53 protein-coding genes (1 of these 53 only partly in view) are annotated in these 56,756 nt (G+C 55.6%); 28 read left to right on the plus strand and 25 right to left on the minus strand.

The window, feature by feature from the left end:
- The 6 genes from rhaS to rhaM all read left to right on the plus strand — a co-directional run.
- Positions 1-240, plus strand: the 3' portion of a protein-coding gene (gene rhaS / locus IMQ56_RS17990) for a rhamnose ABC transporter substrate-binding protein (protein WP_032649875.1). The gene continues 747 nt to the left of window position 1, outside the view; only the last 240 of its 987 coding nucleotides appear in the window; its start codon lies beyond the left edge, outside the window; the stop codon is at positions 238-240.
- A gap of 99 nt (positions 241-339) precedes the next feature.
- A complete protein-coding gene (locus tag IMQ56_RS17995) occupies positions 340-1,842 on the plus strand; it encodes a sugar ABC transporter ATP-binding protein (protein WP_196064114.1) in 1,503 nt (500 codons plus the stop codon).
- Positions 1,843-2,847, plus strand: coding sequence for an ABC transporter permease (locus IMQ56_RS18000; RefSeq protein WP_032668955.1), 1,005 nt, complete (start codon positions 1,843-1,845; stop codon positions 2,845-2,847).
- The gene (locus IMQ56_RS18005; protein ID WP_015569926.1) at positions 2,844-3,848 is read left to right on the plus strand and encodes an ABC transporter permease; all 1,005 of its coding nucleotides are present in this window, start codon (positions 2,844-2,846) and stop codon (positions 3,846-3,848) included. The genes IMQ56_RS18000 and IMQ56_RS18005 overlap by 4 nt, the downstream gene beginning before the upstream one ends.
- Before the next feature lie 97 nt (positions 3,849-3,945).
- A complete protein-coding gene (fucO, locus tag IMQ56_RS18010; RefSeq protein WP_003861980.1) occupies positions 3,946-5,094 on the plus strand; it encodes a lactaldehyde reductase in 1,149 nt (382 codons plus the stop codon).
- On the plus strand, positions 5,091-5,405 hold the full coding sequence (gene rhaM / locus IMQ56_RS18015) for an L-rhamnose mutarotase (RefSeq protein WP_015569925.1): 315 nt from the start codon (positions 5,091-5,093) through the stop codon (positions 5,403-5,405). The genes fucO and rhaM overlap by 4 nt, the downstream gene beginning before the upstream one ends.
- Here the strand turns inward: rhaM and IMQ56_RS18020 are convergent.
- From IMQ56_RS18020 to IMQ56_RS18035, 4 genes are all read right to left on the minus strand, one after another.
- Positions 5,393-6,670, minus strand: a complete 1,278-nt coding sequence (locus IMQ56_RS18020) for an MFS transporter (RefSeq protein ID WP_015569924.1) — start codon at positions 6,668-6,670, stop codon at positions 5,393-5,395. The genes rhaM and IMQ56_RS18020 overlap by 13 nt on opposite strands.
- Before the next feature lie 44 nt (positions 6,671-6,714).
- The gene (locus IMQ56_RS18025) at positions 6,715-8,838 is read right to left on the minus strand and encodes an alpha-galactosidase (protein WP_196064115.1); all 2,124 of its coding nucleotides are present in this window, start codon (positions 8,836-8,838) and stop codon (positions 6,715-6,717) included.
- 105 nt (positions 8,839-8,943) lie between these two features.
- Positions 8,944-9,939: a LacI family DNA-binding transcriptional regulator gene (locus IMQ56_RS18030; protein WP_003861974.1), complete on the minus strand. Its 996-nt coding sequence runs from the start codon at positions 9,937-9,939 to the stop codon at positions 8,944-8,946.
- Positions 9,940-9,956: 17 nt separating this feature from the next.
- Positions 9,957-10,505, minus strand: coding sequence for an XRE family transcriptional regulator (locus IMQ56_RS18035; RefSeq protein ID WP_003861973.1), 549 nt, complete (start codon positions 10,503-10,505; stop codon positions 9,957-9,959).
- A gap of 103 nt (positions 10,506-10,608) precedes the next feature.
- Between IMQ56_RS18035 and IMQ56_RS18040 the strand changes: the two genes are divergently transcribed.
- Together IMQ56_RS18040 and IMQ56_RS18045 are read left to right on the plus strand one after the other, a co-directional pair.
- Positions 10,609-11,268, plus strand: coding sequence for an AzlC family ABC transporter permease (locus tag IMQ56_RS18040; protein WP_015569922.1), 660 nt, complete (start codon positions 10,609-10,611; stop codon positions 11,266-11,268).
- A complete protein-coding gene (locus tag IMQ56_RS18045) occupies positions 11,268-11,591 on the plus strand; it encodes an AzlD domain-containing protein (RefSeq protein WP_015569921.1) in 324 nt (107 codons plus the stop codon). The genes IMQ56_RS18040 and IMQ56_RS18045 overlap by 1 nt, the downstream gene beginning before the upstream one ends.
- 42 nt (positions 11,592-11,633) lie before the next feature.
- On the opposite strand, the gene IMQ56_RS18050 is transcribed toward IMQ56_RS18045, so the two are convergent.
- The 6 genes from IMQ56_RS18050 to fdhD form a co-directional block, all read right to left on the minus strand.
- On the minus strand, positions 11,634-12,233 hold the full coding sequence (locus IMQ56_RS18050) for a hypothetical protein (protein WP_032649890.1): 600 nt from the start codon (positions 12,231-12,233) through the stop codon (positions 11,634-11,636).
- Positions 12,224-14,647 (minus strand): fimbrial biogenesis usher protein, encoded by a 2,424-nt coding sequence (locus IMQ56_RS18055; protein WP_015569919.1) that lies wholly within the window; start codon positions 14,645-14,647, stop codon positions 12,224-12,226. The genes IMQ56_RS18050 and IMQ56_RS18055 overlap by 10 nt, the downstream gene beginning before the upstream one ends.
- Positions 14,648-14,673: 26 nt before the next feature.
- Entirely contained in the window at positions 14,674-15,360 is a 687-nt protein-coding gene (locus tag IMQ56_RS18060; protein ID WP_045348655.1) for a fimbria/pilus chaperone family protein, read from the minus strand.
- Between the two features lie 77 nt (positions 15,361-15,437).
- The gene (locus tag IMQ56_RS18065) at positions 15,438-16,151 is read right to left on the minus strand and encodes a DUF1120 domain-containing protein (RefSeq protein ID WP_196064116.1); all 714 of its coding nucleotides are present in this window, start codon (positions 16,149-16,151) and stop codon (positions 15,438-15,440) included.
- 486 nt (positions 16,152-16,637) lie between these two features.
- Positions 16,638-16,850, minus strand: a complete 213-nt coding sequence (locus IMQ56_RS18070) for a DUF1471 domain-containing protein (protein ID WP_015569916.1) — start codon at positions 16,848-16,850, stop codon at positions 16,638-16,640.
- A 114-nt stretch (positions 16,851-16,964) separates the two neighbouring features.
- Positions 16,965-17,801: a formate dehydrogenase accessory sulfurtransferase FdhD gene (fdhD, locus tag IMQ56_RS18075; RefSeq protein WP_017382677.1), complete on the minus strand. Its 837-nt coding sequence runs from the start codon at positions 17,799-17,801 to the stop codon at positions 16,965-16,967.
- Positions 17,802-18,172: 371 nt separating this feature from the next.
- On the opposite strand from fdhD, the gene fdnG reads away from it, so the two are divergent.
- From fdnG to fdhE, 4 genes are read left to right on the plus strand one after another with little or no spacing between them, the layout of a single operon-like run.
- Positions 18,173-21,223, plus strand: coding sequence for a formate dehydrogenase-N subunit alpha (gene fdnG, locus IMQ56_RS18080; protein WP_085929672.1), 3,051 nt, complete (start codon positions 18,173-18,175; stop codon positions 21,221-21,223).
- A gap of 12 nt (positions 21,224-21,235) precedes the next feature.
- Positions 21,236-22,138, plus strand: a complete 903-nt coding sequence (gene fdxH, locus IMQ56_RS18085; RefSeq protein WP_014072386.1) for a formate dehydrogenase subunit beta — start codon at positions 21,236-21,238, stop codon at positions 22,136-22,138.
- Positions 22,135-22,770 (plus strand): formate dehydrogenase cytochrome b556 subunit, encoded by a 636-nt coding sequence (gene fdoI, locus IMQ56_RS18090; RefSeq protein ID WP_003861958.1) that lies wholly within the window; start codon positions 22,135-22,137, stop codon positions 22,768-22,770. Before fdxH ends, fdoI begins: the two co-directional genes overlap by 4 nt.
- Entirely contained in the window at positions 22,767-23,696 is a 930-nt protein-coding gene (fdhE, locus tag IMQ56_RS18095) for a formate dehydrogenase accessory protein FdhE (protein WP_003861956.1), read from the plus strand. Before fdoI ends, fdhE begins: the two co-directional genes overlap by 4 nt.
- Before the next feature lie 39 nt (positions 23,697-23,735).
- Here fdhE and IMQ56_RS18100 read toward each other — a convergent pair whose 3' ends face one another.
- Positions 23,736-24,107 (minus strand): type II toxin-antitoxin system VapC family toxin, encoded by a 372-nt coding sequence (locus tag IMQ56_RS18100; protein ID WP_017382676.1) that lies wholly within the window; start codon positions 24,105-24,107, stop codon positions 23,736-23,738.
- A 2-nt stretch (positions 24,108-24,109) separates the two neighbouring features.
- Positions 24,110-24,352, minus strand: coding sequence for a ribbon-helix-helix domain-containing protein (locus tag IMQ56_RS18105; protein WP_015569912.1), 243 nt, complete (start codon positions 24,350-24,352; stop codon positions 24,110-24,112).
- A 198-nt stretch (positions 24,353-24,550) separates the two neighbouring features.
- Here IMQ56_RS18105 and IMQ56_RS18110 point away from each other — a divergent pair, with 198 nt between their 5' ends.
- Positions 24,551-25,471, plus strand: a complete 921-nt coding sequence (locus IMQ56_RS18110) for an alpha/beta hydrolase (protein WP_196064117.1) — start codon at positions 24,551-24,553, stop codon at positions 25,469-25,471.
- Positions 25,472-25,479: 8 nt separating this feature from the next.
- Here the strand turns inward: IMQ56_RS18110 and fabY are convergent, their stop codons facing one another.
- The 6 genes from fabY to IMQ56_RS18140 all read right to left on the minus strand — a co-directional run bounded on the left by fabY (position 25,480) and on the right by IMQ56_RS18140 (position 30,224).
- Positions 25,480-26,421 (minus strand): fatty acid biosynthesis protein FabY, encoded by a 942-nt coding sequence (gene fabY, locus IMQ56_RS18115; RefSeq protein ID WP_015569910.1) that lies wholly within the window; start codon positions 26,419-26,421, stop codon positions 25,480-25,482.
- A gap of 44 nt (positions 26,422-26,465) precedes the next feature.
- Positions 26,466-26,903, minus strand: coding sequence for a D-aminoacyl-tRNA deacylase (gene dtd / locus IMQ56_RS18120; RefSeq protein WP_015569909.1), 438 nt, complete (start codon positions 26,901-26,903; stop codon positions 26,466-26,468).
- Positions 26,900-27,781 carry a virulence factor BrkB family protein gene (locus tag IMQ56_RS18125; protein WP_003861949.1) on the minus strand — a complete coding sequence of 294 codons (882 nt, stop codon included), beginning with the start codon at positions 27,779-27,781 and terminating at the stop codon, positions 26,900-26,902. Before IMQ56_RS18125 ends, dtd begins: the two co-directional genes overlap by 4 nt.
- Entirely contained in the window at positions 27,775-28,374 is a 600-nt protein-coding gene (gene yihX, locus IMQ56_RS18130) for a glucose-1-phosphatase (protein ID WP_165468599.1), read from the minus strand. The genes IMQ56_RS18125 and yihX overlap by 7 nt, the downstream gene beginning before the upstream one ends.
- A 118-nt stretch (positions 28,375-28,492) precedes the next feature.
- Positions 28,493-29,293, minus strand: coding sequence for a DeoR/GlpR family DNA-binding transcription regulator (locus IMQ56_RS18135; RefSeq protein WP_003861944.1), 801 nt, complete (start codon positions 29,291-29,293; stop codon positions 28,493-28,495).
- 34 nt (positions 29,294-29,327) lie between these two features.
- Complete coding sequence (locus IMQ56_RS18140; RefSeq protein WP_196064118.1) at positions 29,328-30,224, minus strand: sugar kinase; 897 nt, start codon at positions 30,222-30,224, stop codon at positions 29,328-29,330.
- Between the two features lie 155 nt (positions 30,225-30,379).
- Here IMQ56_RS18140 and yihU point away from each other — a divergent pair, with 155 nt between their 5' ends.
- The 7 genes from yihU to ompL all read left to right on the plus strand — a co-directional run bounded on the left by yihU (position 30,380) and on the right by ompL (position 39,117).
- Complete coding sequence (gene yihU, locus IMQ56_RS18145) at positions 30,380-31,270, plus strand: sulfolactaldehyde 3-reductase (protein WP_003861941.1); 891 nt, start codon at positions 30,380-30,382, stop codon at positions 31,268-31,270.
- 17 nt (positions 31,271-31,287) lie between these two features.
- Complete coding sequence (yihT, locus tag IMQ56_RS18150) at positions 31,288-32,163, plus strand: sulfofructosephosphate aldolase (RefSeq protein WP_196064119.1); 876 nt, start codon at positions 31,288-31,290, stop codon at positions 32,161-32,163.
- 14 nt (positions 32,164-32,177) lie between these two features.
- The gene (gene yihS, locus IMQ56_RS18155) at positions 32,178-33,419 is read left to right on the plus strand and encodes a sulfoquinovose isomerase (RefSeq protein WP_017382670.1); all 1,242 of its coding nucleotides are present in this window, start codon (positions 32,178-32,180) and stop codon (positions 33,417-33,419) included.
- A gap of 16 nt (positions 33,420-33,435) precedes the next feature.
- On the plus strand, positions 33,436-35,460 hold the full coding sequence (locus IMQ56_RS18160; protein WP_196064120.1) for an alpha-glucosidase: 2,025 nt from the start codon (positions 33,436-33,438) through the stop codon (positions 35,458-35,460).
- A 45-nt stretch (positions 35,461-35,505) separates the two neighbouring features.
- Complete coding sequence (locus tag IMQ56_RS18165; protein ID WP_003861932.1) at positions 35,506-36,888, plus strand: MFS transporter; 1,383 nt, start codon at positions 35,506-35,508, stop codon at positions 36,886-36,888.
- A 43-nt stretch (positions 36,889-36,931) separates the two neighbouring features.
- Positions 36,932-38,356, plus strand: a complete 1,425-nt coding sequence (locus tag IMQ56_RS18170; RefSeq protein WP_017382668.1) for an MFS transporter — start codon at positions 36,932-36,934, stop codon at positions 38,354-38,356.
- A 74-nt stretch (positions 38,357-38,430) separates the two neighbouring features.
- Entirely contained in the window at positions 38,431-39,117 is a 687-nt protein-coding gene (gene ompL / locus IMQ56_RS18175; RefSeq protein ID WP_196064121.1) for a porin OmpL, read from the plus strand.
- An 80-nt stretch (positions 39,118-39,197) separates the two neighbouring features.
- On the opposite strand, the gene typA is transcribed toward ompL, so the two are convergent.
- Positions 39,198-41,021: a ribosome-dependent GTPase TypA gene (gene typA / locus IMQ56_RS18180; protein WP_006808726.1), complete on the minus strand. Its 1,824-nt coding sequence runs from the start codon at positions 41,019-41,021 to the stop codon at positions 39,198-39,200.
- Positions 41,022-41,398: 377 nt separating this feature from the next.
- Here typA and glnA point away from each other — a divergent pair, with 377 nt between their 5' ends.
- The 4 genes from glnA to IMQ56_RS18200 all read left to right on the plus strand — a co-directional run bounded on the left by glnA (position 41,399) and on the right by IMQ56_RS18200 (position 45,670).
- Complete coding sequence (glnA, locus tag IMQ56_RS18185) at positions 41,399-42,808, plus strand: glutamate--ammonia ligase (protein WP_003861925.1); 1,410 nt, start codon at positions 41,399-41,401, stop codon at positions 42,806-42,808.
- Between the two features lie 167 nt (positions 42,809-42,975).
- Positions 42,976-44,025, plus strand: a complete 1,050-nt coding sequence (glnL, locus tag IMQ56_RS18190) for a nitrogen regulation protein NR(II) (protein WP_003861923.1) — start codon at positions 42,976-42,978, stop codon at positions 44,023-44,025.
- 11 nt (positions 44,026-44,036) lie between these two features.
- Complete coding sequence (glnG, locus tag IMQ56_RS18195; RefSeq protein WP_003861919.1) at positions 44,037-45,449, plus strand: nitrogen regulation protein NR(I); 1,413 nt, start codon at positions 44,037-44,039, stop codon at positions 45,447-45,449.
- A 110-nt stretch (positions 45,450-45,559) separates the two neighbouring features.
- Positions 45,560-45,670, plus strand: coding sequence for a YshB family small membrane protein (locus IMQ56_RS18200; protein ID WP_017382667.1), 111 nt, complete (start codon positions 45,560-45,562; stop codon positions 45,668-45,670).
- Between the two features lie 100 nt (positions 45,671-45,770).
- Here IMQ56_RS18200 and hemN read toward each other — a convergent pair whose 3' ends face one another.
- Together hemN and yihI are read right to left on the minus strand one after the other, a co-directional pair.
- Positions 45,771-47,144 (minus strand): oxygen-independent coproporphyrinogen III oxidase, encoded by a 1,374-nt coding sequence (gene hemN, locus IMQ56_RS18205; RefSeq protein ID WP_047726133.1) that lies wholly within the window; start codon positions 47,142-47,144, stop codon positions 45,771-45,773.
- Positions 47,145-47,332: 188 nt separating this feature from the next.
- Positions 47,333-47,848: a Der GTPase-activating protein YihI gene (yihI, locus tag IMQ56_RS18210; RefSeq protein ID WP_015569898.1), complete on the minus strand. Its 516-nt coding sequence runs from the start codon at positions 47,846-47,848 to the stop codon at positions 47,333-47,335.
- A 579-nt stretch (positions 47,849-48,427) separates the two neighbouring features.
- Here yihI and yihA point away from each other — a divergent pair.
- Positions 48,428-49,057, plus strand: coding sequence for a ribosome biogenesis GTP-binding protein YihA/YsxC (gene yihA / locus IMQ56_RS18215; protein WP_003861913.1), 630 nt, complete (start codon positions 48,428-48,430; stop codon positions 49,055-49,057).
- 312 nt (positions 49,058-49,369) lie between these two features.
- Here yihA and polA read toward each other — a convergent pair whose 3' ends face one another.
- Entirely contained in the window at positions 49,370-52,162 is a 2,793-nt protein-coding gene (gene polA / locus IMQ56_RS18220; protein WP_017382666.1) for a DNA polymerase I, read from the minus strand.
- A 439-nt stretch (positions 52,163-52,601) separates the two neighbouring features.
- On the opposite strand from polA, the gene IMQ56_RS18225 reads away from it, so the two are divergent.
- On the plus strand, positions 52,602-53,510 hold the full coding sequence (locus tag IMQ56_RS18225; protein WP_026080562.1) for an acyltransferase: 909 nt from the start codon (positions 52,602-52,604) through the stop codon (positions 53,508-53,510).
- Between the two features lie 22 nt (positions 53,511-53,532).
- Here IMQ56_RS18225 and dsbA read toward each other — a convergent pair whose 3' ends face one another.
- The 3 genes from dsbA to IMQ56_RS18240 all read right to left on the minus strand — a co-directional run bounded on the left by dsbA (position 53,533) and on the right by IMQ56_RS18240 (position 55,515).
- The gene (dsbA, locus tag IMQ56_RS18230) at positions 53,533-54,156 is read right to left on the minus strand and encodes a thiol:disulfide interchange protein DsbA (RefSeq protein WP_003861908.1); all 624 of its coding nucleotides are present in this window, start codon (positions 54,154-54,156) and stop codon (positions 53,533-53,535) included.
- 27 nt (positions 54,157-54,183) lie between these two features.
- Positions 54,184-55,170, minus strand: a complete 987-nt coding sequence (locus IMQ56_RS18235; RefSeq protein WP_023295647.1) for a serine/threonine protein kinase — start codon at positions 55,168-55,170, stop codon at positions 54,184-54,186.
- Between the two features lie 75 nt (positions 55,171-55,245).
- Positions 55,246-55,515 (minus strand): YihD family protein, encoded by a 270-nt coding sequence (locus tag IMQ56_RS18240; RefSeq protein ID WP_003861904.1) that lies wholly within the window; start codon positions 55,513-55,515, stop codon positions 55,246-55,248.
- 68 nt (positions 55,516-55,583) lie between these two features.
- Here IMQ56_RS18240 and mobA point away from each other — a divergent pair, with 68 nt between their 5' ends.
- Together mobA and mobB are read left to right on the plus strand one after the other, a co-directional pair.
- A complete protein-coding gene (gene mobA / locus IMQ56_RS18245; protein ID WP_017694040.1) occupies positions 55,584-56,168 on the plus strand; it encodes a molybdenum cofactor guanylyltransferase MobA in 585 nt (194 codons plus the stop codon).
- Positions 56,165-56,668 (plus strand): molybdopterin-guanine dinucleotide biosynthesis protein MobB, encoded by a 504-nt coding sequence (mobB, locus tag IMQ56_RS18250; protein WP_196064122.1) that lies wholly within the window; start codon positions 56,165-56,167, stop codon positions 56,666-56,668. The genes mobA and mobB overlap by 4 nt, the downstream gene beginning before the upstream one ends.
- The last annotated feature ends 88 nt before the right edge of the window (positions 56,669-56,756 follow it).

Here is a 56,756-nt window from a genome sequence, read left to right on the forward strand (position 1 = left end):
GAGATGGCGGGCGCGGTGAAGTCCGGCGCAAGCAAGAGCTTTGCCATCTGGAACCCGATTGACCTGGGCTATGCCGCAACCTACCTGGCGGATGACCTGGTGAAAGGCACCGCCACGAAAGGTGAGGCCAGCATGGGCAAGCTGGGCAAAGTGAAGCTGGATGCCGACGGCAACGGCGCGATGGCCGAGCCGTTCGTTTACGATGCCAGCAATATTGATAAGTTCTCAAAAATCTTTTGATGCGATTTGTAGGCCGGATAAGCGTAGCGCCATCCGGCAAAAGGCGGGTGGCGCTGCCGCTTACCTGCCCTACAAATTCCCCTGTCCAGGAGAACTATCATGACCCCATTGCTACAGCTTTCTGGCATCACCAAGGTGTTCCCCGGCGTGCGTGCTCTTGAGAACGTGCAGCTTGCGCTGTGGCCCGGCAAAGTGACGGCGCTTATCGGCGAAAACGGCGCGGGCAAGTCGACGCTGGTCAAAGTGATGACCGGCATATACCAGCCCGACGAGGGCGAAATTCTTTACAAGGCGATCCCCGTTCACCTTCAGACGCCGGAGTCGGCGCATAAAATGGGCATCACCGCCATTCACCAGGAAACCGTCCTGTTCGATGAACTCTCGGTCACCGAAAATATCTTTGTCGGTCAGTACCTTCACAAAGGCTTCCTGAAAAAGCTCGACTGGCCGGAAATGCACCGCCGGGCGCAGGCTATTCTCGCCCGCCTTGAGGTGCAAATCGACCCGCGCGCAACGCTGAAAACCCTGAGCATCGCCCAGCGTCACATGGTGGCGATTGCCCGCGCGCTGTCGTTTGAGGCGCAGGTGGTTATTCTTGATGAACCTACAGCGGCGCTGTCACAGCATGAAATCCTCGAGTTTTACCAGATTGTGGAGCGCTTAAAGCAGGAGGGAAAAGCCATCCTGTTTATCTCCCACAAGTTCGACGAGATTTTTGAGCTGGCCGATCACTACACCATTTTGCGCGACGGCGTGTTCGTCGGTGCAGGGGCAATAAATGAGATCACCGAGGAGCGGATGGTGTCGATGATGGTCGGGCGCGCCATTACCCAAACCTTCCCGAAAATAGACTGCGAAAAAGGCGAGACGGTGCTGGAGGTGAAAAACCTCTGCCATCCAACCGAGTTTGCGCATATCTCATTCTCCCTGCGTAAAGGGGAAATCCTCGGCTTTTACGGGCTGGTGGGTGCCGGGCGTACCGAGCTGATGCAGGCGCTTTCCGGCGTCACGCGGCCATCGTCCGGGGAAATTATCCTCAACGGACAGCCCCGGCGCTTCCGCCAGCCTGCGGATGCGATCAAGGCCGGTATCGTCTGCGTGCCGGAAGAGCGGCAGAAGCAGGGTGCGATTATCGAACTGTCCATTGCCCAGAACATCAGCCTGCCTCAGCTCAGCAGGCTCAATCCGAACGGCGTACTGCACGACGACCGCGAATGGAAGCTGGCAGACGAATACGCCAGGCGCCTGCAAGTGAAAGCCTTCAGCTGGAAGCAGGCGGTGGAGACCCTCTCTGGCGGCAACCAGCAAAAGGTGGTGATCGGCAAATGGCTGGCGACGCACCCTGACGTGATCATCCTCGATGAGCCAACAAAAGGCATCGATATCGGCTCAAAGGCAGCCGTGCATCAGTTTATGTCCGAGCTGGTCAGTCAGGGGCTGGCGGTGATTATGGTCTCGTCCGAACTGCCGGTAGTGATGGGCATGGCGGATCGCATTATCGTCATGCACGAGGGGCTGATGGTGGCCGAATACCAGGCGGGAGACGCGACGGCGGAAACCATCGTCAGCGCCGCCAGCGGTGCAAAACAGGAGGCGGCATAAATGCTTAGCTCACTCTTAAAACACCGCGAGGCGCTGCTTGGCGCGGTGATTGTCCTGATGGTCGTCGCCATTGGCAGCCGCGTGCCATCGTTTATCGCACCGGGCAACCTGGTGGAGATGTTTAACGACACCGCCATTCTGATCGTCCTCGCGCTCGGGCAGATGATGGTGCTGCTCACTAAAGGCATCGACCTGTCGATGGCGGCTAATCTGGCCCTGACCGGGATGATTGTCGCCCTGATTAATTTCCATTACCCGGACGTGCCCGTCTGGGCGCTGCTGATCCTCGCCAGCGCGCTTGGGCTGCTGATGGGCGCAATAAACGGCCTGCTGGTGTGGAAACTGGGCATTCCGGCGATTGTGGTGACGCTCGGTACCATGAGCATCTACCGCGGAATGATCTTTTTGCTCTCCGGCGGCGGCTGGGTGAACTCCAACCAGATGGGTGCAAACTTCCTCGGCCTGCCGCGTGCGTCAGTGCTGGGCCTGCCGGTGCTGAGCTGGTGCGCCATCGCCGTACTGCTGCTGGTGGGCTACTTCCTGCGCTACAGTCGCACCGGACGGGCGCTCTACACCGCCGGCGGGAACGCCACGGCAGCGTACTACACCGGGATCAACGCCGGGAAAATGCAGTTCATCAGCTTCTGCCTTTCCGGTCTGCTGGCCGGGTTCTGCGGCTACCTGTGGATATCACGCTTTGCCGTTGCGTATGTTGACGTCGCTAACGGTTTTGAATTGCAGGTGGTGGCAGCCTGTGTGATTGGCGGGATCAGCACCATGGGCGGCACCGGCCGCGTGCTCGGCTGTCTGTTCGGGGCGCTGTTCCTTGGCGTCATCAACAACGCCCTGCCGGTGATCGGCGTCTCCCCGTTCTGGCAGATGGCGATTTCCGGCTCGGTCATTGTCATCGCTGTGCTGCTGAACGAGCGCGGCAACAGGCGCAAAGGCAGGCTGATCCTGCGCGACGCGGCGCTGGCACGTCAGAAACTGGCGGTGAAACCATGAGCAAAATGATGACATCTGAAGAGTTCAAACCCACTTCTGCGCCGGGCATCTTCCAGCGCCTGCTGTGCTGGGAGGGCTTCCTGCTGGCGGTGACGCTGGCGGTGTTTGTGGTGAATGCGCTCGCCTCGCCCTACTTCCTCAATATCTGGAACCTCTCCGACGCGACGTTCAACTTCACGGAAAAAGCGATCATTGTGTTGCCGATGGCGATGCTGATTATCGCCCGGGAAATTGACCTGTCTGTGGCCTCCACCATCGCGCTCAGCTCCACGGTGATGGGCTTTTGCGCGGCAGCGGGCGTCGATACGCCACTGCTGGTGTGCGTGGGATTAGGCGTCGGGCTACTGTGCGGGCTGTTCAACGGCATTCTGGTGACGCGCTTTAACCTGTCGTCCATCGTCATCACCATCGGCACCATGAGCCTGTACCGCGGGATCACCTACATCCTGCTCGGGGACCAGGCGCTGAACAGCTACCCGGAGAGCTTCGCCTGGTTCGGCCAGGGCTACGTCTGGGGTGCGCTGTCGTTTGAGTTCGCGCTGTTTATCGTGCTGGCCGCTCTGTTTGCCTTTGTGCTGCACCGCACCAATTTTGGCCGCCGCACCTACGCCATCGGCAACAACCCGACCGGCGCGTGGTACTCCGGCATCAACGTGAAGCGCCACAACCTGATCCTGTTTGCGCTGGTAGGACTGATGTCCGGCCTGGCGTCGGTGCTACTCACCTCGCGTCTGGGCAGTACCCGCCCGACCATCGCGATGGGCTGGGAGCTGGCGGTGGTGACGATGGCGGTGCTCGGCGGCGTCAATATTCTCGGTGGGTCCGGCAGCATGGTGGGCGTGATTATCGCCGCCTTCCTGATGGGGCTGGTGACCTTCGGCCTGAGCCTGCTCAACGTGCCCGGCATTGTGATGTCGGTGATTATCGGCGCGATGCTGATCGTGGTGATTTCGCTGCCGATTATTACCCGCCGGGTGATGCAGCGAAGACGGATCTCATAGCCGGGTGGCACTGCGTTTACCCGGCCTACTTAACCGTAGGCCCGCGCAAGCGCAGCGCCGCCGGGCATAAAAATCACAGTAATTAAGGAGAATTATCATGAGCTTTATGTTGGCACTCCCCAAAATCAGCCTGCACGGCGCGGGCGCGATCGGCGATATGGTCAATCTGGTGGCAAACAAACAGTGGGGAAAAGCGCTGATTGTCACCGACGGCCAGCTGGTGAAACTTGGCCTGCTCGACAGTTTGTTTTCCGCGCTCGACGCCCATCAGATGTCGTATCACCTGTTCGATGAGGTATTCCCGAATCCGACGGAAGCGCTGGTGCAAAAAGGCTATGCGGCATATCAGGATGCGGAGTGTGATTACCTGATTGCCTTTGGCGGCGGCAGCCCGATTGATACCGCCAAGGCGATCAAAATCCTCACCGCCAATCCCGGTCCGTCAACCGATTACTCCGGCGTCGGCAAAGTAAAAAACGCGGGCGTACCGCTGGTGGCGATCAACACCACCGCAGGCACGGCGGCGGAGATGACCAGCAACGCGGTGATCATTGACGCCGCGCGACAGGTGAAAGAGGTGATTATCGACCCGAACATCATCCCGGATATCGCCGTGGACGATGCCAGCGTGATGCTTGATATTCCGGCCTCCGTGACCGCCGCAACCGGCATGGATGCCTTGACCCATGCGATTGAAGCCTACGTGTCCGTCGGCGCGCACCCGCTTACTGATGCCAACGCGCTGGAAGCGATTCGCCTGATCAACCTGTGGCTGCCGAAAGCGGTCGACGACGGTCACAACCTGGAAGCGCGCGAGCAGATGGCCTTTGGTCAGTATCTGGCGGGCATGGCGTTTAACAGCGCCGGTCTGGGGCTGGTGCACGCCCTGGCGCACCAGCCGGGCGCGACGCACAACCTGCCGCACGGTGTGTGCAACGCCATTCTGCTGCCGATCATCGAAAACTTTAACCGCCCGAACGCGGTCGCACGTTTCGCCCGCGTGGCGCAGGCGATGGGCGTTGACACGCGCGGCATGAGCGACGAAGCCGCCAGCATGTCAGCTATTCAGGCGATTCGCGACCTGAGCGCCCGGGTCGGCATTCCGTCCGGCTTCAGCCAGCTCGGCGTGACCAAAGCGGACATCGAAGGCTGGCTGGATAAAGCCCTCGCCGACCCGTGCGCGCCGTGCAACCCGCGCACCGCCAGCCGCGATGAGGTCCGCGAGCTGTACCTGGAGGCATTATGATCCGCAAAGCGTTTGTGATGCAGGTAAACCCGGACGCGCACGAGGAGTACGCACGTCGCCACAACCCGATCTGGCCCGAGCTGGAAGCGGTGCTGAAAGCCCACGGCGCGCACCACTACGCCATCTATCTCGACAAAGCTCGCAACCTGCTGTTTGCGACGGTGGAGATTGAATCGGAAGAGCGCTGGAACGCGGTGGCAAACACCGATGTCTGCCAGCGCTGGTGGAAATATATGGGTGACGTTATGCCGTCGAACCCGGATAACAGCCCGGTGAGTTCGGCGCTGAAAGAGGTGTTTTACCTGGACTGATGTGTTAACGCTGCTGCCCCCGAGGCGGCAGCAATCTCCCGCCTGCCACTCAGCGTAAACGCCGACACCACCGTGATCGCCAGCACGAAGCAGCCCAGTATCAGATACGTCTCCTGGAAGCCGACCCGGTCATACATATTTCCGGCAAAGGCGGAGAGGAAGATCGCCGCCGACTGTTTGGCAAACTGGAAGCCAATCAGGTAGATGGTGGCCGACAGGCGCGTATCAAACACCCCGGTGATGTACTTGAATGCCCCCACCAGCAGGAACGGGACTTCCAGCGCGTGCAGCATCTTCAGGGCAATCACCTCCACGGCAGTGGTGGCAAACGACGAGCCGATAATGCGCGTCGCCATGATCACCCCGGCAATCAGCAGCGTGTTTTTCGCGCCGATGCGGTTAATGATCCACGGCGAGCAGAACATAATGATCGCGTTACAGATTTCCCCCGCCGTGGTGGCGAAACCAAAGGCACGGGTCCCCTCCTGCGGCGTGGCGAAGAAGGTTTTGAAGAAGGTGGCAAACTGCTGGTCGAAGACGTCATACACGCAGGCCACGCCAATCACGTACAGGATGAACATCCACATTCTGCGCTGGCGGAACAGGGTAAAAACGGTTTTAGCGGTGATCTGCGGCTGATTCGCGCCCAGGGCGTTCATCACCTGCGCCGTCTGGTTAGGCTTCGGTTTCGCGACCACCAGCAGCAGCATCAGCAACAGCGCCGCGGCCGACCCCATCCAGAAGACGTACGACGGATCGATGCCGAACAGGATGCCGCCCGTTGAGGCGCACAGCCCCCAGCCGAGACAGCCGAACATACGCGCCTTGCCGTACTCAAAAAAGCTGTTGCGGCTTACGCGCTCAATATAGGCCTCAATCGCCCCCGACCCCGCTGAGAAGACAAAGCCGATATACAACCCACCGCTCAGCGCCCCCAGCCAGATATTGGTTTTCAGCAGCGGGGCGAAGACGTACAGGAAGAACGGCGCGAACAGGAACAGCAGCACCGAGATGATCCAAAGCAGGTGTTTTTTCAGCCCCAGCTTGTCCGAAATGACCCCCAGCACCGGCTGGAAGGCAATGGCCGACAGCGAGATGCAGGAGAAAACAATCCCGGTATGGGTTTTGTTCAGGCCGATGATGTCCGACAGCCAGATCGGCAGGAACGGAAAGCAGGTGGCCATGATGAAGAAGTAGAGAAAGAAGAACAGCCCGAAGATCCAGAAATTAGGGTTGTCTTTGTGGGTACAGGTTGTTGTGTTCATTATTTTTATCCTCAACGGAGGGCCGGTTGCCCGGCCCGTCACCCTTACACGCGTTCCACACCAATCAGAATGGCGGTTTCCGGATCCAGAATCGGCAGCGCAATACCCGCCTGCATCAGCCACTCACCGCTTACCGTTTGCGGCGCGTTCATCCACGCCGGCAGCTTACGCATGGTGTGCCCGCCCTCGCCCGTAATCTGGATGTTCGGGTGATCGAGCAGCGTGATGCGGTACAGCGCGCTGGCGTCTAACCCCGGCATGCGCAGCGGCATCATCAGGGTGTAATCCGGCATCGCGAGCTGGCTGACCAAAAACAGCCCCTGCGTCTTATCTTCGCTCACTATACCCTGCGCCAGGGTGGTGGCGTCCGGCATATCCACGCGCCACTGGGTGCCGTGATGAATGACCTCTCGCCACCGCTTGTGCAGCGCGGCGTAATGGCGATAGCCTTCACGCTCCTGCGCATCGACGGTGAGCGGATCCAGCTCCAGCCCCATGTGACCAAACAGCGACGTTAGCCCGCGGAACTGAATGCTGTGCTGGCGGAAGGTGGCGTGACATTTATGGTGACCGATATGCGCGCCCATCACCTCCGGCGGGAAGAAGTAGCTCATGCCGCGCTGGATAGTGTTGCGCTCCAGCGCGTCGTTGTTGTCGGACGCCCAGAAGCGGTGGCAGCGGGTCAGCACTTCGTAATCGATTCGCCCGCCGCCGGAGGAGCAGGATTCAAACTCAATGTGCGGGAAGCGCTCGCCCAGCACGTCCAGCAGGCGATAAAACTGGCGGGTCTGCGCGTCGGCGGCGGCTTTACCCTTGTGTCCCGGCTGCACCAGCTCGCGGTTCATATCCCATTTCACGTAGTCGACCGCGTGTTCGCCCAGCAGCCAGCTCATGCGTTCGACCAGATATTCAAAGGCCTGCGGAATATTGAGATTGAGCACCAGCTGATGTCGCCCGGTCGCCTGGGCGTAGCCCGGCAGCGCCAGCACCCAGTCAGGGTGCGCGCGATACAGATCGGAATCGGGGTTAATCATCTCCGGCTCAACCCAGATACCAAACTCCATGCTGAGCTGTTTAACGTGATCGATTACCGGCTTTAGGCCGTTCGGGTATTTTTTCTCGTCCAGATACCAGTCGCCCAGCGCGGCGTGGTCGTCGTTGCGGCCTTTGAACCAGCCGTCGTCAATGATAAAGCGCTCCACGCCCAGCGCTGCGGCCTCGTCGGCCATGCGCATGATGTAGTCCGGATCGTGGTTGAAGTAGATCCCCTCCCAGGTGTTGAGGTGCACCGGGCGCGGTTTATCTTCCGGGAAGCGGATAATGTTATCGCGCAGGTAGCGGTGGAACTGCTGGCTCATGCCATTCAGCCCGTGCGGGGAGTGGCTGGCATACAGGCGCGGCGTCCAGAGCGTTTCCCCCTCTTCAATCGCCATTTCACCCGGCAGGTAGAGCGCTTCGGCCTGCATATAGCGGCGGCCATCGGTTTTCGCCTCTGCGCGCAGGCGGTGGTTACCACTCCAGCCCAGATGTATACCCCAGACGTTGCCGTGCATTTCACTGAATGACGGCGTACCTGAAATCAGCGCCGGGAAATGTTCATGGGAGGTTTTACCCCGACGGTTTTCAATCACAAAGCTGTCATGTTCAAGCATCACGCGGTGCGGCTGAAACTCCCTGATCCAGCGTCCGTGGAAGGCCATCACCTCCTGCGCGCGTTCGGCCACCGGCAGCGTCACGGCAAAGCGATCCACCTGCCACGCCTGCGTTTTCAGGTTGGTTAACCCATGACGCACCACCAGTACGCCGCTGGCATCCAGCGTTATTTCACTGGTCAGACGCAGGCCTGCATGCTCGTCTTCAGCAGTGATTGTCAGGGCGTTTAACGCCTGCTGCACCTGCGTGGTTTTAAATACCGGCGATCCGTCCAGCCCCTGGCGGTGCCCCTCGATGCCCGGCGAGCCAAACAGCCCATGCCCCAGCTCTGCCATCAGCGTGACGGGGGAGTCGACGTCCAGCCTGCCATTAGCAACCGGGCGCGCAATACTCAGCACATCCTGCGGCGAAAAGTGCTGAAGGTGTGGCCCCCAGTAGAGAATTTCGGCGAACGGGTGGGTTTTTACCACCACGTCAACCGTATTGCTTTCAAGTCGAAAAATGGAATCTTGCATCAGACATCTCCTGTCATCGGGATGTCCTGAGTGTTGATCCGAAACGTTTCGGATACAAACCAAAACGTTTCGGATCTGTGATCGGGTTTGGAATTTTTGGTGTAATCAGGCAGTCTGGCCTGGGGAGAATTCTGGCTGCCAGAGCACCTGAAGGGTGTCAATGTCGTCGCCATTAATCAGCTGGCGCACCATATCGGCAATCTGTTTCCCGACACCCTGACGGGTAGACTGGATCACCGCCGCGACGTCGATATCGACAATGCTGTCCTGCGGTAAGCCGTCATAGACCACCAGCGAAACGGCATTTTCACCGGTTAAGCGCCCCATCTGCGCCAGGGCCATCGCTGCGCCGTCGCCGTGGGTGTTGCAGTCGGTAATGATGGCCGTGGGCGGCTGCGGCAGGGAGAGAAGTTCTTGCGTGGTGGCATACCCCACGCGACGCGAAGGGGGCATGGCGCGCAGCCATTCGCTGGAAAGTCCGGCTTCCCGCAGCGCGTCCAGGTAGCCCTGGCGGCGCTGGGTGATGAATGCCTGGTTGTTGCTTTCGCCCAGCAGCGCAATGCGCTGATGGCCTTTCTCGATCAGCCAGCGGGTGGCCTGATATGTGCCGGCATAGTTGTCGAAATCGAACCACGCGTACGGCTGCGGGAGCTGGCTGCGGCCGAGCGCCAGGAACGGGAACCCGGCGGCCTGTAGCTGCTCAAGACGCGGATCGTGATCCAGCGTATGCGCCACAATCAGCGCATCCACGCGTCGGCTCTGCACCATGCGCATATAGCTGTGTTTGTCCGCCAGATCGTCGTCAGCGATGAGCAGCAGGTCAATCTCATGTCGCGCCAGTTCGTGGCTAATTTCGCCGACCATGTCCATAAAAACGCTGTTATTGAGCGGAACAGGATGCACCGGAAACACCAGCCCGACGGCGTCGATTTTGCCCATCTTCAGGCGACGGGCAAAGGTATTTGGTCGGTAGCCACGGCGCTGGGCCTCCGCTTCCACGCGGGCGCGCGTCTCAGCAGAAACGTCGTCATACCCGTTGAGGGCGCGGCTGACGGTGGTAACAGACAGCCCCAGTTCTTTGGCAATGGCTTTAAGCGACATGATTTTCCGTATCTTTGTTAGTTTTGTTCCGCCACCAGCAGCGCGTGCGTATCTGGCTCCAGCGCCTTAAAGATATGCGGCTGGTCAGCGGGGTAGCAAATGTAATCTCCCGGGCCGAGCTCTTCCGCCGCGTCGATCAGTCCGACCATCGCCCGCCCCTGGGTCACGATAATATGCTCAACCGAACCAGGCGGATGGGGCTGGGAAATACGGTCTGCCCCCGGCTGAGTCAGCAGCAGATAGATATCACGACGCGCGCCAGGCGGACACGCCGCGAGCAAAATCGCCTCGTAGTTCGCCTGCCCGGCGACGACTTTTGTGCCCTCGCCGCGGCGGATCACCTGCGTGACGGGTTGCTGCGGCTCCAGTAACCGGGCAAAAGGAATATCCAGCGCCACGCAAAGCGACCACAGCGTTTCCAGGCTAGGATTGCCGTTGCCAGACTCCAGTTGAGAAAGCGTGGATTTGGCGATCCCGGCACGGCGAGCAATTTCCGCCAGTGAGAGCCCGGTTCGCAGGCGCTCTCGCACCAGACTTTTGGCGATCACGCTGATTGGCTGCGTCATAATAACGGCCTCTTTCTCTCTATAACGAACGAATCGTTCGTCTTGTAAAACGTTTCTGATGCGTTCATTATAATGGAAACACGTTCGATATGGCTAAAATGGTATGAAGAATCACCTCTCTTGCCTGAAAGGCGACACGATAAAAGCGATCGTCCTGGTCTGCCTCGCGGTGGGCGTGGTCGGCATGTCTTATGGCTCACTGGCGATGGCCTACGGTTTCCCGCTGTGGGTGCCGTTTGTCCTCTCCCTCACGGTGCTGGCAGGCGCATCCGAGTTTATGTTTATCGGCATCGTGGCGAGCGGCGGCAATCCGCTGGCAGCGGCAGCGGCCGGTTTACTGGTTAACGCGCGCCATGTGCCGTTCGGCGTTACGGTGCGTGAACTGGTGGGCAAGCGCGGCCTGAGCTTTCTGGGCTGTCATATCATGAATGATGAAAGTGTGGTGTTCGGCCTGTCGCAAAAAACCGCCGAGCAGCGTAAAGCGGCCTACTGGCTGTGCGGCCTGGGCGTGGCAATCATCTGGCCGCTGGGGGCGGTGCTGGGCGCGATGGTCGGCAAGCTGCTGCCGGACCCGGAAACCATCGGGCTGGACGCGGTGTTCCCGGCGATCCTGCTGGCGTTAGTGGTGCCGGCATTTAAAAACCGTACCACGCTGATCCGCGCCTGTAGCGGCGCAGTGTTGTCGCTGGCCGCCGTACCGTTTGCGCCGGTTGGCCTGCCGGTGCTGCTCTCTTTGCTCGGCCTTGCCGCGAGGAAAAAATAATGGAAAACATGACGGTCTTTATTCTCGGCATCGCCATTCTTTCTGCCGGAACCTATCTGATGCGTCTCGGCGGGGCGAAACTCGGTAGCCGGCTGGCGCTTTCTGAACGGTCGCAGGCGCTGCTTTCAGACGCGGCAACCGTTTTATTATTCTCCGTCGCGCTGGCAACAACGTTTTATGAAGGGGACCATTTTGCCGGGATGGCGCGCGTACTGGGGGTGGGGTTCGCGGTGTTTCTGGCCTGGCGCAAAATGCCGTTAATTGTGGTGATCGTCGCGGCGGCGGTGGTGACGGCGCTGCTGCGTCTGGCGGGGATCCACTAAGAAAAATGCCCGACAGAACAGCGCTGCCGGGCATCTGAGGGGTTAATGCGCAGGAAGCGTATCGACGTTAAGCGTCAGCGTTTCTTCAAAATCCGTTGTGTTAGTAACGCTAAACGCCTTGTCAGAGAGATAGGTCGTGATCATCATAGTGGCGACAAACTGCTCGCCCGCCACTTCTGTACCGTTTACCGCCGCCAGCGCTTTTTCCGGCTTCAGCGTCACCTGAGAAGCGCCTCCCTGAACGGCTACCGCGCCAATATCGACCGCGGCCAGCTGCACGGGGTTCCCGTCCACCCGCCCATCTTTGAATTCGATTTTCATCGCGCCGCTGTCCGTAAAACGATACGCCAGGTTCTGTCGGGCAATCCCGTCTACGGAGATGCGCATTTTGCGCACATCCGGACACAGCACCGAAACCTGAACTTCACGCATCACAGAAGCATAACCGTTGTACACTTTGCCAATATGTTCAGCGGACGTTTGCCGCATATCCTCTTTACGGTAGCGCCCGTAATCGACTTTCTTCACCGCCGACATCATTTCACAGGCGCCGTCATCGGCCTGCGCCATTCCCGAAAGTCCCGCTGCGCCGCAGAGCAGCATAAGCATCAGCGCGTATTGACGAACGTTATTCAGAGACATTTCCCTGTCACCTCTTCATAGAATTTATTCGGTTCTGCCTCCGGCAGGGTGTACGTCAGCCTGCAACGCCCTTCATCCAGCTTCGCATACAGCTGCTGGCTGGCAGAGATATCGTTCAGGAAGATCACGCCGTCTTCTGGCGCACTCGTCACATACTCCCCTGCCGCGTCCACAATCGAGACACCTTCCGGCAGCGGCGTACCGTCCGCACGGCGTATACTGAGCAGCACGCGGCGCTGGCTTAACGTCGCAAACTCCCACTTCGCCACAGCGCCGTGAGACGCTTTGATCGCTGTTCTGCCATTTCTTACGTCCAGATTGCCTGGCAGGCTTTCCGTGTTGATCTCAATCGTGCTTTCACGGAATGGCGACAGCGCAGGAATAATCGCCTGGCCCCATTTATCGGTCCATACCGCGCCGCGCGGGGTACCTATCTCGATGCCAGCCACCGGTTTATCCAGTCTGGCAATGGCGTACGTATCGGTCACGCGGTAAGGCGAGAAGGTCACCCCGTCGCTGTGGGCGACAATCCCGCCGCTTAATGCTGCTGAGTAGTTGGTATTGCTGTCGTTATCTCCTCCTGCCGCCAGCGCCAGGTTGGTGTAATGCAGATTACTGTTCAGCGAGCTGTCCCAGCTGGTGGTGTTCTCTTCCTGGTCCTGAGTGACCCCCACCGTGTACTGGTTCTCAGCGTTGAGCGAGCCCATCGCCCGCGTGCCGTAAGAACGCTTACCTTCGCTCTCGCGATACCAGGAGCTGGTTGTAACGCCTGAGCGTCCCAGCGGGATCGACACGTTTACGTAAAACTGATCGTTGTCGCTGCTGTCGTGCCGGCTGACATCCGACTCCCAGTTCACGCTCACGTTGAAGTATTTAAAAGTCTGTGACCACGACGAGATAAACCGGCGACTGTCATAGTCGCTGTTCCAGCTCTCGTTGCGATAATAGCTGAGGGAAAAGCGGCCCAGCGTGGTACTCGACCAGTTGATACCGACGCTGGTGTCGTATTTGGTTTGCGACATATCGTCATCGTCGCCGTAAAGTTCCGCCATCTCGCGATAGTCCGGTGTGCCATAGCTACCGCCCAGCGAAAGCCCAATGCCCCACGGCAGGGAGTAACCCAGATCCAGCGTCGTTTTGTTGCCGTCGGTTTGCGTCTGGTTGTCTATTGACGCCAGAAAACCCAACGAGGCATACAGGTTCTGCATGGGTATGGTATCGAGGTTGCCGGAGAAGCCATAATAGTGGTTATCCGCCATCACCATACCGGCCAGGAAATTGACACGCTTATTGACAGACCAGCCGTTGTTGGCGGACACCACCCACGGATTTTCAAAGCGTGAGTCCATGTCTTCAACGCGGCCCATAGCCAGCGTAAAGCCCGGGGCACGGCCTATATGATTGCTGCGGAACGTACTTGCCGAGACAGTGAATCGGTTTTCGCTGCCGTCAGTCTCGGTGACCGTTACGTTCAGGTCGGTGTTGAGGTTCGCCAGCGGCACGTCATCCAGGTTGAACGGACCGGCAGGAACCAGCGTTGAGTAAATAAGCTGTCCGCCCTGGCGGATATCGACGCGCGCCTGCGGATTACGGGCAATACCGCTGACTTCGACGCCCGTCCCCACCTGAGGAGTGAGTGCGGTATCCGGCATCATCTGGACCCCGTAAATTCCCGGAATACTGAAGCGGCTGTTGGCGATGTTAATCTGGCCACCCTGCACCATCACGCCATAATCGGTAAAGGTACGCTGGGCATAGGTGTAGAGGGAGTCGACATCAAAATCCTGATCGCTGCCGTCGCTAATGAACTGCGTGCTGCGCACAATCCAGTCTCCGGCATTAAAGCCCATTTCAAAGGTCGACTGGAAACGGTCAGCGTTCTCATCATCATAGTGATTATGGGTGCCAAACATGGAGTAATTCAGCATGGCTGCACGTCCGCCACGCACCTCGGCGAACTGTCGGTCATAATCAGGGTCGATCGCTTCAGGCGGTACAACAACCGATATTTCATCAATATCCGGCGAAGTCTGAATCGTTGATCCGGACCAGTAGTGATAAATCTTCGGGCAGGTGCCTCTTTTCGTCTGTTTAATCAGGCCCGCGTTTTCCAGAAACGCTTTATCAATACAGGGCGTTCCTTCCTCATCAAATTTCACGGGCATAATATTGCGCTGCTTACCATTAATATTAACCGTCACATTATGGTAGCCAGGGGTAAAACGGGGAGTGAGGGAATAGTAATCCGCAATGGCCGGATCAAGCCCGTTATTTTTTAAAGCATCGCTGTCAAATATGGCTCGCGCCAGTTCCAGAGATTCATTCGCATTAGAGGAAATCTCAGCCCGAATATTAAATGCCAGCACGCTAAGGCAAAACACGAGCATTCCCTTTTTACAGGAACCGTTTAACATAACTACTCCATGTTTGTTAAGTGATTTTATTGCTGAAGGTCGGCGATATAATTCCCTGCCTTATAGCCATAACGCGTTGCCGGATAGATTTCGATTTGTTTTTCGGATGCTGATATTTTGGCTGGGGCGCTGGCCGTCATTTTTTCGCCAGGAAGAATGTAGGTCTTAGCTAATGTCGCGATCGTACTCGAGGCCATTAATTTCACCTTTTGCTCCAGTCGGACGACATAAGGCGTATTATTCTCAACCGTGACATTGCCATTTTTTATCTGCCAGGTGAGTGCCTTCCAGGGTTCAATATTTACCGCCAGGCCAGCCGGGTGAATAATGACGGGAAGGTTCTGGCTAAACACCACTTTAACTTTATTTTTTTCACGCTGAGGGATAGCGGTAAAAATGACACGCTTAAAATGTTCCACCTTCAGCGGCTCATTACTGTTTTTCAGCACAAAACGCACGCGCTGGGTTTTACCCGCATCTACGCGCACAACCGGCTGCGTGGCAAACAGGCCCGGCTTGGGGTCGTCCGGGAGATCAATAATTTTGGTGTACAGCAGCTGTGCTTCAGCATCGGTGTTTTTGACATCCATGCTGGCCCCCTGCTTGTCTTCATTGACAATAAGCAGCGAGGTATCCGGCACCATCCCGGCAGCCATACCGTTGAATGAGGCCAGCAGGCAGGCACAGATCAGCGTTCTCTTTAAAAGCAGCATAATATTAGTCCATTAATATTGGTATAGGACACCCCACCGGGGTGAGGTGTCAGGTATTTCATGATACGTGGGGGTGATTACAGATAAACCAGCTCAACGTTGGTTAAGCCGTCCAGGGTGGCTTCATCCGTGATATTTAAATCGTTGGTTGGGTTAATCATCGCGGCAATGCCCACGTTGAAGTTAATTTTAGTTTGTGCAACAGGTGCCACTGTACCGGTCGCTTGATCTGTGAAGGAATAAATCTCACTCTTATCAGGTTTCACCTGTAAGTAGCGAAACCCGCTTTTAACTCCCCATGATGCGCCGTTATCGCTGGTGAAGATTGGATAAAGGTTTACACCGTCTCCGTTAGTCGTCGCCCCGTCGGTCTTTTGGATACCCATTGAATAAGCGCCAATCTTCTTATCGCCATACATCCCCAGGCCAGCCGTAAAACCCGCACTGGTAATGAAATCCGAATCAATAAAGTTCACCGGCATATTCTCCGTAGGCGCAGAATCCACATGCGAATCGTTAAAGGTCACGCCAACGCGGGTCGCTTCTTCACAGGTAATAGAAATAGGGATAATTTTAACATCCGCCAGAGGGGTTGGGGTGGTGGAATTCAGACTAGCCACCTTCATGGTACCAAAATCAGCAATACCGCCACCGCTAATAAATGCCGGTGTACAGGAAGACGGAACAATTTTCCCCGTAACCTGAATATCAACACTGGAAGCCGCCATTGCTGAAGACGCCGCTACTGCCAGTACAGATGTCAGCACTCCTTTTTTAAACATCGCGTTCATTTAATTTCCTTATATGAGTTAAATACAAAATAAACCAAAAGAGAAATATTTGGTTTTAGGGGTAAAGATTTAACATTGTTTTTGAAACTATCATCATGAATAACCGGGGTCAATGACTCCGAATCTCTTTAGGATTAAAGCCTGAGGATTTCCTTATTATTTGGGATCAATTATTGATTATTTATATAATAAACCCCGAAATACAGTCTGAAAGACATGAAATCATACATTATTGAAATGAATTAAAAGAACTGGTCAGACCTTGTATTTAGATCATGTATGAGATTGCTGATTTTTAAGTAAGGGTAACTCAACCGGACGGCACATTATAGTTATTATTCAACCAATAAGAAATATCCCGGAGGATATGGCTATCTTCTGTCAGGTTGAAAATACAGGCGGTTTGTACAGGAAGGCGGGTTAAAACAGGGGAGCAGAATGAAACCTGTCCCTGCTCCGAAGAGCAAGGGACAGCGGCTATATGACTTATTTGTTCAGTTCAGCGGTCATGTGTACGCGGTTACCGGTGAATGCCTGGGTAATTTTGTAGGATGACGCGCCCGCTTCCTGAGCCTGTGCGGCGATTTTGGCTTCTGCGCCATCGAGGGTAGAGGCGGATGCAGTCACAGTCTGCGCAGCGAAAGAACCGAAAGAAGCAGCCAGAGCGATTACAGCGACAAAAGTTTTGATGCTTTTCATGAGATAAACCTTTTCGTTAAGTTGTTTAGATAAGGCACCGTGCCTTGATGAGATAAATACTAGCCCTCATCATGAACAACTAAAAGCGGAAGGTTTTGCTATACTCATTCAAAATTACTGATTAACAATTAATCGCTGCGGATGGGTGTAAATTGTCGCCCTGCCCGGCTTGCAGAACCCCACCAGCGTCAGGTTGCAGCGCTCTGCCACTTCGACCGCCAGCGTTGTCGCAGCCGACACCGCAAACAGGATCTCCACGCCGCACATGGCCGCTTTCTGCACCATTTCATAGCTGGCGCGGCTGGAAACGAGCGCGGCCCCTTGCTGCCAGACGGCATCTTCACGCGCGCGACGGCCCAGCAGCTTATCCAGCGCCACATGGCGGCCCACATCTTCATGACCTCCGACGATCTCGCCCGACGGGAGCACCCACGCCGCAGCATGTGTACAGCCGCTCAGCTGACCTATGGGCTGGACATCATTGAGGTGCTCCAGGGCTTTGTCGAGGTTACCGAGGTTGAAGGTCTGGGTAAACGGCAGCGGCGCGACGGGCTTACCGATATCGTTAAGCTGTTCAACGCCGCACACGCCGCAGCCGGTACGTCCGGCCAGCGCCCGGCGGCGCTCTTTCAGCCCCATAAAGCGACGACTGGAGAGTTCGATTTGTACTTCAAGACCATTACAGGCCTGAACCACATCCATACCGTAGATCTCCTGCGGATGCGCAATGATGCCTTCCGAGAGGGAAAAACCTATGGCGAACAGTTCCAGATCTTTCGGCGAAGCCATCATCACCACATGCGAAATCCCGTTGTAAACCAGGGCAACGGGGACCTCTTCCGCCAGAAAATCCGGCGTGGCATGTGAAATGTGAGGCGGTCTGTGTACCGACAGTTCCACAATGCCCGCAGGCAGTGGCGACACGTGGGCAGCACGGTTTTGTTTAGACACAACGGTATTCCTGAACAACCACGGAAGTGAGCCTGCTATTGCAACACAAACGGCAGGCCTTACGCATAGTATGGATCAACTTTTCAGCAACCATTCTCCTACTCAATACGGAGGGGTGCAACCGATCAGCTGCTACACCTCTTTAACATGCACAGGATAAAATGTGATTGATATCACATTTTATAATCAATGCCGTGATAATACGTTCACTTTGTTTTAACCCCGTTAGAACAGGCGTACCGACATTGTGGTATTCTGGGCTTATCCCTCGGAGAAATGAGGGATTAATGCAAATTTTTCTCCTTTGCGGTTAATTCTCAACCGCAAAGTAAAACTACATAGCAATGTCGTAATGAACCAAGGAGTGACCCATGCAGGTCAGCAGAAGGCAGTTCTTTAAGATCTGCGCTGGCGGTATGGCAGGCACCACGGCGGCGGCACTGGGCTTTGCGCCCGGTGTAGCGCTGGCGGAAACACGGCAGTATAAACTGCTGCGCACCCGCGAAACCCGTAACACCTGTACGTACTGCTCCGTCGGCTGTGGGCTGTTAATGTATAGCCTCGGCGACGGTGCGAAAAACGCCAAAGCATCCATTTTCCACATCGAAGGCGATCCGGATCACCCGGTCAACCGTGGTGCGCTGTGTCCGAAAGGGGCCGGTCTGGTAGATTTTATCCACTCCGAAAGCCGCCTGAAGTTTCCTGAGTATCGCGCTCCCGGCTCTGACAAATGGCAGCAAATCAGCTGGGAGGAAGCGTTCGATCGCATCGCTAAGCTGATGAAAGAAGACCGCGATGCCAACTTTATCGCGAAGAATGCCGAAGGCACCACCGTTAACCGCTGGCTCTCCACCGGCATGCTGTGTGCTTCAGCGTCGAGTAACGAAACCGGCTATTTAACCCAGAAATTTACGCGCGCACTCGGTATGCTCGCGGTCGACAACCAGGCGCGTGTCTGACACGGACCAACGGTAGCAAGTCTTGCTCCAACATTTGGTCGCGGTGCGATGACCAACCACTGGGTCGACATCAAAAACGCCAACCTCATTGTGGTGATGGGCGGTAACGCCGCTGAAGCGCACCCTGTCGGGTTCCGCTGGGCGATGGAAGCCAAAATCCACAACGGCGCGAAGCTGATTGTGATCGATCCCCGCTTTACGCGTACAGCGTCAGTGGCGGATTTCTACACCCCAATTCGTTCAGGTACTGACATCACTTTCCTGTCAGGCGTATTGCTGTACCTGATGACCAACGAAAAATATAACCGCGAGTACACCGAAGCTTATACCAACGCCAGCCTGATCGTGCGTGAGGATTACCACTTCGAAGATGGCCTGTTCAGCGGTTATGACGCCGAAAAACGCAAATATGACAAAACCAGCTGGAACTATGAGCTGGACGAAAACGGCTTTGCGAAGCGCGACACCACCCTGCAACACCCGCGCTGCGTGTGGAACCTGCTGAAAGAGCACGTTTCCCGCTACACGCCGGAGGTTGTCGAAAACATCTGTGGGACGCCGAAAGCGGATTTCCTGAAGGTGTGCGAGCTGATAGCGGAAACCAGCGCGAAAGATAAAACCGCGTCGTTCCTGTATGCGCTCGGCTGGACGCAGCACTCCATCGGCGCGCAGAACATCCGCACCATGGCGATGGTTCAGCTGCTCCTCGGCAACATGGGGATGGCAGGCGGCGGTGTGAACGCCCTGCGCGGTCACTCCAACATTCAGGGTCTGACCGACCTCGGCCTGCTGTCTCAGAGCCTGACGGGTTACATGAACCTGCCGAGCGAGAAACAGACCGACCTGCAAACCTACCTGACGGCCAGCACGCCAAAACCGCTGCTCGAAGGCCAGGTGAACTACTGGGGCAACTATCCGAAGTTCTTCGTCTCGCTGATGAAAGCCTTCTACGGCGACAAGGCGACGGCGGAAAACAGCTGGGGCTTTGACTGGCTGCCGAAGTGGGACAAAGGTTACGACGTACTTCAGTACTTCGAAATGATGCACCAGGGCCAGGTCAACGGCTATATCTGCCAGGGCTTTAACCCGGTGGCGTCGTTCCCGAACAAGAACAAGGTTGTCGAGTCTCTGTCGAAGCTGAAGTTCCTGGTGACGATTGACCCGCTCAATACCGAAACGTCGACGTTCTGGCAGAACCACGGTGAGTCGAACGATGTCGATCCGTCGAAGATTCAGACCGAAGTGTTCCGTCTGCCGTCTACCTGCTTCGCGGAAGAGAACGGGTCTATCGTCAACTCCGGCCGCTGGTTGCAGTGGCACTGGAAAGGCGCGGATGCCCCGGGCATCGCCTTGAACGACGGCGAGATCCTGGCCGGTATCTTCTTACGTCTGCGTAAAATGTACGCGGCTGAAGGCGGCGCAACGCCTGAGCCGGTGCTGAACATGACCTGGAACTACTCGACGCCAGAGAATCCGTCTCCGGAAGAAGTGGCGATGGAGAGCAACGGTAAGGCGCTGGCGGACGTTATCGACCCGGCGACCGGTGCGGTGCTGGCGAAGAAAGGCGATCAGCTCAGCACCTTTGCGCACCTGCGCGATGACGGTACGACCTCCAGCGGCTGCTGGATCTTTGCCGGTAGCTGGACGCCAAAAGGCAACCAGATGGCCAACCGCGATAACGCCGACCCGTCGGGCCTCGGCAATACGCTGGGCTGGGCATGGGCGTGGCCGCTTAACCGCCGCATCCTCTATAACCGCGCCTCTGCTGACCCGCAAGGCAACCCGTGGGATCCGAAGCGTCAGCTACTGAAGTGGGACGGCGCGAAATGGGGCGGCGTGGATATTCCGGACTACAGCACTGCCGCACCGGGCAGCGATGTCGGGCCGTTTATCATGCAGCCTGAAGGGATGGGGCGCCTGTTTGCTATCGATAAGATGGCGGAAGGTCCGTTCCCGGAACACTACGAGCCGTTTGAGACGCCGCTGGGTACTAACCCGCTGCACCCGAACGTGGTCTCTAACCCGGCAGCCCGCATCTTCAAAGGCGATTTTGAAGCGCTGGGTAAAAAGGACAAGTTCCCGTATGTCGGCACCACTTACCGTCTGACCGAGCACTTCCACTACTGGACCAAGCACGCGCTGCTGAATGCCATCGCGCAGCCGGAGCAGTTTGTGGAGATCGGCGAGAAGCTGGCGAACAAACTCGGCATTGCCCATGGCGATACCGTGAAGGTCTCCTCTAACCGCGGCTACATCAAAGCCAAGGCGGTGGTGACCAAGCGTATTCGCACGCTGAACGTTCACGGTCAGCAGGTGGATACCATCGGCATCCCAATTCACTGGGGTTATGAGGGCGTGGCGAAGAAAGGGTTCATTGCGAACACCCTGACGCCGTTCGTCGGTGATGCGAACACGCAGACGCCGGAGTTTAAGGCCTTCCTCGTGAACGTGGAAAAGGTGTAACGGAGACGACTTATGGCTTATCAATCTCAAGACATTATCCGTCGTTCCGCGACTAACGGTTTCACGCCCGCGCCTCAGGCGCGGGACCACCAGCAGGAAGTGGCGAAGCTTATCGACGTGACCACCTGTATCGGCTGTAAAGCCTGTCAGGTGGCCTGTTCAGAGTGGAACGACATCCGTGACGAAGTGGGTCACAACGTCGGGGTGTACGACAACCCGGCGGACCTGACCGCCAAGTCCTGGACGGTAATGCGTTTCTCGGAAGTGGAGCAGAACGACAAACTGGAATGGCTTATCCGCAAAGATGGCTGTATGCACTGTGCGGATCCGGGCTGCCTGAAGGCGTGTCCGTCAGAAGGGGCTATCATTCAGTATGCCAACGGCATCGTCGACTTCCAGTCCGAGCAGTGTATTGGCTGCGGCTATTGCATCGCGGGTTGTCCGTTTGACGTGCCGCGCCTGAACCCGGAAGACAACCGCGTCTACAAATGTACGCTGTGCGTTGACCGCGTAAATGTCGGCCAGGAGCCAGCGTGCGTGAAGACCTGTCCAACTGGCGCTATCCACTTTGGCTCCAAAGAGGATATGAAAACGCTGGCGGCAGAGCGCGTGGGCGAGCTGAAAACTCGTGGTTACGATAACGCGGGCCTGTACGATCCGGCCGGGGTTGGCGGTACGCACGTGATGTACGTGCTGCACCACGCCGACAAGCCGAACCTGTATCACGGCCTGCCGGAGAACCCGGAAATCAGCGCGACCGTGAAGTTCTGGAAAGGCATCTGGAAACCGCTGGCCGCGGTCGGTTTTGCGGCCACCTTCGCAGCGAGCATCTTCCACTACGTCGGCGTTGGTCCGAACCGTGCGGAAGAGGAAGACGACAACCTGCATGAAGAGAAAGACGAGGTGCGCAAATGAGAAAACGTGACACCATCGTGCGCTACACCGCGCCGGAACGCATCAACCACTGGGTCACCGCCTTCTGCTTCATGCTGGCGGCGATAAGCGGGCTGGGGTTCTTCTTCCCGTCCTTCAACTGGCTGATGCAGATCATGGGGACACCACAGCTGGCGCGTATACTGCACCCGTTTGTGGGCGTCATCATGTTCGCGTCGTTCATCATCATGTTTTTCCGTTACTGGCACCATAACCTAATCAATCGGGATGATATCTTTTGGGCGAAGAATATTCGTAAGATCGTCGTCAACGAGGAAGTGGGTGATACCGGGCGTTATAACTTCGGCCAGAAATGCGTATTCTGGGCGGCGATTATCTTCCTGGTCCTGTTGCTGGTGAGCGGCGTGATCATCTGGCGTCCGTACTTTGCGCCTGCTTTCTCAATCCCGGTGATCCGATTCGCGCTGATGCTGCATTCATTTGCCGCAGTGGCGTTAATTGTGGTTATCATGGTGCATATTTACGCCGCCCTCTGGGTGAAAGGCACCATTACCGCGATGGTGGAAGGCTGGGTCACCAAAACGTGGGCGAAGAAACATCACCCGCGCTGGTACCGAGAAGTCCGCCAGAAACAGGAAAAGTCATCTGAATGAGTATTCGCATAATCCCGCAAGATGAGCTGGGGTCGAGCGAGAAACGTACGGCGGAGTATATTCCGCCGTTGTTATTCCCCAGACTCAAGAACCTCTACAACCGCCGCGCAGAGCGTCTGCGCGAGCTGGCAGAGAACAACCCGCTGGGCGATTTTCTGCGTTTTGCCGCGCTGGTTGCCCATGCGCAGGAAGTGGTGCTGTACGACCATCCGCTGCAAATGGACCTGACCGCACGCATCAAAGAAGCCAACGAGCAGGGCAAACCGCCGCTGGATATTCACGTCCTGCCGCGCGACAAGCACTGGCATAAGCTGCTGCATTCCCTGATCGCCGAGCTGAAGCCCGAGATGAGCGGCACGGCGCTGGCAGTCATTGAGAACCTGGAAAAAGCCTCCGATCAGGAGCTGGAAGAGATGGCGAGCGCGCTGTTTGCTTCCGACTTCTCACTGGTGAGCAGCGATAAAGCGCCGTTCATCTGGGCTGCGCTGTCGCTCTACTGGGCGCAAATGGCGAGCCTGATTCCAGGTAAAGCCCGCGCCGAATACGGCGAAGCGCGCCAGTTCTGCCCGGTGTGTGGTTCAATGCCGGTCTCCAGCATGGTGCAAATCGGCACCACTCAGGGGCTGCGCTACCTGCACTGCAACCTGTGTGAAACCGAGTGGCACGTGGTGCGCATCAAGTGCAGCAACTGCGAACAGACCCGCGATCTGAACTACTGGTCGCTGGAAAATGAAGACGCGGCGGTGAAAGCGGAGAGCTGCGGCGACTGCGGGACCTACCTGAAGATTCTGTATCAGGAAAAAGACCCGAAAGTCGAAGCCGTGGCCGACGATCTCGCCTCGCTGATTCTGGACGCGAAGATGGAGCAGGAGGGCTTTGCCCGCAGCTCGATCAACCCGTTCCTGTTCCCGGGTGAAGGGGAGTAATCTCCTGTGAGAGTGCCGGGCGGCGCGAGCTTGCCCGGCCTACACCTGGTAAGGCGTAAGGACCTCGTCAATACCCGCAAAATCTTTCGTGTTGCGAGAAATCAACGGACATTTTCTGCTCTGCGCTGTGGCCAGAATGATAGCATCAGGCAGTTTCATTCCATGCTTCTCACGTAGTAAAACGCTTCTTTCCGCAATATCCCGAGACACATCAATAATTTCAAAAGCGCCCATAACGGCTGCCGTTTTCGCTTCATGACCATGCCTGCGAGCGCCCACCATTACTTCCATCCAGGTAATTAAGCTGATGGCACGATGCGACGCGGTATGCTCAATCGCATCCGCAGCTTCAATACGGTTGTTGAAGAGATCAATGAGAATATTGGTATCAAACACTGCCATGTGCTCCATGATTACCACTCCTCACGCAGCTTGCGTTCATACTCAAGCCCGTCCTCTTTTCTGTCTCCCCACAGACCAAGCGCATTTCGGATAACAGAAGAACTCTGCTGGTCGAGATACAGTTCTATCGCTTCCCGAAGCAGTTCAGCACGTGGCTGATTTCGCAATTGCTTGAGATTATCCAAACGTTGAATCACGTCATCAGACAAATCAATAAGTATTCTGCCCATATCAAGTTCCGCCAAAACGCTCATATATCACCTTAGTATATCATCTTTGGTTAATTTTCAGGCAAAATACTCTTTATCAATTTAGGGTGAAAGGACGTTTTTTAGGGAATGATCGATTTTGCGAGCCGCTTTCCACAATATGCACCTCTCAACATTTCTCTGTTTTCATCTGCTGTAAACCAGGCTATAAACTGTATAAAAACACAGTAAAAGGACGTAATCATGGCACTGGAAAAGGGTATTGATAAGCTGGTACAGGAGTTTATTGCCGCAGGACGACCTTCCTCGCGAAAGCAGAGTATTGATGACCGGAGAAGCGGATATGTCGCCAGCACAGCGCTAGCCGGGGAAACAGAAACGCGTGTCCAGGTTGAAACGCTTGTTCTTGAGGATATGACCTTTCGGGTATTTTCGCCTTTCAATGCCCCTGAAACGTTATCTTGTGCCCTCTACTATCATGGCGGTTGTTTTGTCAGCGGTGGGTTTGAAACCCATGATAATCAGCTTCGCCAACTGGCGTTTTACGGTAACTGCCGGGTCATTGCGGTTCAGTACAGACTCGCACCCGAGCATACTTTCCCCGCTGCGCATGACGATGCAGAGAGAGCGGCAGATCTTGTCTGGCAAAATGCAGAACAATTAGGTGTGGATAAAAACCGGATTACACTTTGTGGAGACAGTGCGGGAGGTCATCTTGCGCTGGTAACGTCATTGCGGCTTAAGGCCAAAGGTCTCTGGGATCCCGCACAGCTCATTCTTATCTACCCCATGCTCGACGCTACGGCCAGTTTTGAAAGCTATACCCTCAATGGCATGGATTACGTGATTACTTGCGATACCCTTTTGAGCGGCTATGAAATGTATCTGGCTGGAGCCGACCGTCAACATCCTGAAGTCAGCCCACTGTGGCGCAACGACTTTAGCGGTCTGCCGAAGGTCCATATTGTTACCGCGGAGTATGATCCGTTACGCGACGAAGGCGAGGCGCTTTATCAGCGCCTCACGGAGCAAGGCGTGAAGTGTACCGCTCAACGATGGCGGGGTGTAATACACGGCTTCTTCCAGTTGGGTGGAATTAGCCAGTCAGCGCGAGACGTTATGCGAGATATTGCCTGGCGCATTAACCATGCCGGGCGAGAGTGAAAAGGAGACTACTCCTCCTCGTTCCCGCCCTCTTCATACGCGCCATACGGCTTCGCAGGCAGAACGATATAGGTGCCTTCAAACACCGCGCCCGGCGTTTCATCGCCGAACAGCTCAACCTGCATCTGTACGCGTGCTTTACGTCCACGCGCCAGACGGTCGAGATCGCCGCCCAGTGCGCCCAGGTCAGCAACCGCGCTCGGCTTGCCGCTGATCGGGGCGCTGTAGCGGATATGGGCATCGGCCAGAATAATGGTGCCGCCGAGATGACGTTCGCGCAGCATCAGCCAGATCAGTCCCCAGCCGGTGAGCGTGGCGAGTGAAAACAGGCTGCCGGCAAACAGGGTATGGTGCGGGTTCTGGTTGCCGGTTTCCGGCATGGTGGTAATAAATTTTTGCCCGGTGTACTGCTGAATACGCACACCCATTTTTTCACTGAGCGGAATGTGCTGATACCATGCCTGCTGGAGCTGACCGCACCAGTCGGCGCGATGGAGAATATCGTCCAGCGTGGCGATGGGTTTGATCATCAAAAAGTGACGAATCGGCGTAGTTTGCGGGGCGGTGATTTCCCCCTGATTCACGAAACCAAGCTTGGCAAAGAACTCAACGGCATCTTCGCGGGCGCTACAGGTGACGCGCTTGACCCCTTCCTGACGGGCGACGGATTCCAGCGTCATTGCCATCAGCGTTCCGAGGCCTTTGTCCTGCACGGAGGGGTGAACGGCCATAAAGCGGATTGAAGCTTCGTTGTCGGCATTGATATACAGACGTCCCACGGCAACGAGGTTACCCTCTTCATCAACCACCATCTGGTGGTGCGCCATCGCGTCCCAGGCGTCGCGTTCAGACCCTTTCGGTTGATGCAGTGGCTTGCGCAGCATTTCCCAGCGGAAATGGTAATAAGCGTCTAATTCTTCTTCCGTTTGCGGTACTCGAAGGTGATACATAGCTGTACTCTCTCTTGTTACCCGCGGCCATGCCGCCAGTTGGCTCATACCTGGAGCCAGAATGTGACGGGGCCATCGTTCACCAGCGAAACCTGCATATCCGCAGCGAATCGTCCGGTTTGTGTATTCATGTCCTGTTGGCGACAGCGCTCAACAAAGTACTCGTAAAGGGCTTCTGCGCGATCCGGTGCCGCGCCCTTCGAAAAACTCGGCCGCATGCCGCGTTCGGTATCCGCAGCCAGCGTAAACTGGGAAACCACCAGCACGCTGCCGCCCGCCTGCTGAACGTTCAGGTTCATCTTGCCTTCCGCATCGCTGAAAATGCGGTAGCCCAGTACGCGCTCACATAAGCGGTTGGCTTTTTGTTCGTCGTCATCCTTTTCGACACCCAGGAGCACCAAAAGTCCTGGGCCAATTTCACCCGTCACCTCATCCGCCACGGTGACGCTGGCACGGGTTACGCGCTGAATCAATGCAATCATGGTTGGTCTGCTTCTTGTTGTTTTTCAGCTTCTGCTGCTTTTTTGAGTTCGCGGTAGACCCCGAGAGTGACAGTTATTTCGGCGCCAAGCAAGACGATACACCACGTCCAGTAGACCCAGACAAACAAAATGGGGATCACCGCCAGCACGCCGTAAATCAGCTGATAAGAGGGGAACATGGTGATATAAAGCGCGAATCCTTTCTTGCCCAGCTCAAAGAGCAACGCCGCGACCAGCGCACCCACCACGGCATCCCGGTTGGGCACGCGCGTGGTTGGCACCACGCTGTAGAGCAGCCAGAACGAAAGCCACGATAAAATCAGCGGGAAGATACGCAGCACGTTATCGATCACGCTGTTTAAGTCGGTCGCCCAGCGCAGCGAAAGAAGGTAGGAACTGATCGCCAGGCTTGCCCCCGCCAGCAATGGGCCAAGGGTTAAAATCATCCAGTAGACGGCAAAGGAGTAAACCTTCGGGCGGACTTTTTTGCTCCGCCAGATGGTGTTGAGCGCACTGTCGATGGAGTACATCAGCAGCAGCGCGGTAACAATAAGCCCACACGCCCCCACCGCCGTCATCTTGCTGGAGTTTGCGACAAACTGTTCAATGTAGTTCTGGATCACATCGCCGGTGGCAGGAATAAAGTTCGCGAAAACAAAATGGCGAAGCTGCATGCTCACATCGGCAAACATTGGAAACGCCGAAAAAAGCGCAAAAATCACCGCCACCAGCGGCACCAGCGAGAGCAACGACACGTAAGCGAGATTGCCCGCCAGCGTGGTCATGTTGTCCTCGTCAATGCGATGCCAGAGGAGTTTCAGCCACGCCCTCAGCGGGCGCGTGTGGTGATTGGCTTTTTGATGAACGGTTTTTAGCATAACTGCTTCGCAAAGTAGTTCGGTATCGTCTCTTTTCCGGTCACCAGAATGGAGGTGATGCCTAACTGATTAGCCCCTTCTATATTATCGGCGTTGTCGTCAAAAAAGACCGCATCCGCCGCCGTGGATCCTTCTTCCTGCAATACCGCCTGATAGATGCGCGCCTCAGGTTTACGCATCCCCATCTCCTGGGAGAGATACACTTTATCTGCCGCCGCGTGGATTTCCGGGTATTCATCCGGCCAGAAGGTGGTATGCAGGCGGTTGGTATTCGACAGCACGACGACGCGATGCCCTTGCTCGCGCAGCTTGTGCATGATGTCGATCACTTCGGGGCGGATCGCGACAAAAACCGCCTGCCAGCCGTGGGAAAACTGCTCGTAGCTTAACGAGAGACCCATTTCCTGACAGAAACGCTCTGCGAACGCTTCGTCGCTGATCTCACCACGCTCGTGCAGATGGAAAGTCTCACCCATCGCGAAATTCTGCTTTAACGTCGCCAGCGGAACACGGCTAAAATCGCTCCATGCGCCCAGCACCCGGTTAAAATCGATATCGACGATTACATTTCCTAAGTCAAAGATATAAAGCATGTTTATCTCCTTTCGCCGTGGAAAAGTAACTGTAGCGGGAAAGAGAAACTTTAGCTATGCGCCAGATTCAGCTTAGAGAAAGGAAAGGCCCGAATCGCAATATCGGGCCATAGGATTTTCAGCCAGCCTGCTGCTCTTCTCCGGAATTGACTTCGACAACCTCAACCTTGCTGGATTTGAGGTGATTTTGCAGCGCCGGGCCGGGCAGCTCATCGGTGAACAGCGCCGTCGCCTGCGCCACGTTGCCGATTTCAACCGCCGCGGAGGCGTGGTATTTCGTATGATCGGCCGCCAGTAAAATGTGACGGGAGTGAGCGATCATGGTTTTCACCACGCTGGCTTCGTTAACGTCAAATTCCATCATCGCGCCGTCGTGCTCTATCGCCCCGACGCTGGTGACCAGGTAATCTGCGCGAAATCCTGACACGAACGCCGTTGCCGCAGGACCGATAATGCCGCCGTTATGCGGGCGCAGCGTACCGCCGGGCACCATCACCTCAAAGCGCGGATTCTTATAAAGAATGTGCGCCACCCGCAGGCTGTTAGTGATGATGCGCAGATGATTATGGTTAAGCAGTGCCCGGGCAACGTGCTCCACGGTCGTCCCGATGGTGATAAAAATGGTCGAACCGTCGGGAATATAGTCCGCAATCGCTTCGGCAATCGCCCGTTTCTCTTCGGTAAGCGAAACTTCACGCTGTTCGAACGCCGTGTTGACCACGCTGGATGCCCTGCCCGCGCCGCCGTGATGACGGGTGATCAGCCCTTGCTCGCTGAGCTTACGGATATCCCGGCGCACGGTTTGCGTGGAGACATCCAGCAGCTGCGCCAGTTCATCAATGTTCATATAGCCGCGATCGGCAATCAGCGTCAGCAGCTGATCGTGACGCGGGTTGCCGGTCAGTTCGGTAAGGCTCATGGGCTGTCCTCTGAAAACCATCACGCCCCGCATTTTATACAAAAAGTGACAAAAAAGAGCGGGTTTGATCATAGTCGGGTATACCCGCGCGCCCGCCGGGCTTTGTACATTTCAGTGCTGCGACGGCGCTGGCAAAACGCACGGCGTCTGCGGCGGGTAATTTCTGCCCCAGGCTGACCGCCAGCGCACCGTGGAACACGTCGCCCGCCCCGGTGGTATCAATGACGTTCACTTCAAAACCAGGCTGATGACATAGCGTGTCGTTTTCCAGCCAGAAACAGCCGTCTCGCCCCTGTGTGACATACACATGTCCATTTGTGAGCGTTTGTGCTTTCTTCAGCGCGTTTTCGGTTTCATCCAGCTGCGTTAAACGCCGCAGTCCTGGCGCGGAGAAGGCCGCGTGGTCGCTTAAGGCAATCAGATCCGCGATGTCCTGCGGGGTGACATCCGCATCCAGCAGCGTCGGTACGCCCTGCTGGCGGGCCAGGGTAAATGCCTGTTTTGCCCCGTCATGCCAGCGCACGTCGGCTAAGACAATGTCCCACTGAGAGAAGTCGATTTCTTGCAGCCAGTCTACCGACGCAGGGAGATCGGGGCTGGGGTAGTTGGCAATCACTCTTTCCCCACCTGCGTCCACCAGCACCGCCGATTGCGACGATCGGGCACCCTTACACACGCGCGTGTAGCGGGTATTCACCTCCAGGGATTCCAGCTCCGCAAGCAGTCGTCTGCCGGTATCGTCGTCCCCCACCCGGCCAATAAAATCCACTTCCGCGCCCAGTTTTGCGGCTGCCACTGCCGCCGTTGCCGCCGGGCCGCCGCCCACTTCCGTATAGTCTTTTGCGACATATTTCCCACCTTCTTTCGGTAAATCATCGAGATACCAGATGCGATCCAGCACGGTAATGCCGACACAAACGATGCGAGTCATGGTGATTCCTTCTGCGATTTCTGATGCCTTCATTTTAATTTCACCAAATGTTTAAAAAGTGACCCGTGTCAATTTTTTGACTATAAATTACAAATACGATCAAAAACAGACACCACAAACGAGCAAAAATTGACACGATGTGACAGGAGAGAGGCATGTCAGCAATCGCATTTATCGGTTTAGGGCAGATGGGCGCGCCAATGGCGAAGAATCTGTTGAAGCAAGGTCATCAGCTTAACGTCTTTGACGTGAACCCGCAGGCGGTTCAGGCGCTGGTAGAGAGCGGTGCCCGGGCGGCGGCTACGCCCGCACAGGCAGCAACGGATGCCGAATTCGTGATCACTATGCTGCCAAACGGCGACCTGGTGCGCAGCGTGCTGTTCGGCGAGCACGGCGTATGCGAAGGGTTATCCCGCGACGCGCTGGTCATTGATATGTCCACCATTCACCCGCTGCAAACCGACGCACTGATCCGCGACATGGCTGAGCAAGGCTTCAGCCTGATGGACGTGCCCGTCGGACGCACCTCTGATCATGCCATCGCCGGTACGCTGCTCCTGCTGGCGGGCGGTACGGCGCAGCAGGTTGAGCGCGCCACCCCCGTTTTAATGGCGATGGGCAATGAACTGATTAACGCCGGCGGGCCGGGAATGGGCATCCGCGTGAAGCTCATCAATAACTACATGAGCATCGCCCTGAACGCCCTTTCCGCCGAAGCCGCCGTACTGTGCGAAGCGCTTGGCCTCTCCTTTGACGTGGCGCTCAAGGTGATGAGCGGCACGCCGGCGGGTAAAGGCCACTTCACCACGTCATGGCCGAACAAGGTACTGAAAGGGGATCTTTCACCCGCCTTTATGATCGACCTTGCGCATAAGGATCTGGGGATCGCCCTCGACGTGGCCAACCAGCTCCACGTTCCGATGCCGCTGGGCGCGGCTTCCCGCGAAGTTTACAACCAGGCACGCGCCGCCGGGCGCGGGCGCGAAGACTGGACAGCCATTCTTGAACAGGTTCGCGCATCTGCCGGGCTGAAAAAAACACACTGATACGAAAGGACTGAGGAATGACGATGTACACCCTGAAAGATATCACCCGACCTTCCGGCGGTTTTGCGATGCTGGCCGTGGATCAGCGCGAAGCGATGCGCCTGATGTTTGCTGCCGCAGGCGCGCCGGTGCCGGTAACCGACCAGCACCTGACGGATTTCAAGGTCAATGCGGCGAAAATTCTGTCGTCGTACGCCTCTGCGATCCTCGTCGACCAGCAGTTCTGCTACCGCCAGATTGTCGAGCAGCAGGCCGTAGCCAAAAGCTGCGCAATGATTGTCGCCGCCGACGAGTTTATCCCGGGGAACGGCATTCCGGTCGACAGCGTGGTGATCGACAAGAACGTTGACGCGCAGGCGGTCAAACGCGATGGCGGTAAGGCGCTGAAGCTGCTGGTGCTGTGGCGCAGCGATGAAGATCCGCAGCAGCGCCTGGAAATGGTGAAAGCGTTCAATACGCTGTGCCACGACAACGGACTGTTGAGCATTATCGAGCCGGTGGTGCGTCCCCCGCGCCGCGGCGCCGCGTTTGACCGCGAGCAGGCGATTATCGATGCGGCCAAAGAGCTGGGCGACAGCGGCGCCGACCTCTACAAAGTGGAAATGCCGCTGTTTGGTAAGGGCACGCAGCACGAGCTACTGACGGCCTCGCAGAAGCTGAACGAGAACATCGCCATGCCGTGGGTGATCCTCTCCTCCGGCGTGGACGATAAGTTATTCCCGCGCGCCGTGAGCGTGGCGATGCAGGCGGGGGCATCGGGCTTTTTAGCCGGGCGCGCCGTCTGGTCATCGGTGATTGGCCTGCCGGACACCGAACTGATGCTGCGTGATATTTCCGTGCCAAAACTTCAGCGTCTGGGTGAGATCGTCGACGAAATGATGGCTCGCCGTTAAGAAAGGACCCGAACATGAAATGGTTTAACACCCTGAGCCATAACCGCTGGCTCGAACAAGAGACCGACCGCATTCTCGATTTCGGTAAAAACGCCGCCGTACCGACCGGCTTTGGCTGGCTGGGCAATAACGGGCAGGTGCGCAGCGATATGGGCACCCATCTGTGGATCACCGCCCGCATGCTGCACGTTTACGCGGTGGCGGCGAACATGGGGCGCCCCGGCGCGTACGCGCTGGTTGAGCACGGCATTAATGCCCTGAACGGTCCGCTGCGCGATAAACAGCACGGCGGCTGGTACGCCTGCGTAAACGATGAAGGCGTGATTGATGCGTCCAAGCAGGGCTATCAGCATTTCTTCGTCCTGCTGGGCGCGGCGAGCGCCGTCACCACCGGCCACCCGCAGGCACGCAAGCTGCTGGACAATGCCATCGAGGTGATTGAGCGCTACTTCTGGAGCGAACAGGAGCAGATGTGCCTGGAGTCCTGGGACGAAGCCTTCAGCAAAACGGAAGACTATCGCGGCGGTAACGCCAATATGCACGCCGTGGAAGCCTTCCTCATCGTCTATGACGTGACCCACGACCGGAAATGGCTCGACCGCGCCTTGCGTATCGCCTCGGTGATTATTCACGACGTGGCGCGCAAAGGGGAGTACCGCGTTAACGAGCATTTCGACACCAGCTGGAACCCGATCCGCGATTACAACATCGATAACCCTGCCCACCGCTTCCGCGCCTACGGCGGCACGCCGGGGCACTGGATCGAGTGGGGCCGCCTGATGCTGCACCTGCGCGCCGCGCTGGAAGCCCGCTTTGAAACCCCGCCGGAGTGGCTGCTGGAAGATGCGAAAGGCCTGTTTCACGCCACTATTCGCGACGCCTGGGCACCCGACGGGGCGGACGGCTTTGTCTACTCCGTGGGCTGGGACGGCAAGCCTATCGTGCGCGAACGCGTGCGCTGGCCAATCGTCGAGGCGATGGGCACGGCTTACGCGCTCTACACCGTCACTGGCGAGGCGCAGTACGAAGCCTGGTATCAGAAATGGTGGGATTACTGCATCAAGTACCTGATGGATTACGAAAACGGTTCATGGTGGCAGGAGCTGGACACCAATAACGAAGTGACCACCAAAGTCTGGGACGGCAAGCAGGATATTTACCACCTGCTGCACTGCCTGGTGATCCCCCGCCTGCCGCTGGCGCCGGGCTTAGCCCCTGCCGTAGCCGCCGGATTACTGGATAGCCTGGCCAAATAATAAAGACGGAGTTTTTATGCGTACCCTACACAATATTGACCTGAAAAATAACGAAAGTGGTTTCACCCTGCGCTGGCAGGACCGTCTGATTTTATCCCACTCTGCGGATGCCCCCTGCCTGTGGATCGGTGCAGGCGAAGCGGATATCGAGATGTTTCGCGGCAATTTCAGCATCAAAGACAAGCTTAACGAAAAGATTGCCCTGACGAACGCGACCGTCACGCAGCAAAGCGCGGGCTGGGCAATCCGCTTTACCCGCGGCGACGCGGTGAGCGCGACGCTGCTGGTGGGCGTGGATGCGGAGGGCCGTCTGGAGCTGAAGCTGAAAAATGACGCCGCCAGCCATAACCGCATCTGGCTGCGGCTGGCGGCTCAGCCTGACGATCATATCTACGGCTGCGGCGAGCAGTTCTCGTATTTCGATCTGCGCGGCAAGCCGTTCCCGCTGTGGACCAGCGAGCAGGGCGTGGGCCGCAACAAGCAGACCTACGTCACCTGGCAGGCCGACTGCAAAGAGAACGCGGGCGGCGATTACTACTGGACCTTCTTCCCACAGCCTACCTTCGTGAGCACCCAGAAGTACTACTGCCACGTGGATAACAGCTGTTATATGAACTTCGACTTCAGCGCGCCGGACTTCCACGAGCTGGCGTTCTGGGAAGATAACGCCACGCTGCGCTTCGAATGCGCAGAAACCTACGTCGATCTGCTGGAAAAACTGACCGGCCTGCTGGGGCGTCAGCCTGAACTGCCGGACTGGGTTTACGACGGCGTGACGCTGGGTATTCAGGGCGGCACCGAGGTGTGTCAGCAGAAGCTCGACGCCATGCGCGAGGGCGGCGTGAAGGTAAACGGCATCTGGGCGCAGGACTGGTCTGGCATCCGGATGACCTCCTTTGGCAAACGCGTAATGTGGAACTGGAAGTGGAACAGCGCGCTCTATCCGCAGCTTGATGAGCGGATTGCGCAGTGGAAAGAGGAAGGCGTGCAGTTCCTCTCCTATATCAACCCTTACGTCGCCAGCGATAAAGATCTCTGCGAAGAGGCGTCGAAGCGCGGCTATCTGACCAAAGATGCCGACGGCAAGGATTACCACGTTGAGTTCGGCGAGTTCTACGCGGGCGTTATCGACCTGACTAACCCGGAAGCCTACAGCTGGTACAAAGAGGTGATCAAAAAGAACCTGATCGAACTGGGCTGCGGCGGCTGGATGGCCGATTTCGGGGAATATCTGCCGACCGATACCTTCCTGCACAACGGCGTGAGCGCGGAGATCATGCATAACGCCTGGCCTGCCCTGTGGGCGAAATGTAACTACGAAGCGCTGGAGGAGACCGGCAAGCTCGGGGAGATCCTGTTCTTCATGCGCGCGGGCTACACCGGCAGCCAGAAGCACTCGGTGATGATGTGGGCGGGGGATCAGAACGTCGACTGGAGCCTGGACGATGGTCTGGCGTCCGTCGTACCGGCGGCGCTGTCGCTGGCAATGACCGGGCAAGGGCTGCACCACAGCGACATTGGCGGCTATACGACGCTCTTCGAGATGAAGCGCAGCAAAGAGCTGTTGCTGCGCTGGTGCGACTTCAGCGCCTTTACGCCGATGATGCGTACCCACGAGGGCAACCGCCCTGGCGATAACTGGCAGTTCGACGGCGACGCGAAAACCATCGCGCACTTCGCGCGCATGACCACCGTCTTCACCACCCTGAAGCCGTATATCAAAGCTGCGGTTGCGCAGAACGCGAAGAGCGGCCTACCGGTGATGCGCCCGCTGTTCCTGCACTACGAGGACGACGCGCGCGCCTACACGCTGAAATACCAGTACCTGTTTGGCCGCGATCTGCTGGTGGCGCCGGTTCATGAAGAGGGACGCCGCGACTGGTCGCTCTATCTGCCGCAGGACACCTGGGTCAATGCGTGGACCGGGGAAACCTGCCAGGGCGGTGACATCACCGTTGATGCCCCGCTCGGCAAACCGCCGGTCTTCTATCGCCAGCACAGCGAATGGGCAGATCTGTTTAGCACCTTACGTCATATCTGATAAGGCTCGCCCGCGGGGAAACCTGCGGGCAGACGGAGAACAATAATGAGTCAACATACTTCTGATCCGGCAACCCTGCGCCTGCCGTTTAAAGAAAAACTCGCCTACGGGATGGGCGATCTCGGCTCTAACATCCTGCTTGATATCGGCACGCTGTATCTGCTGAAGTTCTACACCGACGTCCTGGGGCTGCCTGGCACCTACGGCGGGATTATCTTCCTGATTGCGAAGTTTTTTACCGCCTTCACCGACATGGGCACCGGGATCATGCTCGATTCCCGGCGCAAGATCGGCCCGAAAGGGAAATTCCGCCCGTTCGTGCTGTATGCAGCCTTCCCGGTAACGTTGCTGGCGATAGCTAACTTCGTCGGCACACCGTTTGAAATTACCGGTAAAACGGTGATGGCGACGGTGCTGTTCATGCTGTACGGCCTGTTCTTCAGCATGATGAACTGCTCCTACGGCGCGATGGTGCCCGCCATTACCAAAAACCCGGACGAGCGTGCTTCGCTGGCCGCCTGGCGCCAGGGCGGCGCCACGCTGGGTCTGCTGCTCTGTACGGTGGGCTTTGTCCCGGTGATGAACCTGATTGAGGGCAACGACCAGCTTGGCTACATCTTTGCCGCCACCCTCTTCTCGCTGTTCGGGTTGTTCTTTATGTGGTGGTGCTATAAAGGCGTAACCGAGCGTTACGTCGAGACGCAGCCTGCTAACCCGGCGCAGAAACCGGGGCTGTTGCAGTCGTTTCGCGCCATCGCCGGGAACCGTCCGCTGTTTATCCTGTGCATCGCTAACCTGTGCACGCTGGGCGCCTTTAACGTTAAGCTCGCCATTCAGGTCTACTACACGCAGTACGTGCTGAACGACCCGATCCTGCTGTCGTATATGGGCTTCTTCAGCATGGGCTGTATTTTTATCGGCGTCTTTATGATGCCCGGCGCGGTGCGGCGCTTCGGTAAGAAAAAGGTCTACATCAGCGGGCTGATGATTTGGGTGGCGGGCGATCTGCTTAACTACTTCTTCGGCGGCGGCTCGGTGAGCTTCGTGGCGTTCTCCTGCCTGGCGTTCTTCGGCTCCGCGTTCGTGAACAGCCTGAACTGGGCGCTGGTGTCCGATACCGTGGAGTACGGCGAGTGGCGCACCGGCGTGCGCTCCGAGGGGACGGTCTACACCGGCTTTACCTTCTTCCGTAAGGTCTCGCAGGCGCTGGCGGGCTTCTTCCCGGGGATCATGCTCACGCAGATCGGCTATGTGCCCAACGTGGTGCAATCCGCCGGCACGGTTGAAGGGCTACGGCAGCTGATATTTATCTATCCGAGTCTGCTGGCAGTCATCACCATCGTGGCGATGGGCTGCTTCTATAACCTTAACGAGAAGATGTATGTGCGCATCGTGGAAGAAATTGAGCTGCGCAAACGTACGGCATAAATGACGTGATTGAGCGCCCTGCGGGGCGCTTTGAGGATCGACCATGACACATAATACTGATCCGTTAACCCTGAAATTGAGCCTGCGAGAGAAGTGCGCCTACGGGATGGGTGATTTTGGCTCGAACCTGATGCTGTGTATTGGCACGCTGTATCTGCTGAAGTTTTACACGGACGAGCTGGGCATGCCCGCGTTCTACGGCGGCATCATTTTTCTGGTCGCCAAGTTCTTTACCGCGTTTACCGACATGCTGACCGGGGTGCTGCTGGACTCCCGGCGTAATATCGGCGCGCGGGGCAAATTCCGGCCATTCATTCTCTACGCCTCCGTTCCGGTGGCGCTGGTGGCCACGGCGCAGTTTATGGCCAACGACTTTAGCCTGACGGTGAAAACGGCCCTCGCCACCGTGCTCTTCATGATGTTTGGCCTCTGCTACAGCCTGATGAACTGCGCCTACGGTGCAATGGTTCCGGCCATCACCAAAAACCCGAACGAGCGCGCGCAGCTTGCGGCGTGGCGTCAGGGCGGCGCAACGGTAGGACTGTTGCTCTGTACTGTCGGCTTTATGCCGATTCAGGCGCTATTCGTCAGCCAGCCCTCACTCGGCTATCTGGTGGCCGCGCTGGTGTTCGTCACCGGGGGACTGTTCTGCATGTGGTGGTGCTACAGCGGGGTGAAAGAGCGCTACGTCGAGCTTACGCCCGATCACCATAAACCCGGCATTCTGAAATCGTTCTGCGCGATTTTCCGCAATCCGCCGCTGCTGGTGCTGTGCATCGCCAACCTGTGTACCCTCGCCGCGTTTAACATCAAGCTGGCGATTCAGGTCTATTACACCCAGTACGTGCTGAACGATCTGCATCTCCTGTCGTGGATGGGCTTTTTCAGCATGGGTTGCATTCTGATTGGCGTGTTTCTGGTGCCTGGCGCGGTGAAGCGCTTTGGCAAGAAACCGGTCTATCTGGGCGGGCTGACGCTGTGGGCGGTGGGCGACGTGCTGAACTTCGTCTGGGGGACCAGTTCCCTGCTGTTCGTGCTCTTTTCCTGCATGGCCTTTTTCGGCACCGCGTTTGTGAACAGCCTGAACTGGGCGCTGGTGCCGGATACGGTTGATTACGGCGAGTGGAAAACCGGGATCCGCGCCGAAGGGTCGGTGTATACCGGCTATACCTTCTCACGCAAAATCTCCGCGGCGCTGGCCGGTTTTCTGCCCGGTATCATGCTGACCCAGATTGGCTATGTTCCCCATGCCGTACAGAGCGCGGGCACGCTGCTGGGGTTGCGCCAGCTTATTTTCCTCTGGCCGTGCGGCCTGGCGATCGTTGCCGCCGTGACCATGGGGCTGTTTTATAAACTCAACGAAGCGCGCTTCGCCTTTATTATCGAGGAGATTGGAAAACGGAAAAAACAGACAGCAAATACCCCTGAGATAACCACCAACAATAAAGCGTCAGCAGTCACTTTATAACAATAAATCCGGCCAGTATGTCCTTCCTGTTTATCAGGAGGGAGGCCTTTCTGTACCTGATACATGGACAAATTATGAAAAGAATCATCACCGTACTGATCGTGTCGTCTGTGTCCTGCCCGGTTTTTGCCGGGGCCTATGTCGAAACGCGCGAAGCCTACAACACCGCCTCTGAGCTGCACGAAGTGATCCTGCGTGCGGGCTATAACTTCGATATGGGCGCGGGACTGATGTTCACCAACGCTTATAACGTGGGGAAATGGGACGAACTGAAGCACAGCTATAACGAAATTGAGGGGTGGTATCCACTCTTCAAACCGACCGACAAACTGACCTTCCAGTCCGGCGGCTTGATTAATGACAGCAGCGCAGGATCAGGTGGCGCGGTTTATTTAGATACTAACTATAAATTTACGGACTGGTTTAATCTGACGTTCCGCTATCGCTATAACCATAACAATTACGATACGCCGGACTATAACGGGCAGATGGATAAGAACGACACACATGAATTTGCCAACTACTGGAATTTCAAAGTGACGGATGCGTTTTTCTACACCTTTGAGCCGCACTTTTTCCAGCGGGTGAATGATTACCACAGCAAAAATGGCAAAGACCATCACTGGGAAATTACCAATAAATTCAGCTATAAGATCGACAGAAACTGGCTGCCGTATCTTGAGCTACAGTGGCTGGACCGATGGAATGATTACAACCGCGAGCAGTACCGGATCCGTTTAGGGTTGCGGTATTCGTTCTAATAAAAAAAGCCGCTGATCGCTCAGCGGCTTTTTCGTTGCCGGGTGGCGCATGCGCTTACCCGGCCTACGGCATAACCGAATTACTCTTCTTTCGCACCGCGCATTGCACGTTTACGATCGTTCTCGGTCAGGTGACGTTTACGGATACGAATTGACTGAGGCGTCACTTCGACCAGTTCGTCATCATCGATGAATTCCAGAGCCTGCTCCAGCGTCATCTTGATCGGTGGAACCAGAACCGTTGCTTCGTCAGTACCGGACGCACGCATGTTGGTCAGTTTCTTACCGGTCAGGCAGTTTACCGTCAGGTCGTTAGAACGGCTGTGAATACCGATGATCTGGCCTTCGTAAACTTCAGCACCGTGGCCCAGGAACAGCTTACCGCGATCCTGCAAACCGAACAGCGCAAACGCAACCGCTTTACCCTGACCGTTGGAGATCAGTACACCGTTGTTACGCTGGCCCACTTCGCCCGGACGAACGTCGTCGTAGTGGCTGAAGGTGGAGTACAGCAGACCGGTACCGGAAGTCATGGTCATGAACTCAGAACGGAAGCCGATCAGGCCACGGCTTGGGATCACGTAGTCGAGACGTACGCGGCCTTTGCCATCTGGATTCATGTTTTTCAGGTCGCCTTTACGCTCACCCAGTGCCTGCATCACAGAACCCTGGTGCTGCTCTTCAACATCCAGCGTTACGTTTTCGAATGGCTCTTGTTTACGTCCATCGATTTCGCGGAAGATAACTTTCGGACGGGAAACCGCCATCTCGAAACCTTCACGACGCATGTTCTCAATCAGAACAGACAGGTGCAGCTCACCACGACCCGAAACGCGGAATGCATCAGCGTCTTCGGTTTCTTCAACGCGCAGCGCAACGTTGTGCACCAGCTCTTTGTTCAGGCGGTCAAGGATCTGACGAGAGGTAACGAACTTACCTTCTTTACCACAGAACGGAGAGGTGTTGACGTTGAAGAACATGGATACGGTTGGTTCATCAACGGACAGGGCTGGCAGCGCTTCGACGTTCTGCGGATCGCAGATGGTGTCGGAGATGTTCAGTTCACCCAGACCGGTGATGGCGATGATGTCGCCCGCTTCAGCGATGTCGCTCTCGATACGCTCAAGACCCAGGTGAGTCAGAACTTTACCGACTTTACCGTTACGGGTTTTGCCTTCGCTATCGATGATAGTGACCTGCTGGTTAGGCTTCACTTTACCGCGCTTGATACGACCAATGCCGATTACGCCAACGTAGTTGTTGTAGTCGAGCTGAGAGATCTGCATTTGCAGGGTGCCTTCCAGGTCAACGTTTGGCGCAGGAACGCGGTCAACAATCGTCTGGTACAGCGGAGTCATGTCTTCCGCCATGTCTTCGTGATCCAGACCGGCGATACCGTTCAGCGCAGACGCATAAACGATAGGGAAGTCCAGCTGTTCGTCGGTCGCGTCGAGGTTAACGAACAGGTCGAAGACCTGGTCAACAACCCAGTCAGGACGCGCGCCAGGACGGTCAACCTTGTTGATCACAACGATAGGTTTCAGGCCGTGGGCAAATGCTTTTTTGGTCACGAAGCGCGTTTGCGGCATAGGGCCATCAAATGCGTCAACCACCAGCAGCACGGAATCCACCATGGACATCACGCGCTCAACTTCACCACCGAAGTCGGCGTGCCCTGGGGTATCAACGATGTTGATACGGTAGTCATTCCATTTGATAGCGGTGTTTTTGGCGAGGATGGTAATCCCACGCTCTTTCTCCAAATCGTTGGAGTCCATCACACGCTCTTGAGTTTCGGCACGAGCATCAAACGTACCGGACTGCTGTAGCAGCTTATCAACCAGGGTAGTTTTACCATGGTCGACGTGCGCGATGATGGCGATATTACGCAATTTTTCGATCACAACTTTGCCTCAGGCATTTAGAAATAGCGCGTTATTGTACACGGATTAATCGCACTACAAAACAGGATCACAAACATCCCCCGCAAACAAGTATTGCAGAGATGCTTTGTGATCGCTTTCACGGAGCGGTAAAAGGGCACTTTAACGTAAATTGCACCAATATGGTGCTCGATGTTCACACAGAAGCACTATAATGGTGCAACAAATCCAATGTGGTGCAGCCCTTCTGCACTATGGTGCGCATGATAACGCCTTTTTGGGGTGTTTTAAAAGTTGGCACAGATTTCGCTTTACAGAAATACAGTAAAAATATGGCAGCCCAGCCGATTTGAAGACCTCGTTACCACGACGACAATGACCAATCTGGAGAGTTAAGTATGTCCGCTGAACACGTTTTGACGATGCTGAACGAACATGAAGTGAAGTTTGTTGATCTGCGCTTCACCGATACCAAAGGTAAAGAACAGCACGTCACGATCCCTGCTCATCAGGTGAACGCCGAATTCTTTGAAGAAGGCAAAATGTTTGACGGCTCCTCCATTGGCGGCTGGAAAGGCATTAACGAATCCGACATGGTTCTGATGCCAGACGCAACCACTGCGCTCATTGACCCGTTCTACGAAGAACCTACGCTGATCATCCGCTGCGATATCCTGGAACCTGGCACGCTGCAAGGCTATGACCGTGACCCACGCTCTATCGCAAAACGCGCTGAAGAGTACCTGCGTTCTACCGGTATCGCAGACACCGTTCTGTTCGGGCCAGAGCCAGAGTTCTTCCTGTTCGATGACATCCGTTTTGGTGCTTCCATTTCTGGTTCCCACGTCGCTATCGATGACATCGAAGGCGCATGGAACTCTTCCACCAAATACGAAGGTGGTAACAAAGGTCACCGTCCGGGCGTGAAAGGCGGTTACTTCCCGGTTCCTCCGGTCGATTCTTCACAGGACATCCGTTCTACCATGTGTCTGATCATGGAAGAGATGGGCCTGGTTGTTGAAGCGCACCACCACGAAGTGGCAACGGCTGGCCAGAACGAAATCGCAACCCGCTTCAACACCATGACCAAAAAAGCGGATGAGATTCAGATCTACAAATACGTTGTGCACAACGTTGCGCACCGTTTCGGTAAAACCGCGACCTTCATGCCAAAACCCATGTTCGGCGACAACGGTTCCGGCATGCACTGCCACATGTCCCTGTCCAAGAACGGCACCAACCTGTTCTCTGGCGACAAATACGCGGGTCTGTCTGAGCAGGCGCTGCACTACATCGGCGGTGTTATCAAACACGCTAAAGCGATCAACGCCCTGGCGAACCCGACCACCAACTCCTACAAGCGTCTGGTCCCAGGCTACGAAGCACCGGTGATGCTGGCGTACTCTGCCCGTAACCGTTCTGCTTCTATCCGTATCCCGGTGGTGGCGTCTCCGAAAGCGCGTCGTATCGAAGTGCGCTTCCCGGACCCGGCGGCTAACCCATACCTGTGCTTCGCAGCACTGCTGATGGCCGGTCTGGACGGTATCAAGAACAAGATCCACCCGGGCGAAGCCATGGACAAAAACCTGTACGACCTGCCGCCAGAAGAAGCGAAAGAGATCCCACAGGTCGCCGGCTCGCTGGAAGAAGCCCTGCAAGCGCTGGATGCAGACCGCGAGTTCCTGACCGCTGGCGGCGTGTTCACCGATGAAGCAATCGACGCTTACATCGCGCTGCGTACCGAAGAAAACGACCGCGTTCGCATGACGCCGCACCCGGTTGAGTTCGAACTGTACTACAGCGTTTAATTGATTTGTTTTACCCGGCGCATACGCGTCGGGAGTAGTTGCCGTGGAAACTTTAGCCCATCTTCGGATGGGCTTTTTTCTCCACCAACAACCTGATCTCACGCGCTTTTTACCTCTAAAACGCTATACTGCACTAAAATAGTGCAACGACTCCAGGAGACTGCTGAATGGCAACTGGCACGCTGCCCGATGCTGGGCAGATCCTCAATTCTTTGATTAACAGTATCTTGCTGGTCGACGACGAGCTGGCGGTGCATTACGCCAACCCGGCGGCGCAGCAGCTGCTCGCTCAAAGCGCCCGTAAACTGTTTGGCACGCCGCTGCCTGAACTGCTGAGCTATTTCTCGCTGAATATTGGCCTGATGCAGGAGAGTTTGCAGGCGGGTCAGGGCTTCACCGATAACGAAGTGACGCTGGTGATTGACGGACGCTCGCATATTTTGTCCCTCACCGCACAACGCCTGCCAGATGGCATGATTCTGCTGGAAATGGCGCCGATGGATAACCAGCGTCGTCTCAGCCAGGAGCAGCTTCAGCATGCGCAGCAGATTGCGGCGCGCGACCTGGTGCGCGGGCTGGCTCATGAAATTAAAAACCCGCTGGGCGGCTTACGCGGTGCGGCACAACTTTTGACCAAAGCGCTGCCTGACCCTGCCCTGGCGGAGTATACCAACGTCATTATCGAGCAGGCGGACCGTCTGCGTAATCTGGTCGATCGTCTGCTCGGGCCGCAGCAGCCGGGGATGCATGTTTCAGAAAGCATTCACAAGGTCGCGGAGCGGGTGGTGAAACTCGTCTCTATGGAGCTGCCAGATAACGTCACGCTGGTGCGTGATTACGACCCAAGCCTGCCGGAGCTGGCGCACGATCCGGACCAGATTGAACAGGTGCTGTTGAACATTGTGCGTAACGCGTTGCAGGCGCTGGGCCCGGAGGGTGGCGAAATTATTCTGCGTACCCGCACCGCGTTCCAGCTGACGCTGCACGGCGTGCGTTATCGTCTGGCGGCACGTATTGATGTGGAAGATAACGGGCCGGGGATCCCGCCGCATCTCCAGGACACCCTGTTCTACCCGATGGTCAGCGGTCGCGAAGGCGGCACCGGGCTGGGGTTATCCATAGCCCGTAATTTGATTGACCAACACTCCGGCAAAATTGAATTTACCAGTTGGCCGGGACATACCGAGTTTTCGGTTTTCCTGCCGATTAAAAAATAAAGGTGACGTTTATGCAACGAGGGATAGTCTGGGTAGTCGATGACGATAGCTCCATCCGTTGGGTGCTTGAACGCGCGCTCACAGGAGCGGGATTAAGCTGCACGACGTTTGAGAGCGGCAGCGAAGTGCTCGACGCACTCACCACCAAAACGCCGGACGTTCTGCTCTCGGATATTCGCATGCCGGGCATGGACGGACTGGCGCTCTTAAAGCAGATCAAACAGCGCCACCCCATGCTTCCGGTCATCATAATGACCGCCCACTCCGACCTGGATGCCGCCGTTAGCGCCTACCAGCAGGGGGCGTTTGATTACCTGCCAAAACCGTTTGATATCGACGAAGCCGTTGCCCTGGTCGAACGCGCCATCAGCCACTATCAGGAGCAACAGCAGCCCCGCCACGCGCCTGATTTCGGGCCTACGACGGACATCATCGGTGAAGCGCCGGCCATGCAGGACGTGTTTCGCATCATCGGGCGTCTGTCGCGCTCGTCTATCAGCGTCTTGATTAACGGTGAATCAGGGACCGGTAAAGAGCTGGTTGCGCACGCCCTGCATCGCCACAGCCCGCGGGCGAAAGCGCCTTTCATCGCCCTGAACATGGCGGCGATCCCCAAAGATTTGATTGAATCTGAGCTGTTCGGCCACGAAAAAGGGGCGTTTACCGGGGCAAATACCATTCGTCAGGGACGCTTTGAACAGGCTGACGGCGGAACGCTATTCCTGGATGAAATCGGCGATATGCCGCTGGATGTTCAGACCCGACTGCTGCGCGTGCTGGCAGATGGCCAGTTTTACCGCGTGGGCGGGTATGCGCCGGTGAAGGTGGACGTGCGTATTATTGCCGCGACGCACCAGAACCTGGAGCTGCGCGTGCAGGAGGGGAAATTCCGTGAGGATTTATTCCATCGTCTGAACGTGATCCGCGTCCACCTGCCGCCGCTGCGCGAGCGTCGGGAAGATATCCCGCGTCTGGCGCGCCATTTCCTGCAAGTGGCGGCCCGCGAGCTGGGCGTGGAAGCCAAGCAGCTTCATCCGGAAACGGATGCCGCCCTCACCCGTCTGGCGTGGCCGGGCAACGTGCGTCAGCTGGAAAACACCTGTCGCTGGCTGACCGTGATGGCCGCCGGACAGGAAGTGTTGATTCAGGATCTCCCCGCCGAGCTGTTTGAAGCCACCGTGCCCGAAAGCACCGCCGGACATGCGCTGCCGGACAGCTGGGCGACGCTGCTGGCGCAGTGGGCAGATCGCGCGCTGCGTTCCGGTCATCAAAATCTGCTCTCCGAAGCGCAGCCTGAGATGGAGCGCACGCTGTTGACTACCGCGCTTCGTCATACCCAGGGCCACAAACAGGAAGCGGCTCGCCTGTTGGGATGGGGTCGAAACACCCTGACGCGCAAGCTGAAAGAGCTGGGAATGGAGTGATCTTACTCCGCTGTGTAAAGGTTACTAATTGAGCGCAAAGTGCCGTTATTTTGCGCTTTACTGTTCCGATGAGTTTTGTATGATCGTGCCCGGAAACAGGGGGGAGCATCATGCTGGAATCATTAGTGACTTTGCTTTCGAGCGGAGCAGCAGAAAGCCACACGCCACAAACTGCCGTTGCGGCGGTATTGTGTGCGGCACTGGTTGGGCTGTTTAGCTAACGAGCTGTTGATGAAAAGCCGGGTGGCGGCTTCGCCTTACCCGGCCTACATAAGTGCGAGATGTAGGCCGGGTAAGCGAAGCGCCACCCGGCATTGCAGCTCAAATCACCCGCGAGAACTGCTGTAAACGCGCCTTCTGACGCAGATAGGCATCGAAGCACATGCAGATATTACGAATCAACAGACGTCCTTTCGGCGTGACGACAACCGCACTCTCCGACACATCCACCAGCCCGTCTTTCGCCAGCGGCGCCAGAAGCTTCAGGTCTTCGGCAAAGTAATCGCTGAATTGCAGATCCCATTGCGACTCCACCTCGCGAAATTCGAGACGGAAGTTGCAGATAAGCGCCTTAATTACGTCCCGACGGATGCAGTCGTCGCGCGTTAGCGCAATGCCGCGCCACAGCGCGTTGCCGGTTTCGTCTATCTGCTGATAGTACAGCTTCAGCTCTTTCTGATTCTGGGCGTAGCAGTCGCCAATCATGCTGATGGCGGAGACGCCCATTCCGAGCAGATCGGTATCGCCCTGGGTGGTGTAGCCCTGGAAGTTACGGTGGAGAACACCTTCGCGCTGGGCAATCGCCAGTTCATCGTCAGGGCGGGCAAAGTGATCCATTCCGATAAACTGATAGCCGGTTTCGGTCAGCGAGGCGATGGTCTCCTGCAAAATGTCCAGCTTCTGCTGGGCGGAAGGCAGATCCGCATCTTTGATTTTGCGCTGAGCGGCGAACAGCGTCGGCAGGTGCGCATAGTTAAAGACGCTCAGACGGTCCGGGTTAAGCTCAGCCACGCGTTTAAGCGTGTAGGCGAAGCTCTCCGGCGTCTGCTTCGGCAGGCCGTAAATCAGGTCTATATTCGTTGAGGTAAAGCCGATTTCACGCGCATGGTTGAGTAAGGCAAAGATAAACGCTTCGTCCTGCTCGCGGTTTACCAGGCGCTGTACTTCTTTGTTGAAGTCCTGTACGCCCATACTCAGGCGGTTGAAACCTTCGGCGCGTAAATGATCCAGCACATCCAGCTCGATTTCACGCGGATCGACCTCGATCGAAATTTCGGCGTCGTCGTTAAAACTAAAATTGCCGCGCAGCAGCGCCATCAGGCGGCTGATCTGCGCTTTATTCAGATAAGTTGGCGTACCACCGCCCCAGTGAAGCTGGCTGACGTGACGCCCTTTAAACAGCGGTGCGCGGTGCAGAATTTCCTGTTCGAGCGCATCGAGGTATTGATCGGCTTTGTGCTGCTGGCGGGTAACGATTTTATTGCAGCCGCAGAAGTAGCAGAGCTTATGGCAGAACGGAATATGGACGTAGAGCGACAGCGGGCGCTCGGGATAGCGCGCCACAGCATGCTGAAAATCCGCCTCGCCGAAAGCGTCAGAAAACTCCAGCGCGGTGGGGTATGAGGTATAACGCGGCCCGGAATAGTTATATTTCTGGATCAGGGCCAAATCCCAGTCGATAGATGGTACAGACATGCTCACTCCTTCCGTTGGTGTCGCGTTCGTATACGGCGGCCCGTTCTGGTCCCGTTGCGGGACATCATTCGGGTGCGCAGCCACTTCTGTCGCCGCGACAACCGCCGTAGTTTAACGAATAACCACACCAGATAACATATAACCGGAAGGGTTATAAGCAGGACGAGTGTACCTGCCGGGTGCAAATGTTAGTTTCCACCTTTCAGCAGACGCATCATATCTTCCTGCTTTTCGTCTTCCTCTTCGTCTTCTTCATCATCGTAGGACAGACCCAGCTTCTGCATCAGTTCATCAATGCGGTCCAGTTTGGCGTCCACCCAGGACTGCTCTTCAGCGGTCAGGGTTTCACCCTCTTCAAGACGTTCCAGCAGCGCATCCAGGCGCTCATCGTTCTCCAGCATATCCAGCTCAGCCTGCGGTGAAAGCATAGGTTTCTCGCTCTTTGGTTTGTGCTGCTTAGTGACCGGCGTGTCTGTCACGCCCAGTGGAATGGGAGTTTTACTGCCGATACGAGGATCTTTCTGCTGTTTGCCTTTTGCAGAAGCGCCTGCGGCACCGCCACCGTTAGCACGGCTACCCGCAGCATGGCCACGATGTTTTTTATCGCGTTTGCGATCGCGCGCTTCCTGATTCAGTTCTTCGCGCGTTTTGCGGCGTGCTTTTGCAGGGCGTTTCACGCCCGCAGCGGAGGTCGGTTTTTTCATGATGTTTTATCTTTAAGTCGTTTTCTTCAGTATAGAATTGCGGCGAAATCTAGCAGAAAGCAAGCAAAGAAAAAAGGCGACAGAGCAATCTGTCGCCTTTTTTCCTGACTCACAACCCTTAACGGGTCAGACATTCCCTGTTTGCCTGCAACAAACCCTGTTTATCCCTTGGCTACTACCGTCCGTGATACGGTTCCGTTTCCTGTTAAAAACGCCTCCAGGCGCCGGTCGTCCTGACAATCCTGAGTCTTCGCCTCCTGGCGCTCCTGACCCTTATCCTTAAGTCGTTATCCTGTTGGCATCCTCGCCCTGGCACACACCTTACCTTGTTCCCTTAAACTAACAAGCTATGAAAAGGTACAAAACCGGATTTTCAGATAATTACTCATTAATAACTCTTTGAATTTTAATATTTTGAGTTTTTTAGCGCCTGCGATTTCTCTTAAATTTCTCATACGCTTAAGGGCAGATCTCTTACATTCCGTAGGGCTTTCACTTACATGTCAATGACGAAGGGAAAAGCCTTTTGCCCGCATTCAGGTATAATCCCCGCAGATTACGATTTTTGGAGACGACCACGTGACTACCTGGAACTACCAACAGACGCATTTTGTCACCAGTGCGCCCGATATTCGCCACCTGCCCTCAGACACAGGGATTGAAGTGGCATTTGCTGGCCGCTCCAATGCGGGAAAATCCAGTGCCCTGAATACGCTCACCAATCAGAAAAACCTGGCGCGTACCTCAAAAACACCTGGCCGTACTCAGCTGATTAACCTGTTTGAAGTGGCTGAAGGCAAACGCCTGGTCGATTTACCGGGCTACGGTTACGCGCAGGTACCGGAAGAGATGAAGATCAAATGGCAGCGTGCGCTGGGTGAATACCTGGAAAAACGCATGTGTCTGAAAGGTCTGGTGGTGCTGATGGATATTCGTCATCCGCTAAAAGATCTCGACCAGCAGATGATTGACTGGGCGGTGGCAAGCGATATTGCGGTGCTGGTGCTGCTGACAAAAGCGGATAAGCTGGCAAGCGGCGCGCGCAAGGCGCAGGTGAACAAGGTTCGTGAAGCGGTGCTGGCATTCAACGGTGATGTACAGGTTGAACCGTTCTCCTCGCTGAAAAAGCAGGGCGTGGATAAACTGCGACAGAAGCTCGACAGCTGGTTTAACGATCTGGAACCGGCGACTGAAGCGGAAGCAGAGTAACAACAGGCGCGGCGATGACCGCGCTTTTTTTCGCCTGAAACTTTCTTTGCCGCAATAAAAAACGCCCCAGTCATTACTGACTGGGGCGGCTAAAATATTCAGCCAAATCCGATTACGTGAAGTAAAAGGTCTGAAAGATAGAACATCTTACCTCTGTACCCTACGTCGTTAACTCTACTCTTTTTTTATCGCTGGACAAAGCACTTTTTGTAGTTTTTTTTCATTCTTTACATAGGGAATTCTAATGATCGTCACAAAACGCGCGTACTTATGTTGCTTACTTACATAAAACGCGCGTTATTCCGATAACCCTTAGTGAGCCTGATCCCAGTTTTCGCCGCTACCCACTTCCACCAGCAACGGAACGTCCAGCTTCATGCTGTTTTCCATCAGTTCATGGATCTTCTGAGAGACCGTCTCCAGATCGTCTTTATGAACTTCAAAGACCAGTTCATCATGTACCTGCATGATCATTTTCACGCGCGGTTTCTCTTTTTCGAGCCAGGCATCGACGGCAATCATTGCGCGTTTAATGATGTCCGCCGCAGTGCCCTGCATAGGGGCGTTGATCGCAGCACGTTCAGCACCAGCCCGGCGCGCGGCGTTGCTGGATTTGATATCCGGAAGGTAGAGACGACGCCCATCCAGCGTTTCAACGTAGCCTTTCTCTTTCGCCTGCGCGCGGGTACGTTCCATATATTCCAGTACGCCCGGATACCGCTCGAAGTAGAGATCCATATACTTCTGCGACTCTTTACGCGGGATATTGAGCTGGCGTGAAAGACCAAAGGCACTCATGCCGTAAATCAGACCAAAGTTGATCGCTTTTGCACTACGACGCTGCTCGTTTGTCACGCTCTCCAGCGGCAGCCCAAACACTTCGGCAGCGGTTGCCCGGTGGATGTCCTTCCCTTCGGCAAAGGCCGTCAGCAGGCCTTTGTCGCGTGACAGGTGCGCCATAATACGCAGTTCGATTTGCGAGTAGTCCGCGGAGACAATCAGATAATCCTCTGGCGCAATGAAAGCCTGGCGAATACGGCGGCCCTCTTCATTACGCACCGGAATGTTCTGAAGGTTAGGATCGGTTGACGAAAGTCGCCCGGTCGCCGCCACAGCCTGGTGATAGGAGGTGTGCACGCGGCCCGTTTTCGGGTTGATCATCAACGGCAGTTTGTCGGTATAGGTCGATTTCAGCTTAGCCAGACCACGGTATTGCAGAATAACTTTTGGCAGCGGATAGTCCAGCGCCAGCTCTTCCAGCACCTCTTCAGACGTTGAAGGGGCGCCACCCGGGGTTTTCTTCAGCGGCTTGATACCCTGTTTTTCAAACAGGATGGTTTGCAGCTGTTTCGGTGAAGACAGGTTAAATGCCTCGCCAGCAAGCTCATGAGCTTTCTGTTCAAGCTCGGTCAGGCGCTGCGCCAGCTCACCAGAGTGGTTATGCAGCACCGTTGGGTCGATTTTAACGCCATTGCGCTCAATGCGGGACAGCACAGGCACCAGCGGCATCTCAATGTTCTGGAACACATTCAGCGGCCCTTCGTGCTTCTGCAATTTCGGCCACATTTTGAGATGCAGCTGTAGCGTGACGTCAGCGTCTTCCGCGGCGTAGCGGCCTGCTTCTTCCAGCGCGATCTGGTTAAAGGTCAGCTGATTTTTGCCCTTACCGGCAATTTCTTCAAAGGTGATGGTTTTGTGTTTCAGCCAACGATCGGATAAGGAATCCATATCATGGCGGCCCGCCACGCTGTCCAGAATGTAAGATTCCAGCATGGTGTCAAAAGCGATACCACGCAGCTCAATGCCGTAGTTTTGCAGAATACCGCGGTCGTACTTCAGGTTTTGCCCAACCTTCAGCACTTTCTCATCTTCCAGAATCGGCTTCAGCAGTTCTAAGGCGCGCTCGCGGGAGATTTGCTCCGGCGCATCCAGATAGTCGTGAGCCACCGGAACATAGGCTGCAATACCCGGCTCCGTTGCGAATGACAGGCCCACCATATTAGCCGTAATGTTATCAAGGCTGTCCGTTTCGGTATCGAAAGCAAATACTGGCGCTTTTTTCAGCTTTTCAATCCAGGCGATGAGCCGTGACTCTTCAAGGATGGTTTCATAGTTGTCGAAGGAGAGCGCTACCGCCTCTTCTTCTGCCTGCTCTTCGGCATTGACAACGATGGTCTCTTTCGGCTTCGCCGCAGGTTTAGCCCCTTTCGCCTGAAGCCATTTCCCGGCTTCAACATCCGCGGTCCAGCGTTTAAATTCGTATTTTCTGAACAGGCCAAGCAGTTCGGCGGCGGCGGGTTCCTGCACTTCCAGCTGCTCGCAGGTAAGCTCCAGCTCTACGTCAGTTTTGATGGTGGCCAACTGATAGGAGAGATAAGCCACCTCTTTGTTATCGGCGAGCTTTCCGGCCATGGTTTTTGCGCCACGGAAGGTAAGACCGGCAATTTTGTCGGGTTCTGCATACAGCGTATCCAGCCCGCCCAGCCCTTGCAGCAGCGCCTGAGCTGTTTTTTCGCCTACGCCCGGTACGCCAGGAATGTTATCCGAGGAATCGCCCATCAGGGCGAGGAAATCAATAATGAGCTCTGGCGGCACGCCATATTTGGCGACCACTTCTTCCGGGCCAAGAATGGTGTTTGTCATGGTGTTGATCAGCGTGATCCCGGGCGTTACCAGCTGCGCCATGTCTTTATCACCGGTACTGATCAGAACCGGGCGGCCTGCTTTTTCCGCTTCGCGCGCCAGGGTACCAATTACGTCATCAGCTTCAACGCCTGAGACCGCCAGCAGTGGCAGCCCCATCGCTTTCACCATAGCGTGCAACGGTTCAATTTGCGCACGCAGATCGTCAGGCATAGGGGGACGGTGAGATTTGTAATGCTCAAATAATTCATCGCGGAAGGTTTTACCCTTCGCATCAAACACCACGGCCGCATGGGTTGGGTGGTATTGCAGAATCAGGCTGCGAAGCATATTCAGCACGCCGTACATTGCGCCGGTAGGTTCCCCTGCGCTGTTGGTCAGAGGAGGAAACGCATGATACGCCCGATACAGGTAAGAAGAGCCATCGACGAGTATAAGTGGGTTTTCTGGGATCTGAACCATAATGTCCGTGCCTTTTATGAATTTATGGGTAAAGGATGCCACAGAAGGATGAAAACATCAGGTTTTAGCGCTTTATACAGAAAAAGATTTTGCGATCGGGAAGATCGCTCGCAAAACAAAACTGTGGATAAGTTTGTGCATATTTTTAATACAGGTGAATAACAGCTTTATAAAAGTGATACTGAAAACTTATTTATATAATAAAATCAAAGCATTGCTATAAGATCACTTAAGATCGCGCTTCACTGATGTTTCTTTAGTCTATGTGGATATAAGACTTAAGCACTCTGTCTATATGCAAAAATTCGCTGCCTGGCAGGAAAAGCCGCAGCCTCCTGGTGTGAAACCGCCCTGGTCTGAGCGAATTTCTGATAAGATCGGCGCCCAGCACCGGATAGCCGGCTGCTCAATTACAGCTAACTATCTGAATAAATTCATTATGTCGAGAATACTCGCAGCGATAACATTATGGTTAAGCGTCATTTTAACTATTCTGGTTACCATCGCCTGTTCTGTGCCAATCATCGTTGCCGGAATAATTAAACTTCTGCTGCCTGTCCCTCCGGTATGGCGCGCGGTGTCTGCTTTTTGTAATTTTATGATGTACTGCTGGTGTGAAGGGCTGGCGATCCTGCTGCATCTGAACCCCTGGCTGAAGTGGGATGTTCAGGGGCTGGAGAAGCTGAACAAAAAGAACTGGTATCTGCTGATCTGCAATCACCACAGCTGGGCCGACATCGTTGTATTGTGCGTACTGTTTCGCAAACACATTCCGATGAACAAATACTTTCTGAAACAGCAGTTGGCCTGGGTGCCTTTCATTGGTCTGGCCTGCTGGGCGCTGGATATGCCGTTTATGAAACGCTATTCACGCAGCTATTTGATTCGTCATCCGGAACGCCGCGGTAAGGACGTGGAAACCACGCGCCGTTCTTGCGAGAAGTTTCGCGCGCATCCCACCACCATTGTTAACTTCGTCGAAGGATCGCGCTTTACCGAAGAGAAGCGCCAGCAAACTCGCTCTCCTTATCAGAACCTGTTGCCGCCAAAGGCAGCGGGCATCGCAATGGCGCTCAACGTGCTGGGTGAGCAGTTCGATAAATTGTTGAACGTAACGCTCTGCTATCCGGAAAACGACAGGACGCCATTCTACGATATGCTCAGCGGCAGGCTGACGCGTATCGTTGTCCGCGTTGATCTGGTGCCCGTCAATACTGAACTGCACGGGGATTACGTCAACGATAAAAACTTCAAACGTCGTTTCCAGCTTTGGCTTAATACACTCTGGAAAGAGAAAGACGAGCAGATAGCTAAGATTAAATCTTCATACAAAAACGCCGGTCAGTGACCGGCGTTTTTCTTTATGTTTGTTACTTTTTCTCAACCAGGTATTTCACGGTATCAGCGTACTGTTGTACGAAGATATCCATGCTGGTCGTGTCCATACCACGCATATTCACCTGGTATTTGCCGTTAACATACATCGCCGGCACGCCCTGCAACTGGAAGTCAGCGGCAGCTTTTTCCTGCTGTGCCACGAGAGATTTCACCACGAAACTGTTCCAGGCAGCGTCGTAGTCTTCACCTTTAACACCGGCATCCACGAACACTTTACGGATATCTGCCGTAGTTTGTACGGTCTGGGTTTTCTGTACGGCTTCAAACATAGGCGCGGTGATCTTATCTTCCACACCCAGCGCAATCGCGACCGCCCATGCCTGAGTCAGATCTTTACCCAGTGGGCCAAGGAACTCAACGTGGTATTTCGTCATTTTGGTGCCTTCCGGCAGCTTTTTCTTCACGTTGTCAGAAACATGAAGTACCTGCTCAAACTCGTAGCAGTGCGGGCAGTAGAAGGAGAAGAACTCCAACACCTGAGGCTCGCCAGCAACAGGCTTGTCCAGCGTAATGTACTGCTTGCCGTCGGTAAACTGCGCAGCAGTTGCGCTAAATGCCAGAATCATACCAGCCAGCGCCAGCCAAATTTTTTTCATGATTAACTCTCTCCTGGGTGTGTCCAATTAATACATCGGCGTTAATTGCAAAGGGGGTTCCTGTAGAACCTTAACCTGCGCGGTAAATGTGGATATCTGGTTGCGCCAGTAATCCTCCCCGGTAAGCCAGGGGAAATTTCGGGGAAAAGCCGGGTCTTCCCAACGCCTGATTAACCACGCGAGATAATAAACAAATCGCATCGCACGTAAAGGTTCTATCAAGGCAATTTCGTCTGAATTAAAGGGGCTAAATTCTTCATAAGCTTCAATTATGGTCTCAAGCTGCATGCGCTGCTCGGCTTTATCACCGTTGAGCAGCATCCACAGATCCTGCACCGCGGGTCCCATACGTGCGTCATCAAGATCGACAAATAGTGGGCCATCGCGCCAGAGAATATTCCCGGCGTGGCAGTCACCGTGCAGGCGCAGAGTAGTAATATCATCCCGCCAGCAGGCTTTTACAGCATCAATAAGCTTATCGGTCGCCGTGAGGAAATTATCCTTTAGCGCATTCGGGATCAGCGCCGATGTTTCGAATACCTGTCGCGGCTCAATAAGATATTCCTGAACACCAATCGTCGGACGGGCAACAAACGGTTTTTTACGTCCCGTCTGATGAATGCGCCCCAGATAGCGGGCAACCCATTCCATCTGATCTATATTATCTGCCTCAAACTGTCTTCCGCCCAGGCTCGGAAATACCGCGTAGTAAAAGCCCTGATGGGTCAGCAGCGTTTGGTTATTGAATTTAATGGGTGCCGCAACGGGAACATCGTCATCCAGCAGATCGTGGGCAAACTGATGCTCTTCCTGAATTTGTTCTGCGGACCAGCGCTGTGGACGGTAAAACTTTACGACAAAGCGCTGGCGCTCTTCGTCCTGAAATTGGTAGACACGGTTTTCGTAGCTGTTTAAAGGGGTTAACCCAGAATCCACCCGAATACCCTGTTCGAACAGCGCATCCATAATGGTATCCGGGTGTAGTGTCTGGAAAGTAAAAGCCTGGTCGTTCATCCGATCATCCGGAAATTATACGAATGATTCAGGATATCATCTTGTGGCGATTTCGGTGGCTCCGCTTACAAGCTTTTACTCTTTAATTACGCCTCGGGCACGCAGTAATGCGGTTTTAAAATCCTCTTCATAATCTTTCTGAATGCCAGGAATAACAGCATCTTTAGCCGAGTCACGCATTTTCAGGTGGTAGATCAGGATATCGTCAGAAAGGTCTGCCAGTTCGCCATCAAAACCTGACTCTTTCGCCAGTTTCTGTAAAAATTGCATCAGATTCAGCTCTGGCTCTTTTTGCCAGGCCGGCTGGAGAAGCTCAATGACTTCATTAAGACGTTTACATTTCATGGTAGTGCTCCTTTCATTTAGAGAGACACGTTAGCAGGGTCAATCCCACAATAAAAGAGGCGATATTCGTGAATCAATGCCAGGAAATCATCGGAGTTGTTCTGGCCGGGGGCAGGGCAACGCGTATGGGCGGAAAGGATAAGGGGCTTCAGCTCCTGAATAACACACCATTATGGCAGCATGTTGCTGATACGCTTGCAGATCAGGTGTCCTCGATGGCGATCAGCGCTAACCGACATGTTGATATTTATCAGCGCAGCGGGTATCCGGTTTATCAGGATAACCTGGTGGACTATCCCGGTCCGCTGGCGGGAATGCTTTCCGTTATGCAGCAGTCGCATGGAGAGTGGTTTCTCTTTTGTTCATGTGATACGCCCTTCATCCCGTCCTGCCTGGTTGAACGTCTGGTGCAGCGGCGCGGTGGTGCTCCCGTCGTCTGGGTACACGACGGTGAACGCGACCATCCAACGATCGCATTGATTAATCGCTCGTTAATATCCGCGCTGGAAGATTACCTGGCCGCAGGAGAGCGGCGCGTCATGGTATTTATGCGTCAGTCCGGAGGCCATTCCGTTGATTTCAGCGACATGAAATCGGCGTTTGTGAATGTAAACACGACGGAAGATTTGCAGATAATGCAGGAGAAGAAATGATACCCGTATTAGCGATCTCTGCCTGGAGTGGCACCGGGAAGACTACGCTGCTAAAAAAACTAATACCTGCACTTTGCGCCAAAGGCATTCGTCCCGGATTGATTAAGCATACGCACCATAACATGGATGTCGATAAGCCGGGGAAAGATAGCTATGAGCTGCGTAAGGCTGGCGCTGCACAAACGATGGTGGCGAGTAACCAGCGCTGGGCGTTAATGACAGAAACACCGGATGAAGCACCGCTGGATCTCGCTTATCTTGTCAGCCGGATGGATCACTCCACGCTGGGTCTGGTGCTGGTTGAGGGGTTTAAGCATGAGGCCGTGCCTAAGATCTTGCTGTTCAGAAACGGCGCCGGGCATGATGTTAGCGAACTAATGCTGGATGAGCATGTGATTGCCGTGGCCAGTGACGTTGCGTTGTCGCTGGAAGTACCGGTTCTGGATTTGAATAATGTGGAGGGGATTGCAGCGTTTATTTTGGTGTGGTGTGCAGTCTGAGATCTGCCGGGTGGCGGCTTCGCCTTGCCCGGCCTGCCGTTTTTCGACGTACAAACGCAAAAAGGCCATCCTTCCGGATGGCCTCTTC

The sequence above is a fragment of the Enterobacter sp. Res13-Sevr-PEC09-46 genome, assembly GCF_015672585.1.
In the GTDB taxonomy this organism is placed as follows: domain Bacteria; phylum Pseudomonadota; class Gammaproteobacteria; order Enterobacterales; family Enterobacteriaceae; genus Enterobacter; species Enterobacter hormaechei_C.

What these genes read in the sequence shown, in the direction of transcription:
- glnL (WP_003861923.1), top strand. Translation starts at nt 42,976, where the DNA reads ATGGCAACTGGCACGCTGCCCGATGCTGGGCAGATCCTCAATTCTTTG.
- IMQ56_RS18040 (WP_015569922.1), top strand. Translation starts at nt 10,609, where the DNA reads ATGAAGAATCACCTCTCTTGCCTGAAAGGCGACACGATAAAAGCGATC.
- yihU (WP_003861941.1), top strand. Translation starts at nt 30,380, where the DNA reads ATGTCAGCAATCGCATTTATCGGTTTAGGGCAGATGGGCGCGCCAATG.
- IMQ56_RS18170 (WP_017382668.1), top strand. Translation starts at nt 36,932, where the DNA reads ATGACACATAATACTGATCCGTTAACCCTGAAATTGAGCCTGCGAGAG.
- fucO (WP_003861980.1), top strand. Translation starts at nt 3,946, where the DNA reads ATGAGCTTTATGTTGGCACTCCCCAAAATCAGCCTGCACGGCGCGGGC.
- mobB (WP_196064122.1), top strand. Translation starts at nt 56,165, where the DNA reads ATGATACCCGTATTAGCGATCTCTGCCTGGAGTGGCACCGGGAAGACT.
- IMQ56_RS18000 (WP_032668955.1), top strand. Translation starts at nt 1,843, where the DNA reads ATGCTTAGCTCACTCTTAAAACACCGCGAGGCGCTGCTTGGCGCGGTG.
- IMQ56_RS18025 (WP_196064115.1), bottom strand. Translation starts at nt 8,838, where the DNA reads ATGCAAGATTCCATTTTTCGACTTGAAAGCAATACGGTTGACGTGGTG.
- IMQ56_RS18200 (WP_017382667.1), top strand. Translation starts at nt 45,560, where the DNA reads ATGCTGGAATCATTAGTGACTTTGCTTTCGAGCGGAGCAGCAGAAAGC.
- glnA (WP_003861925.1), top strand. Translation starts at nt 41,399, where the DNA reads ATGTCCGCTGAACACGTTTTGACGATGCTGAACGAACATGAAGTGAAG.
- IMQ56_RS18140 (WP_196064118.1), bottom strand. Translation starts at nt 30,224, where the DNA reads ATGACTCGCATCGTTTGTGTCGGCATTACCGTGCTGGATCGCATCTGG.
- IMQ56_RS18135 (WP_003861944.1), bottom strand. Translation starts at nt 29,293, where the DNA reads ATGAGCCTTACCGAACTGACCGGCAACCCGCGTCACGATCAGCTGCTG.
- IMQ56_RS18070 (WP_015569916.1), bottom strand. Translation starts at nt 16,850, where the DNA reads ATGAAAAGCATCAAAACTTTTGTCGCTGTAATCGCTCTGGCTGCTTCT.
- dtd (WP_015569909.1), bottom strand. Translation starts at nt 26,903, where the DNA reads ATGATTGCATTGATTCAGCGCGTAACCCGTGCCAGCGTCACCGTGGCG.
- IMQ56_RS18225 (WP_026080562.1), top strand. Translation starts at nt 52,602, where the DNA reads ATGTCGAGAATACTCGCAGCGATAACATTATGGTTAAGCGTCATTTTA.
- IMQ56_RS18100 (WP_017382676.1), bottom strand. Translation starts at nt 24,107, where the DNA reads ATGGAGCACATGGCAGTGTTTGATACCAATATTCTCATTGATCTCTTC.
- IMQ56_RS17995 (WP_196064114.1), top strand. Translation starts at nt 340, where the DNA reads ATGACCCCATTGCTACAGCTTTCTGGCATCACCAAGGTGTTCCCCGGC.
- IMQ56_RS18240 (WP_003861904.1), bottom strand. Translation starts at nt 55,515, where the DNA reads ATGAAATGTAAACGTCTTAATGAAGTCATTGAGCTTCTCCAGCCGGCC.
- IMQ56_RS18050 (WP_032649890.1), bottom strand. Translation starts at nt 12,233, where the DNA reads ATGTCTCTGAATAACGTTCGTCAATACGCGCTGATGCTTATGCTGCTC.
- IMQ56_RS18105 (WP_015569912.1), bottom strand. Translation starts at nt 24,352, where the DNA reads ATGAGCGTTTTGGCGGAACTTGATATGGGCAGAATACTTATTGATTTG.
- yihS (WP_017382670.1), top strand. Translation starts at nt 32,178, where the DNA reads ATGAAATGGTTTAACACCCTGAGCCATAACCGCTGGCTCGAACAAGAG.
- fabY (WP_015569910.1), bottom strand. Translation starts at nt 26,421, where the DNA reads ATGTATCACCTTCGAGTACCGCAAACGGAAGAAGAATTAGACGCTTAT.
- yihI (WP_015569898.1), bottom strand. Translation starts at nt 47,848, where the DNA reads ATGAAAAAACCGACCTCCGCTGCGGGCGTGAAACGCCCTGCAAAAGCA.
- IMQ56_RS18165 (WP_003861932.1), top strand. Translation starts at nt 35,506, where the DNA reads ATGAGTCAACATACTTCTGATCCGGCAACCCTGCGCCTGCCGTTTAAA.
- IMQ56_RS18035 (WP_003861973.1), bottom strand. Translation starts at nt 10,505, where the DNA reads ATGACGCAGCCAATCAGCGTGATCGCCAAAAGTCTGGTGCGAGAGCGC.
- IMQ56_RS18005 (WP_015569926.1), top strand. Translation starts at nt 2,844, where the DNA reads ATGAGCAAAATGATGACATCTGAAGAGTTCAAACCCACTTCTGCGCCG.
- dsbA (WP_003861908.1), bottom strand. Translation starts at nt 54,156, where the DNA reads ATGAAAAAAATTTGGCTGGCGCTGGCTGGTATGATTCTGGCATTTAGC.
- glnG (WP_003861919.1), top strand. Translation starts at nt 44,037, where the DNA reads ATGCAACGAGGGATAGTCTGGGTAGTCGATGACGATAGCTCCATCCGT.
- IMQ56_RS18060 (WP_045348655.1), bottom strand. Translation starts at nt 15,360, where the DNA reads ATGCTGCTTTTAAAGAGAACGCTGATCTGTGCCTGCCTGCTGGCCTCA.
- yihX (WP_165468599.1), bottom strand. Translation starts at nt 28,374, where the DNA reads ATGCTTTATATCTTTGACTTAGGAAATGTAATCGTCGATATCGATTTT.
- IMQ56_RS18020 (WP_015569924.1), bottom strand. Translation starts at nt 6,670, where the DNA reads ATGAACACAACAACCTGTACCCACAAAGACAACCCTAATTTCTGGATC.
- IMQ56_RS18235 (WP_023295647.1), bottom strand. Translation starts at nt 55,170, where the DNA reads ATGAACGACCAGGCTTTTACTTTCCAGACACTACACCCGGATACCATT.
- fdxH (WP_014072386.1), top strand. Translation starts at nt 21,236, where the DNA reads ATGGCTTATCAATCTCAAGACATTATCCGTCGTTCCGCGACTAACGGT.
- polA (WP_017382666.1), bottom strand. Translation starts at nt 52,162, where the DNA reads ATGGTTCAGATCCCAGAAAACCCACTTATACTCGTCGATGGCTCTTCT.
- IMQ56_RS18030 (WP_003861974.1), bottom strand. Translation starts at nt 9,939, where the DNA reads ATGTCGCTTAAAGCCATTGCCAAAGAACTGGGGCTGTCTGTTACCACC.
- ompL (WP_196064121.1), top strand. Translation starts at nt 38,431, where the DNA reads ATGAAAAGAATCATCACCGTACTGATCGTGTCGTCTGTGTCCTGCCCG.
- IMQ56_RS18045 (WP_015569921.1), top strand. Translation starts at nt 11,268, where the DNA reads ATGGAAAACATGACGGTCTTTATTCTCGGCATCGCCATTCTTTCTGCC.
- IMQ56_RS18065 (WP_196064116.1), bottom strand. Translation starts at nt 16,151, where the DNA reads ATGAACGCGATGTTTAAAAAAGGAGTGCTGACATCTGTACTGGCAGTA.
- fdoI (WP_003861958.1), top strand. Translation starts at nt 22,135, where the DNA reads ATGAGAAAACGTGACACCATCGTGCGCTACACCGCGCCGGAACGCATC.
- IMQ56_RS18055 (WP_015569919.1), bottom strand. Translation starts at nt 14,647, where the DNA reads ATGTTAAACGGTTCCTGTAAAAAGGGAATGCTCGTGTTTTGCCTTAGC.
- IMQ56_RS18125 (WP_003861949.1), bottom strand. Translation starts at nt 27,781, where the DNA reads ATGCTAAAAACCGTTCATCAAAAAGCCAATCACCACACGCGCCCGCTG.
- IMQ56_RS18160 (WP_196064120.1), top strand. Translation starts at nt 33,436, where the DNA reads ATGCGTACCCTACACAATATTGACCTGAAAAATAACGAAAGTGGTTTC.
- rhaM (WP_015569925.1), top strand. Translation starts at nt 5,091, where the DNA reads ATGATCCGCAAAGCGTTTGTGATGCAGGTAAACCCGGACGCGCACGAG.
- IMQ56_RS18110 (WP_196064117.1), top strand. Translation starts at nt 24,551, where the DNA reads ATGGCACTGGAAAAGGGTATTGATAAGCTGGTACAGGAGTTTATTGCC.
- fdhE (WP_003861956.1), top strand. Translation starts at nt 22,767, where the DNA reads ATGAGTATTCGCATAATCCCGCAAGATGAGCTGGGGTCGAGCGAGAAA.
- yihT (WP_196064119.1), top strand. Translation starts at nt 31,288, where the DNA reads ATGACGATGTACACCCTGAAAGATATCACCCGACCTTCCGGCGGTTTT.
- hemN (WP_047726133.1), bottom strand. Translation starts at nt 47,144, where the DNA reads ATGTCTGTACCATCTATCGACTGGGATTTGGCCCTGATCCAGAAATAT.